We start from the raw sequence: 57671 nt of genomic DNA on the forward strand, positions 1-57671 counted from the left end.
GACGATTTTACCTCCTTATATGGTCCAAGGCGGAGGAAATTGGTATAAAGGCACGGCGAATGCATCTATCAGAATATAGGTTTCATTGAACAGTATGCTCCTGAACATGTCCTCATCTTATCAGGAGACCACATCTATAAAATGGATTACTCCATGATGTTGAATTACCATATTGAAAAAGAAGCGGAAGTCACCATTGCTGTTCTAGAGGTTCCATGGGAGCAGACCCATCGCTTTGGAATCATGAATACAGCAGAGAATTATACGATTACTGAATTTGAAGAAAAGCCGAAGCAGGCAAAAAATAATCTAGCTTCTATGGGGGTCTATATCTTCAACTGGAAGGTCCTAAGGAGTTTCTTAGAAGAGGATGCACGTGATCCTCATTCATCGAACGATTTTGGGAAAGATATTATTCCCATGATGCTAAGTAATCAAAGAAAATTAGTAGCTTATCCATTTCAAGGCTATTGGAAGGATGTTGGTACTATAGAAAGCCTGTGGGAAGCGAATATGGACTTGTTATCTGAAGAACCTGAGCTAGACCTCTATGATCGCTCTTGGAAAATTTATTCTGTGAATCCCAATCAGCCCCCGCAGTATATCTCCGCTGATGCTACAGTCACTCGTTCCATGGTGAATGAAGGGTGCAGAATCTATGGTCAGGTAGATCATTCTGTGCTATTTCCCGGTGTGACAATAGGGCATGGGAGTGTGATTAAGGATTCTGTCATTATGCCTGATGTAACGATTGGAGATCATGTGCATATCGAAAAGGCGATTATTGGCTCTCGCTCTAGAATCGAGAGTGGAGCAAAGCTAAGAGGAGAATCAGGTGAAGGGATTCTTCTCATTGGAGAGGATTACTTGATTGATTCATTAGGGCAAATAAAAGTCTAGGGGTCACATATATACATGAAGGGGGTAGAGGAAGCATGAAAGAAGTGATGGGAATTATTCATCAAACAAAGAAAGAGAATCTATTACCTGAATTAACAGAATCACGTTCACTAGGTGCTATTCCTTTTGGCGGGCGCTATCGCTTAATCGATTTTGCTTTATCTAATATGGTCAACTCAGGGATTCAGAATGTAGCCATCTTTCCACAGGAAAAGTATCGCTCGATGATGGATCATTTAGGCTCAGGAAAGGAATGGGATTTAGATCGCAAGAAGGATGGTTTGTTCATTCTTCCTCCTCTATTGTACCTCAGGGGGAGGAAAGAAATGGGGATATGCATTCCTATTATCAGCATCTTGATTATTTTAAGCGAAGCTCGCAAAAATATGTCGTCTTGGCTAGCAGTCATATGGTGTGCAATATGAACTACAGGGCAGCCGTTCAGTTTCATAAAGAAAAGGGTGCAGAGGTGACCTTGCTTTATCAAACATGTACGGAGGAAGCACAGACCCGTACGGAGCAAGGCTATCTCTCCTTGAATGAGGCAGGGCGTGTTCGTCAGTTTATCAAGGAGACAAGCATGAAAAAGGGGAAGAAGCGTTTTTTAGATATGATTGTTATCGACAAGCTCCTCCTGCTAGATTTAATTAAAGCATGTGTCTATGATGTGGGCTGTGATTTAGTGGACGACATTCTGATGAATCAAATCGAACATATTCAGATGTATGGCTTTGAGCATGGGGGATATGTGGCGACGATGGATTGTATTTCTCAATATTTTCAACACCATCTGAGCTTGCTGAATCCTACTGTATATAAGGAGTTGTTTTTTCAGCCGGGAACGATTTTGACTAAGGTCAAGGACGAGCCTCCCACGAGATATAAAGAAACAGCACAGGTTCATCATTCGTTAGTAGCGAATGGCTGCCTGATTGAAGGAACAGTGGAAAACAGCATTCTCTTTAGAGGAGTTAGGGTCCGTCCAGGAGCGACTGTGAAGAACAGTGTCATTATGCAAAAATGTGAGATTGGGTCGAATGCCTATTTAGAAAATGTCATTTTAGATAAAGAAGTGAAAATTATGCCCAAAAAAGAAGTGATTGGGACGAAGATCGCCCCTACATGGATTGCCAAAAGAAGCGTGATCTAATTCTCTAAAAAACAGAACAAGCCTCTATATTCAAGATGAGGTGAGAAGGAGTCGTTGTTGGTATGAATGTTTTATTTGTCGCTACAGAAGCCGTTCCTTTTATCAAAACAGGGGGATTAGCGGATGTCATTGGTTCTCTTCCTAAGGAATTAGTGAAATTAGGAGTAAACGTTCGAGTTCTCTTGCCTAAGTACAGTACGATTCCTGAAGAGCTCAAAAAACGAATGACCTTTAGAGGGAGTAGAGAGGTTCAACTAGGGTGGAGAAAACAATACTGTGGCATATGGGAAATCAAAGAGAGTGGAGTCCACTTCTATTTTATAGATAATGAATATTATTTCAAACGCGATAGGCTTTACGGCTACTATGATGAAGCAGAACGCTTTGCTTACTACTGTCGTGCTGTAGTAGAGGTGCTTCCCGAATTAGGTTTTCATCCAGAGATCATTCATTGTCATGATTGGCAGACAGGACTGATTCCATTATTTATCAAAGCTCAATACTCACATCTCCCCTTTTATCAAGCGATTCGTACGGTCTTTACCATTCATAACTTGCAGTATCAAGGTATTTTTCCAAGCTCCATTCTATCAGATTTACTTCATCTTGATGCTAGCTATTTTACCCCTGATAAGCTTGAATTCTATGGAAATATAAGCTATATGAAGGCGGGCTTACTCTATTCCGATATCCTGACCACCGTCAGTCAAACCTACGCATTTGAAATAAAGACTCCTTATTATGGAGAGAGATTAGATGGTCTACTGCGTGCGAGGGATCATGTATTGCATGGCATTGTCAATGGGATTGATTATGAAAGTTTTAATCCTGAGACTGACCCTTTATTGTTCCACTATTCTTCTGCTATGGAGAAAGAAGAGATATTGAAGGCAAAGCAAGCGAATAAGGCAAAACTGCAAGAAAATCTAGGGCTTCCTATCTCTGAAGAAATTCCTCTTCTTGCTATGGTCACTAGGCTTGTTTCGCAGAAAGGCTTAGACCTTATTGAGAGAGTCATGGAGGAGATGCTTGCTTTAGATTTACAGCTTGTAATACTTGGGACAGGTGACCCTCATTATGAACAGCTCTTTCTTCATATGGCATCCAAATACCCAGATAAGGTATCTGCTCAGATTATGTTTGATGACACACTAGCACGAAGAATTTATGCTGGAGCAGATCAATTTCTTATGCCTTCTAAATTCGAGCCTTGTGGAATTGGTCAGCTTATTGCCTTACGCTATGGAACTATTCCCATTGTCAGAGAAACGGGAGGTCTAAATGATACCGTACAAGCCTATAATGAATATACTGAGGAAGGAAACGGATTTAGCTTCGCTCATTATAATGCACACGATATGCTATATACCATAAGTAGAGCACTTGAATTTTATCATGATCCAGAAGTGTGGGAGCGTCTCGTCATCCGTGGAATGAACCAAGATTTTAGCTGGAGAGAATCAGCTAGTCAATATTACAAGCTGTATCAATAAATGGCAGGAGTCTTGAGGAGGAAAGAATGTGTTTACAGATAAAGAACGATTTAAGGAAGAATTTCTAGAGAAGCTTGAACGCTTATATGGAAAAACCATTGCTCATGCGACTCCAATGGATTTATATAAAACCTTGGGCAGTATGATTCGTGAATATGTGAGTAAAAACTGGATGAATACTCAATTACAATATGCTGAACATGAAGTGAAGCAGGTCTATTATTTTTCTATTGAATTCTTGTTGGGGCGTCTAATGGCCAGTAATCTTCTCAATATGGGGGCATTACAGGCATGTCAGGAGGCATTAGAAGAGCTGGGCATTTCTTTCGAGGATGTTGAAAGTCAGGAAGCTGATGCAGGCTTAGGAAATGGTGGGCTAGGGCGTTTGGCTGCTTGCTTCCTAGATTCTATTGCATCTCTTCATTTGCCAGGTCATGGCTATGGGATTCGTTATAAATACGGTTTGTTTGAGCAAAAAATCGTTGATGGATTTCAGGTGGAGCTTCCTGAGCAGTGGCTTAGGGAAGGGAATGTCTGGGAGATTCGGAATTCTGGGCAATCCGTCATGGTGAAGTTCGGCGGCAAAGTAGAAATGAAGGTTGGTGAAGATCGGCTCGTTTGTGAACATAGCGAATATGAGCCTGTCTTAGCGGTTCCCTATGATACACCAGTCATAGGCTTTGAAAATAAAACAGTGAACACTCTTCGACTGTGGAGTGCAGAAACAGTGGCAAACTATTTGCATGCTGAATACATCAACGGTCACAGCTATCATAAGGCAGTAGAATACAAGCGTACAGTAGAATCTATTTCTGAGTTTCTCTATCCAGATGATACCCATCCAGAGGGGAGACTTTTGCGTTTGAAGCAGGAATATTTTCTAGTGTCGGCTGGGATTCAACATATCACCAAGACCCATCGTTCGACCTATGGGACACTGACCAATTTTCATGAAAAAGTGGCTATCCATATCAATGATACGCATCCTGTATTAGCGATTCCAGAGCTGATGAGGATTTTGCTAGACGAGGAAGGATTGGGCTGGGAGGAAGCTTGGAGCATCACGGTAAAAACCATTTCTTTTACCAATCATACAACGCTGAGCGAGGCTTTAGAAACATGGTCTGTAGAGCTATTCAGAAGCTTATTACCGCGTATCTATATGATTGTAGAAGAGATAAATGAACGCTACTGTGCAGAGCTGTGGGAACGATATTCTGGGCAGTGGGATCGAATTCATCAAATGGCAATTATTGCGGATGGATATGTCAAGATGGCTCATCTTGCTATTGTCGGAAGCCATAGTGTCAATGGGGTAGCACAGCTTCATACAGAGATTTTGAAGAAAAGAGAAATGAAGCTTTTTCACCAATTCTATCCGACAAAGTTTAATAATAAAACCAATGGGATCACACATCGCAGATGGTTACTTAAATCAAATCCAGAGCTATCCAAGCTGATTACGGATACGATTGGCGATTCATGGATTCATGATCCCGCGGGATTAGAGCAACTCACGGAACATATTCATGATACCAGCTGCATGAGCAACTAGCACGTATCAAACATCAGCACAAGGAGAAGCTTGCTTCTATTATTCAACATAAAACAGGAATTGCTATTGATCCGCACTCAATATATGATGTTCAGGTCAAAAGACTTCATGCCTACAAGCGTCAATTGTTGAATATCCTGCACATTATGCATCTTTATAATCAATTGAGAGAGAATCCTTCTCTCCCTATGGCTCCCCGTACTTTTATTTTTGGAGCGAAAGCGGCACCTGGATATCATCTGGCTAAACGAGTGATTAAATTGATCAATAACGTGGCGGCTCAGGTCAACTCAGATCCAATCTGTCAGGAGAAGCTAAAGATTGTTTTTCTCGAAAATTATCGTGTATCGCTGGCAGAAAAAATCTTTCCAGCCGCTGAAGTGAGCGAACAGATCTCGACAGCAAGTAAAGAAGCCTCGGGAACAGGAAATATGAAATTTATGATGAACGGAGCCCTCACGATCGGTACCTTAGATGGAGCCAATATTGAGATTCAAGAAGCTGTTGGTCTAGATAATATCTTCATCTTCGGCTTAACCTCAAGTGAAGTGCTTAATTATTACCAAGTAGGTGGGTATAATGCTTGGGAAATGTACCATCGGGATCATCGGATCAAAAGAGTGCTTGACCAGCTTGTTGATGGAAGCTACAATCACTCAAAAATGGAATTTGAAACCATCTTTCAAACTCTGTTACATCATAACGATGAATTCTTTGTCTTGCGAGATTTTTCCTCCTATGCCGATGCTCAACATAAGGTTGACGAGTGCTATCAAGATCGCAAAGGCTGGCTAACAAAGAGCGTTGTCAATATTGCCCATTCTGGACGCTTCTCCAGTGATCGGACAATTCAGGAATATGCCACAGATATTTGGGGTGCGCAGCCATTGATCATTGAGTAGACCCATAGATCATACATGATGGGTGATCTAAATAGGTTATTACGATTCATAAGAAAAAAGGGCAGAGAGTCAAAGGATGATTCTCTGTCCATTTTTTAGCATTGATGAAATCCTCACTTTCTTAATACAAGACATCATAACAGAAATATCTTCAACATACTTTATATACAAATGTGTAGTATAATCACTATTATACCAATACATGCCATTAAATGTATCGATGAGAGAAAGGGGAAGATTTATTGGAGATGGTGAGGGGAAAGAAAAATTTCACTTTTCTTTTAATAGGACTCATTCTTTTTTTATCACTTCTTATAGTTAGTCAATTATTGAGTCAGAGCGAAGCTATTGAAGAGCAAAGTATCTTAGTGAACTATCAGACGTATGAAAGTGTAGATGAACTAACTGAAGTTGCTCATTTAGTACTAGAGGCAACCGTTACAGGTGAATCGAAAAATATATTACTCTCATCTGATCATGGACATACCATAACTGAGGTTGTAGTTAATCAAGTCATGAAAGAAGATAGAAATAAGGTAATTGAAAAAGGACAGAGGATTGAAGTGGCAGAGCAACTTTTGTGGTAGAGGTTGAAGGGAGATTAGTAAGGTTATCATATGGTGACTATACCCCATTAGAGGAAGAGAAAAGATATATTCTATTTCTACACTTTGATGATACGGTTGGGGCTTACTATATCATTGGGCTGTATCAAGGGAAGTATAATGTGGATGGACGGGATAAGAAGGAGAAAAAGTTCTTGGATAGTTATGAGCATTATAAGAAGTTAAGAAAAGAAGTGGAAAGTAAATACATAGACCAAGCTTCGTAATACTAAATTAGTTCTGAAATAAACATAGGTGTAGTCCCATTTTCTGTTTTGAAGCCTAATTTTCCATAGAACTCAACTACATTTGGATAGGCAATCAACACTTTTGTTTGATATTCCTTATACCTATCTAGCAAAATATCCATCATTTCTTTACCAATTCCTTTTCCTTGATAGCTTGGATTTACTAACATGTAATGAAAATACGCTGTTAATGTACCATCAGATAATGCGTTAATCAATCCAATAAGTTTGTCCCCATCCCATGCAGTAATAACAGAATGGGAGCCTTGTATTGCTTTTAAGAGTTCACTTGGAAACTTTCCAGACTCCCATTCTACCGATAGAAACAATTCCTGAAGACCTTCTTCTGTAATATTTTCTATATCTGTTGTGTAGTTAATATTCATTTAAAAACCTTCTTTCATTTTTGAGGTCAATTATAAGCTAGATAGCTTCGCTTATTTAAACTAAACTGTTCTATCGTTAGAGGTATATATTATTTGTTAATATTTCACAAGGTTTTAAAATTGCGACCATGGACGGCCGTACTATCCATCGTTTTCTGATAACGTTCCGTTTTCACGACGCCTCGGAGCTTACAGGCGAAGACCTGAACCTAGAAATGCTTTTCTTGGTGAAGGGGATGTGTCCCGGCAAATACATCTTCGAATTTATTTCCGGAACCAAGGGCGTCAGCCCGAAGCGCTGAAAATATTGTTACACGATGGAACATTGAATCCCTTACAAAAATAGCACTTGAAATATAAAAAACCCACCTGTTTTTTTCTGTGGGTCAGTCATCTTCATGTTGATTATAGAGTTGTGCGCCATGAATGAATGATAGGATTATAACCTCTTCTTCTTTGATTTCATAAATTAAACGATAACGGTGAATAAAAATTTCTCTTACTCTATTATCATTATGTTCAGGAACTACTCTCCCTCTTTCAGATAATTCACTTAGAGTTCTTGATCTCTCTTTAACCGTATTATAAAAAGAAATTGCATAAGCTGGTGAATCTTCAAAAATGTAAGTGACTGCTCTCTCTAAATCTAAAGCAGCCGGCGTTGACCAAATTACTGTTTTAACCATTTTTCTATTCTCTTTTCCATTTCTTCTTGCGTTATAACGTCACCCTTCTCAACAGCTTCAAGTCCTTTTTGAATTTTACTTTGAACGTACAATGTATATTGAAGATCTTCAAGAGTGCTATTCTCAGGCATTCTATCAATGATTTTTTTTATTTTCTTCTTTTTGTCATAAAGTTCACCTCAAAATCAGTACTTTCATTTATTTTATCACATCTAGCTATTAAAATGCTCTTATTAACTGAAAATAAATAGCGTTGCTTATGCAATTTTTCATTTCCTCGTTCTTTCGTATAACTACTGTATTCACGTATATTTTAGTGACGAGAACTACATGATCTGGGTGGAAAAAAGGATGTTAAAGATGGATAATTTAGAGTTTATCAGAAAATTGTACTATAGAGAAGGTCGGTCAATACGTCAATTAGCGAAAAAAGAATTAATACCGTCAGAGTAGTGATGAGGAACGTAAAAAAGTGAGAGGAGGGAGGAGGGGCTGATCACTCCCTCTTTGTCTGGAAGAATATAAGAAGTATAATATGTACCTTGAGTGGGGCAATGTAATCAATTGAATAACTATGCTTCTCTTTAATGTTTAAAGGCGGGTAAACTTGCTACCTGAAAAAATAAACGCTCTAAATATTCCTATTCAAAATGCCACCTAGTATATTTAAACCCAATCTCTCTAAGAAACCCACGGCTTCCTCCGTGTGTAACATTTTTGATTCCCCCGTATTTTACGATTTGAGGTTGAGAAAACTGTAATTTTTTCATTCTAATTTCCTCCTTAAAATGATTGCCCCACTTAAGCTACATATTATTCTGAAGATGAGTTAACAGACAGTAGAGGTATTCATTTTATACTCTGTGTCTGCCATTTTGTTTAACCATGAACTAAGAATAATGAACCTTGGAAAAATAAGTCTAGTAGGTGTTTCTGCAGCACCTTGAAGTAATTTTTTATACTCTTCCAAAAATGTTTCGCGTGAAATAAAATCATATTGAAAGATAGGTGAATTGAGAAAGGCTGAATCAAGTAAGGAACGGGATTTTTTTAAGTCATAAGCCAAGATATCTTCACTGCCGATGGCAGAATATTGCTGAATGATTTCATCAGGGGTTCGTCCTCTCATGATATCTTTAAGTATTCCTTTACTTTCTTTTCCATGTTTTGTTTTATACCATGGAGCTATATTGAACATAAACTTAATGATTCGAGAATCTAGAAATGGATGAGTGCTATCTAATCCTTCTTTTCTAAACAGCCAATTAGTTCCATCAGATCGATTTAAGTCAGCTAATAAATAGTCTGAAGGATTGAGTTCTGCCTGCATAGTAGGTTTCATGTTCGCTTGATTGGGATTACTTGGTCGTATCCATGAGGGGAAATCGAATTGTTGTTGTAATTGATTGTAGTGATATTTGGATTGACCAAATACAGCAGCTACAAGTTGCTTGTTCCATATGTATCCTTTCGGCATTTCTTTATATTTTCTAATGTTTTTAAACCATTTCCACCATTCTGTAAACATTCCTTGTCTTAGTAAAATTTGTGGGATTTCATCACAAGGATCTAGGACAAAATCTCCTCCATGCCCCGTCAATACACAGGTGACTTGTTTTTCTTTGAATAGAGAGATATCTTGTTGTGTAAGAAGTAAATTAATAAGTACTTCTGGTTGAGGTGATTGTGGAAGATGATGTAGAAGATCCTCATAAAAATTGATGCTATCAGCTTCATAAAAAAATCCTTGTAACCCCATTTTCTGATTATAAAGTTGAATGAGAGCCGTTTCATCACTAGCAGGAAATTTTGGATAGGAGCGGGATATGGGAATCACTTGCTCAGGATTAACGATTTCTAATAGGATGCTCGTAATTGAAGTGGAATCCATCCCACTACTTAAATAAACTCCTATTTTCTGATGGTTTCTAACTCTATTTTCTACTGCTTTATATAGTAGAGTATTTAATGTATCCTTTGCTTCAGAATAGGATAGATCCATATAATCATCCGTGATCCAATCCCATCCTTTGTGGAAAGTGGTTTTTTTAGTGAATGTCATAATAGTACCGGAGGGCAATCTTTTGATTTCTTTGTAGATAGTGCTAGTTTCGTCATAGGGGTGTCTTCCCGTTATTTCAGCCACTAGAAAACTATAGACAAAATCTTCATCAATGGTTAAAGAAGGAAGCTTAGAGGACAATTCGGCTAAATCAAAAGACCAATAGATCGTTTCATCAATGATGGAGTAGTAGAAAGGATGACTTCCAGTTGGATCGGTAATAGCTGTGAAAGAAGCTTTATCATACAAGACGATGGAAAACTCCCCTTCTAGATGATTCAGGATATGTTTCTTATGTACTTTCCACATGTTATGAATTTTATCTTTGACGTGCGGTGTAGGGATACCGTAGATGGTTCCAGATATTTTAATACTAGGATTTGAGTCGGTAGGACTGTTTTCTTTCCAAAAACCCACTATACCCATACTACACCTCCAGTATTTTTGTTAGTTTCTTGATATTTTTGTGATCTTCATGGATGGGATTTTCCTTATGCTCTATCCAGGCGTGAGAGTAGAAGATGGGGTATTTTTGAACACCAATACAGAATGTCGCATTCAAATTTGACTTTTGCAGTAAGTGAAAGGCTGTTATAGATAAGACTAAACAAGAATTGGAGAGATTTCTCTGGTAAGCTCCTATTTGATGAACCATTTTCACAAGTTCATGTGTATAAGCCGCGTTATCGACCGTTGCTTCCTCTCTTCTCATTTTTTTTAGTTTTTTCTCCAGATCCCCCCAATTGATCTCAGAACTGACCAATCTTCTGTAGTAGGAAATAAGAAGATATATATACATGGTTAGAAAGAATTTTCTTATGTAGCTCATTTCACATCAAGCACCCCTAACTGAGTTAATTCCTCAAGAAATAGTAGAATGTGTTCTTTCAATTCTTCCTCTGTTGCATCGAATATTTCTTTCATCTTATCAAGATATTCATTAATGGTCGTTTCTTCAACGAGATGCTGACATAAGACGGTGGCTGTAGGGTCCAGACCAAAAAGATCACCATTGTTTTTATCAACGAGTATAGCTTCTCCATCTACTTCTTTTAGATTGATAGATTCTTTTAAAACAATAGAGTGGCTTGTCCTTATTGTCATTTGTGAAGACCCCTCCCGATTCAATTGGTATTTTCCTGTAACAAGATGAATGCATATCATTATATTAATGTAGAAAAAATGGATGATAAAACATTTATACCATATAAAGGAATAAGTGTAAATAATAAAAAGTGTTAATTTTTGAAAAAATACAAATTAATAGGTTCTTCTTTAACGAGGATATTAGAATGGTAAATGAACATTCACTCTCTATTCGATCATAGGTATACTGAACAACTGGAATATTATGTTATAATAATGCTATTAAGCGAAAACAGGAGGGTTAGAAGATGAACACTTTTCTAGCTACTTGTTTTATCGTGTTGGGGATCTATTATTTAAGTATGAGTGGGAAATACATCTGAAATGATCAGGTTCTTGTTTTCTTAGTCACATTCAAACTTTAGAATAAGCCTTGCAATGAATCTATAGATAAGATTTAATAGAGATAGCAGAAACATTATATTTTTTGCTATCTTATTCTAAATAGTAACTGTAATTGAATATACTTTTATATCATTTTAACCATCAGGTGGACTAAAAACTCCATCTGATGGAAGTCTACTTTATAAGTGTCCACTATGCTGGACAAAAAGGGAAATCGGTGCAAATCCGATGCAGCCCCCGCTACTGTAAACGCTGATGAAATTGTAAAAAACCACTGACCTGGTACTAAAGGTTGGGAAGGTACAAGAGTAAAATGAAGCGTAAGCCAGGAGACCTGCTTATAAATGTATTGTTCTGTTATTCTTCGGTGGGAAGGATAAAGTGAATTCGGTCTGCTTTTTAATAGGGGACCACTAGATCTATTGGGAGTATACGAAGTAGGGGAGATGCTGGGATATCAGTGTGTCTTTACTACTTGTTTTGTATCCTCGACTAGCATTAGATCTACTATGAATACACTTTTAACCTTAGCCACGTGGCTAAGGTTTTTTATTTTTCCTGCTCGAATGCGCTGGGAGCATGAGGTTAAGCACAGTGGAATAAAGTTGCGGGTAAACGAAAAGGGAGAAAGTGAGGGGAAGCAATTTGGGCAGAAGTAGGGAAAATCAACATGGGTTAACTCTTGTGTATACAGGAGATGGAAAAGGAAAAACGACTTCAGCTTTAGGTCTTGCCTTGCGTGGAATTGGAAGAGGCTTTCAGGTTAAAATCTATCAATTTATTAAATCGCCAGAACGATCTTATGGGGAACAGATTGCCTTGCAGGGGCTAGGAGTTGAAATGGAACAATTGGGAATTGGCTTTACTTGGACGAAGACACCTGAAGAACATCGAGAGGCTTTGAAGCAGGCATGGCCCAAAGCGAAAGAAGCGGTGTTAAGCGGAGAATATGATCTTGTTATTTTGGATGAGTTAAATAATGCTCTTGCCATAGATAAGTTCCCTATTAATGATGTACTTCCATTAGAAGAGGTGCTAGAGGTGATCCAAAATAGGCCTAAGCATGTCCATCTTGTGATTACGGGCAGAAATGCCAAACAAGAAATAAAGGACTTGGCGGATCTTGTTTCTGTGATTGAACCTGAAAAACATTACTATAACGAGGGTGTACCTGCTGTTTATGGGATTGAATTTTGACCAGAGAAAATGAGAGAAGAAGCTATAGTATGATTGTAGCTCTACGGATCATTCTTGGATTATAAGGGGGAAGCAAGATGAGTGGAAAATAATGGTGGTGGGATTTGGACCAGGGCATGCAGATCACATCACGGAAAGAGCAAAGCAAGCATTACAGGAAAGCGATATGATTATCGGCTACAAGACATACGTGGATTTAATTGTAGGCTTACTTAGTGATCAACAGGTCATTAGTACGGGGATGACGGAGGAGGTCGCACGAGCTCAAGAAGCGGTTCGACAAGCGGAGCAGGGAAAGGTTGTCGCCGTTATTTCAAGTGGGGATTCTGGAGTATATGGAATGGCTGGACTTGTCTACGAAGTGTTAGTAGAGCAAGGATGGACAGAAACGACGGGAGTTCCAGTTGAAATTGTACCAGGTATATCGGCTATTAATTCCTGTGCAGCTCTCTTAGGAGCCCCTATTATGCATGATGCTTGTACGATCAGTCTAAGCGATCACTTGACTCCTTGGGAGCTGATAGCCAAGCGAGTGGAGCTGCCGCTTCAGCCGATTTCGTGATTGCCTTATATAATCCACGCAGCGGTCGAAGAACGAGACAAATCATTGAAACGCAAAAGATTCTCTTAAAATATCGTTCAGCGGACACGCCAGTTGGCTTAGTGAAAAGTGCTTATCGGGATAGACAGCATGTGGTGATGACGACGTTAGCAGAAATGCTTGAGCATGATATTGGAATGTTAACAACCGTTATTATTGGAAATTCGACGACTTTCTTTTATGACAATAAAATGATTACGCCTCGAGGCTACCAGCGTAAATATACTCTTGGGGCGAAGGAGCAGCCGTTAAAGCCGCATCAACGCTTGCAAAAGGAAGCTGAGCCATGGGCTTTAGAACAAACTCTGGCTACAGAAGAGAATGAAAATACAGAGGTAAAGGGTGAAACTCCTTCCGCGCTAGAAATGGCTATGTTGGCAAGTCAAAAGGTCAGCCAAATGAAGGGAGAAGCTGTTTCCTATGTGGCGGCTACCATGGAGAAAACATTGCCTCAGGACCTAGGCACTTCTCCAGCGTCCATGCTGGAAGCCTATCGTCCACAGGAATCGATTTTAGAATTTGCTGTGAGTCCAGGTGTAGCTAATAAGAAATTAAGTGCTCAGCAGATGATTCGTTTGGCTGAAGTGGTTGGTGAGAAAGGGAGTATAGAATATTCGCCTCATCATCAAATGATTCTTCGTATTCCAACGTATGATCCACAGGAAATCACGACTTTATTAGAAGCTGAAGGCTTGATCCTTTCTCCTATTGGAGATGTATTACAGATGAAAGCCTGTGATTTCTGTGATGGGGAGAAGGCGGATTCTATTCCACACGCTGATGAGATTCAGGAGAAATTAGGAGGAATGGAACTGCCGAAGGAGCTTCGAATTGGTTTTAATGGCTGCGGCATGGCCTGCTATGGAGCAGTCAATGAGGATATTGGAATTGTCTACAGAAAAGGAAAGTTTGATCTCTTTTTAGGCGCAAAGACGGTGGGGCGCAATGCTCATCCTGCTCAGCCTGTAGCAGAGGGAATTGAACCTGATGAGATTGTGGGGCTTGTAGAGCGAATTGTGCAGCGCTTTAAGGCAGAAGGGCATCCGAACGAACGATTTCATAAGTTTTTCAAGCGTGTCAAGGTGATTGAAGGGTACACCTATCAGGATATGAGTATTCCAATATCAATTGAGCCTGCTTTATGCGGGGATTAGGAGGAGAAAGAATGAAGGCAGTTTTATTTGTAGGGCATGGGAGTAAGGATGCAGAAGGAAATCAAGAGGTACGCAACTTTGTGGAGTTTGCTACGGAGCAACTGAAGGATGAGTTCATTGTTGAAACCTGTTTTTTAGAGTTTGAAAGACCAACGATTCTTCAAGGGATTGACACCTGTGTCCAGCGAGGAGCAACTCATGTCGTTTTAATTCCGATGATTCTCCTTCCAGCAGGACATTCCAAGATCCATATCCCAGCAGCGATTGATGAAGGGAAGGAAAGACATCCCCATGTCCAGTTTACATATGGCAGACCGATTGGGAATCATCAATTAACCTTGCAAATTTTACTTTCCCGTCTGGAGGAGCTAGGGCTTCAAAAGGATGAAAACTATGAGGATACAGCCATCTTGGTTGTTGGGCGAGGAAGCAGTGACTCTGATGCCAACAGTGAGTTATTTAAGCTGTCTCGGATGCTTTGGGAAAAGCACCAAGTGAAGTGGGTGGAAACCGCCTTTATGGGAGTGACCGATCCTTTGATTCATGAGGGAGTAGAGCGCTGTGTGAAGCTTGGGGCACGAAGAGTGATTATTCTTCCGTTTTTCTTATTTACAGGGATTCTGATCAAGCGGATGGAGCTGATGGTCGAAGAATTTAGGGCTCAGTATGTAGATCAAGAGATCATTTTGGGGAACTATTTTGGTTACCATCAAAGCCTGCAAGACATTATTAAGGATCGAGTTAATGAAGCTTTATATGGTTTGGTATCGATGAACTGTGATACCTGTCAGTATCGTTTGGCGGCGATGGAGCATATTGATCATCATCACCACCATGACCATGATCACGACCATCATCATCATGGACATCACCACGGGCATCATCATGATCATGACCACCATCATGATCATGACCACCATCATGATCACGAACCGATCAAAAAATAAGGAGGAAACGTACATGATCCTATTCCTCGCAGGAACAAGCGATGCCAGAGAATTAGCGATAAAACTACATCAGCAGGGATATGAGCTATTGACCACGGTTGTGACTGAAAATGCAGCAAAAGCCCTTGAAGAAGCAGGACTAAGGGTTCATGTTGGCAGGTTAACGGCAGAGGATATGGCAGCCAAAATAAAGGAAGAATCCTTTCAAGTGGTTGTCGATGCCAGTCATCCTTTTGCTGAAGAGGCGTCCAAGAATGCGCTGGCAGGTGCCAAGAGTGCTGGAGTTCCTTATATCCGTTATGAAAGAGAAAGTCAGTCCTTCGAACATGAGCTGGTAACGGTCGTCGAGGATTATCATCAAGCAGCAGAGATTGCTGTAGAAAAAAGAGGCGTGGTGATGCTGACGACAGGGAGCAAGACCTTACCTATTTTTGCGGAAAAATTAATTGGTTTACCTGATACGACTTTAGTGGCTCGAATGCTCCCCAGATTAGATAATATGGAGAAATGTGAGCAGTTAGGTGTAGAGCAAAAAAACATTGTGGCGATGCAGGGTCCTTTTTCTAAGGAGTTAAATAAAGCGTTGTATGAGCATTATCAGGTAACGCTGATGATTACCAAAGAGAGCGGCAAGGTGGGAGCTGTGGATGAGAAGCTCGAAGCCGCCCTAGAAATGGGGATCGAAACGGTTATGATCTCCAGACCCAAAGTGAACTATGGCACCCTATTTTCGACCTATGAAGGAGTTCTTCAGCAGGTAGATGGTTTCTTAAAGCAATCTGTCATGCAAACAGGATAGGCGGATATTCAAGTAGGAAGTAGCTTTACCATAGAAGTAGCTTCACATCGAAATACTTCACATCGAAATACTTCACATAGAAATAAAGGAGGAAGAATAGAATGGATTTCAAAACAGAATTTAAACCCTTTACGGTTCAGCCTCATGAGATTGAAGAACTAAGCTTTAATATTATTACGGAGGAATTTGGAGAGCATGATTTTACTCCTGAACAATATAAAGTGGTTCAACGTGTCATTCACGCTTCCGCTGATTTTGAATTTGGACGTAATATGCTTTTTCATCCCAAAGCGATTGAGGCAGGAATTGCAGCTATCCAAAGCGGTAAGATTGTCGTAGCCGATGTTCAAATGGTACAGGTGGGAATCAGTAAGCCTCGAATTGAAAAGTTTGGTGGAGAGATTAAAGTGTATATTTCCGATCCCGATGTAATGGAGGAAGCGAAGAGGCTGAATACCACCAGAGCGATTATCTCGACAAGAAAAGCGGTTCGAGAGGCTGAGGGAGGGATATTTGCCATTGGGAATGCTCCAACTGCTCTTCTGGAACTCATTCGCTTAGTGAAAGAGGGAGAAGCCAAGCCAGGTCTGGTTATTGGAATGCCTGTAGGGTTCGTATCTGCTGCCGAATCAAAGGAAGAGTTGGCAAAGCTAGATATTCCTTTTATTACGAACATTGGACGTAAAGGCGGAAGTGCGGTTACCGTAGCGGCACTAAATGCGATCTCACTGCTGGCTAATCCGGGAACCTTCTCCTATAAATAAGAAGAACCAAAAGCTTCTTTATAAGTGTATGATCCATTCTAATCATAAGGTGGAGTAAAAACTACATCTGTTGGAAGTCTACTTTATGATAGAATATGGAGTAAAATACGGGTGTTAAAGGAGCGGTAGGTGTCACATGAAGGCAAAGCAAGAAAAAGATCCAAAAGAGATGCGCTCAGGCTATACCACAGGTGCTTGTGCTACGGCAGCAACAAAGGCGGCTCTTTTGGCTCTGATTACGCAGAAGAGCCAGCTGGAAGCAACGACAATGTTACCTATTGGAAAAATAGTTACGTTTAAAATGGAGAGCTGTGAATATACGGAGGCGATGGCAACAGCGGGGACGATTAAGGATGCAGGAGATGATCCCGATGCCACTCATGGAGCCCTTATTCTGTCTACAGTAAAGTGGATTGAGGGGCAAGAGATTGAATTGGATGGAGGGGTTGGTGTTGGGCGAGTGACCAAGCCCGGTCTTCCTGTTCCTGTAGGAGAAGCGGCAATCAATCCCGTTCCTCGCAGAACCATTTTAGAAGTGGCGCAGGAGGTATTGCAAGAGTATAAGGTGGAGCGTGGAGTACAGATTGTGATTTCCGTCCCTCAAGGGGAAGAAATCGCCAAAAAAACATTAAATGAACGGTTAGGCATCATTGGTGGCATCTCGATATTAGGGACGAGAGGAATCGTGGTCCCTTTTTCTACTTCTGCTTATAAGGCGAGTATTGTACAGGCTTTACATGTAGCTCAAGCGAGCCAGTGTGATCATGTAGCGATCACGACGGGAGGCCGCAGTGAAAAATATGCCATGGAGTTATATCCTGACTTACCTGAGGAAGCCTTTATTGAGATGGGAGACTTTGTCGGTTTTACCCTGCAGCAATGCAAACGTCTAAACCTAAGAAAAGTAACCATGGTTGGAATGATGGGGAAATTTTCTAAGGTTGCCCAAGGGATTATGATGGTTCACTCGAAGAGTGCACCGATAGATTTTGGTTTCTTGGCTCAGGTAGCAAGGGAAGCAGGGGCTCCTGAAGACATGCTGGAGGAAATCAGGAATGCCAATACGGCATCACAAGTGGGAGATATGATGCTAGAAGCAGGGTATTCTGCCTTTTTTGAAAAGCTATGCACATATTGCTGTGACTCTGGATTGAAGGAAGTAAAGGGCGGATTAGAGATTGAAACAGTGATGTATACCTTGAAAGGACAACAATTGGGGAGGGCAGAACGAAATGAGGCACTCGATTAAAGTGATAGGTATTGGGGACGAAGGGAAGCAAGGGATTTTTCCCCTTTACCAAGAATGGATTGAAGAGAGTCAGGTGTTAGTGGGAGGAGAAAGACAGCTTGCTTTCTTCCCAGAGTATAAGGGAGAGAAAATCTCCATTGGAGCGGGATTGTCTGCCCTAATAGAAAAATTAGAGAAAGAGGAGAAACCTACAGTTGTTTTAGCTTCGGGGGACCCTCTTTTTTATGGTATTGGTGGCTATCTCTCTAGTAAATTGCAGAAAACAAAACAAATAGAGATTTACCCTTATTTTAGCTCGATCCAATTAGCCTTTGCTAGAATGGGAGAAAGCTGGCAGGATGCGTATTTAACCAGTATTCATGGAAGAAGCATTCGAGGTCTGGCTCAACGGATTGATGGACGAAAGAAGGTAGCCCTACTGACGGATGAAGAAAATAGTCCCGATGCCATTGCCAGCTATCTTCTGCATTACGGAATGACCGAATATCGAGCCTTTGTGGCAGAAAATCTGGGAAGTGAGAAGGAACGTTGTGGCTGGTATGAGTTAGAGGAAATGCGGGAAGGGAGCTTTTCTGCTCTCAATGTAGTCATTCTCAAACAGACAGCCCCTTCCCCTCGTTGGTCTCTGGGGATCGAGGATCACGAATTTGCTCAGAGAAAGCCAGATAAGGGGCTCATTACGAAAAAAGAGGTGCGTATCCTTAGCTTAGCGGCTCTTCAGCTTACGGAAGAGAGTGTAGTCTGGGATATTGGTACGTGTACGGGCTCGATCGCTATTGAAGCGGCAAAAATCGCTCGTCATGGACAGGTCTTTGCCATTGAAAAAAATGCGGCTGATTTAGAAAATTGCTTGCAGAACCAACAAAAATTCAGAACCGATTTTGTGGCGATTCAAGGCAAAGCGCCAGCTGGATTAGAGAGCTTTGCAGATCCGGATGCGATCTTTTTAGGAGGGACAGGAGGAGAGATGCGTGAGCTTTTGGCTCAGTGCTGTCGTTGTTTGAAGGAAGGTGGACGCATCGTTTTAAATGCAGTGACGATAGAAAATCTGTATCAGGCTATGCAAGCCTTTCAGGAGGAAGGCTATGAAACTTCCATTACACTTGCCCAAATCTCCAGAAGTAAGCCTATTTTAGAAATGACTCGATTTGAAGGATTAAATCCGATCTATATCATTACAGCGAAGCGAAAGGGAGGGGAAGCAGAATGAGTGCTGTTGTTGGTACATTGTATGGGTTAGGAGTAGGGCCAGGAGATCCTGAGCTTATTACGGTCAAGGCATTTCGCACCTTAATGCAAAGCCCGGTGATTGCCTATCCGAAGAAAAGAAAAGGGAGCAAAAGCTATGCTCATCGGATTACAGAAGTGTACGTGAATCCTAATGAAAAAGAGATGCTGGGTCTTGTCTTTCCGATGACCAAGGATCAAGCCATTTTAGACAGGGAATGGCATAAAACGGTGGAGGAAGTATGGAATCATTTAAGCCAAGGAAAGGACGTTGCTTTTGTCACGGAAGGTGATCCTTTGCTTTATAGTACGTTTATTCATATGATGCGTTTAATGAAGAAGCTTCATCCTGAAGTAGAGATTAAGACGGTTCCCGGAATATCTTCGATTAATGGGGCAGCTTCCAGATTAGGCATTGCCTTAGCAGATGGAGATGAGCATGTCGCCATTGTACCTGCTAGAGATGATTACCAAGCCATGAGAAAAGTGATTGAAGAAAATGATTGTGTGATTTTTATTAAGGTTGCCAAGGTGATCGATTTAATGCTACAGGTACTGCGTGACTTAGAACTGATTGACAAGGCTTCGGTAGTGACCAAGGTGACCTCAGAGGAAGAAGTCATCTGGAATGTGAATGAACTAGATGGTCTAGAGCTTGAATATCTGACATTGATGGTGGTGAGAAAGTAATGAAGGTATATATCGTAGGGGCAGGTCCAGGAGATCCAGACTTAATTACGGTGAAAGGGCTGAAGCTATTGCAGCAAGCGGATGTCGTCATGTATACGGACTCTCTTGTGAACGAAGAGTTAATAGCGAAGGCAAAGCCTGAAGCCGAGGTGTTGAAGAGTGCAGGGATGAGCCTTGAGGAAATGGTAGAGATCATGGTGGATCGCTTACAGCAAGGAAAAATGGTGGTTCGGGTTCATACAGGAGACCCCGCTATGTTCGGAGCGATAATGGAACAGGTCGCCTTGCTTAAAAAAGCAGGAGTAGAGTATGAAGTGGTTCCTGGCGTCAGCTCTGTATTTGCCTCCGCGGCAGCGATAGGGGCTGAATTAACCATCCCAGAGTTAACACAAACCGTTATTTTAACCCGTGCAGAGGCAGGACACCTGTCCCTGAAAGAGAAAAACTACGAGATCTGGCTTCGCACCACTGTACGATTGCTCTTTTCCTAAGTGCCACCTTAACGAAAAAGGTCGTCAAGGAATTTATAGAGGCAGGCTGGAGTGAACAAACGCCTGTCGCGGTGGTTCAACGAGCGACTTGGCCTGATCAGGTTATCGTCAGGACCACGTTAGAAAATCTAGATGAAGAAATGCGCAAACATGGGATTCGCTCCCATGCTATGATCTTAGCTGGATGGGCTCTAGATCCTGACATTCATGAAAAGGATGAGTATCGTTCCAAGCTTTATGATGCCTCCTTTACCCATGGTTTCCGTAAGGGTGTGAAGAATCCATGATCATTCAACTACAGGAAAAGGAATTAGCTCCTATTCAACAGAATGGTGCTTATGCTATTGTCGCCATTACCAAGCATGGGGTGGAATTAGCAAGGAATCTACATACCAAGTTTTCTCATGCCGATCTTTATTATATGAGTAAATTTGAGCGAGGGGATGAAGAACAGAAACAGATCCAGCTTTTTGAAGGGAGTGTGCGCCTGCTGCTTCCTGCTCTGTTCAATGCGTATCAAGGGATTATTCTTATCATTTCGCTAGGTGCGGTTGTGCGTATGATTGCCCCTCTTCTAAAAGATAAAAAAACAGACCCAGGAATCGTGGTTATTGATGATAAGGGAGAGAATGTGATTAGTGTTCTTTCTGGACATATTGGAGGAGCCAATGAATTAACTCGTGAAGTAGCAGCAGCTATTGGAGCTCGTCCTATTATTACTACCGCCTCTGATGTGCAGAAAACGATTCCTGTTGATCTATTTGGCAGACGCTTTGGCTGGCAATGGGAGTCAGGAGAGAAGCTGACTCCTGTCAGTGCTTCCGTCGTCAATGAAGAGCAGGTAGCGGTGATCCAAGAGTCAGGTGAACGAGATTGGTGGATGCATGATACACCCATGCCTTCTACGATCCAGTTGTATTCGTCGATTGAAGCCGCTTTGGAAGCGAAGCCTCACGCCGCTTTAGTGGTCACGCATCGCCATTTGACGGAAGACGAATCAGCTATTTTACATAATGGTGTATTGTATCGTCCTAAGGTGATTGTTCTAGGTATTGGCTGTAATCGGGGAACAGCGGCAGAGGAAATTGAATCTGTTATCCTAGATACACTGGATGAATTGCAGTTTTCGATCAAGAGTGTCAAAACTGTCTGCACAATTGATTTAAAAAAGGATGAAGAGGGATTACTCGCTGTCGTTGAGAAATATAGCTGGGATTTTCAATATTATACTCCTGAAGAACTAAATGAAATGGAAATCTCTGCCCCCTCAGATACAGTTTTCAAGTTCACAGGAGCCTATGGAGTTAGTGAACCCGCAGTCAAAAGATACTTAGGACATAATCACCTTGAGCTGGTCAAAAAGAAATCAGGAAATGTGACGCTATCGATTGGTCTGTTGCAAGACTTCTAAGCTACTAGTATGAATCAATAGAATTGGATAGATAAAGGGGAACGAAAGAATGACGGAACGAAGATTGGTGATTGCAGGTACAGGGAGTGGAGTCGGCAAGACTACGTTGACCATTGGTTTAATGGCAGCACTGAAACAGAAGGGATACGTCGTTCAAGGCTTCAAATGTGGTCCAGACTATATTGATCCGACCTACCATACAGCGGTAACAGGGAGACGTTCTCGAAATATAGATAGCTGGATGCTAGAGCATGAGGTTGTTCAAGATATTGTGAGCAGGGCAAGTGAAGGAGCAGATATTTCGATTATTGAGGGAGTCATGGGCTTTTTTGATGGGAAAAGCCCTCTGCATAATCAAGGGAGTACGGCTGAAATCAGTATGATTACAGATAGCCCTGTCATCTTAGTGGTGAACTGTGCAGCCATGGCTCGCAGTGCGGCGGCCATTGTCAAAGGGTTCCAGAGCTTCGCTGAGGGTCCGCGCATTGTCGGTGTGATTGCCAATCGTGTAGGCAGTGAAGGACACTATAAGCTAGTCAAAGCGGCGATTGAACAGGAGTGCGGAGTCCCTGTGGTCGGCTATCTGAAGAAAGAAGGAGAAATCGAAATTCCTGAGAGGCATTTAGGGCTTGTTCCCTCTATTGAAAGAGGCGAACTTGAACCGTTTTTTCAGCAATTAGGAGAATTAATTGGAGCCACCGTGGATCTTGAACAGATTCTGACCTTGGCTGAAACCTCTTCAATTGCTCCGAATCCCCACTCCATTTTTCAAGTAAAAACAAATCATCCTCGAATCAGAATGGCGATTGCTAGAGATGCCGCTTTTAATTTTTATTATCAGGAGAATATTGAACTCTTAGAAGCTGCAGGAGTGGAATGTGTCTATTTTTCTCCTTTAAAGGGGGAAGCCCTTCCTAATGATGTAGCCGGTCTTTATCTTGGTGGAGGCTTTCCCGAAGAATTTGCTGCTGAATTAGCTGCACAGGAGGAAGTAAAAGAGTCCATCCGTCAAGCCATTAGAGCAGGAATGCCCACCCTTGCCGAATGCGGAGGATTTATGTATCTGACTGAATCTATCGAAACTCGCCAAGGGGAAGCTTATTCAATGGTAGGAGTGGTTCCGGGACAGGTGAAAATGCAGTCTAAGCTAGCTGCCTTAGGTTATCGTGAGATTACAGGGGAGCCAGGTAACTTTTTACTAACGGGCGAAGAACAGGCGAAGGGGCATGAATTTCACTATTCTACCTTCGAAGCTGCAACGGAAATAACGCCTGCCTATCAAACCAAGGGAATGAGAGGGATGAAAAAGGAAGGATTATGCAAGACAATCTCGTTGCAGGTTATACTCATTTTCATTTTGCCTCTTGTCCAGCTCTTGTTGAGCGCTGGATTCAAGCATGTGAGGAGTGGAAAGCTCATGCGTAAGGCACTCCCGCTCATGGTTCAAGGAACCCATTCGGATGCGGGGAAGAGTGCCATTGTCACAGCGCTATGTCGCATCTTTGCTCAGGATGGATATCATACTGCCCCTTTTAAATCTCAGAATATGGCTTTAAATTCCTATATTACGCTGGATGGCAAGGAAATAGGAAGAGCACAAGGGGTACAAGCAGAAGCCGCAGGAGTACTGGCGACAACCGATATGAATCCGATCCTAATTAAACCGACCCGTGATCATGAATCTCAGATCGTCGTGCATGGCAAGCCGTATCAGAATATGCAGGCGAAGGCGTATCGCTCCGATTTTTTTCAGCAGGGGCTCCGCTTAATTGAAGAAGCATATACAAGGCTAGCTACCGACTATGAACGGGTGGTCATTGAAGGGGCAGGAAGTCCGGCTGAGATTAACCTGAATGACCGAGAATTGGTCAATATGAGGGTGGCGAGAATGACAGGAGCGCCAGTCATCCTTGTTGGAGACATTGAAAAGGGTGGGGTCTTTGCCAGCTTAGTTGGTACTCTCCAGCTTTTAGATCCTGAGGATCGGGAGCGAGTGATCGGAGTGGTCATTAATAAATTTCGTGGAGACGTGTCTCTTTTAGAACCAGGCTTACGCTGGTTTGAGGAGTATACTGGTAAGCCTGTTCTAGGGGTAATCCCCTATATCCCCAATCTAAATATTGACGCAGAGGATTCTGTGGTTCTTCAGCAATATACAGCCCAAGTAGATACTCGTAAAGAATTAGATATTGCTGTCATTCGTTATCCCATGATTTCTAACTTTACAGATGTTGATCCTTTTTTTACCGAGCCAGACTGTCATGTTCGTTTCATTAAGCACCCAAAAGAAGTAGGAAATCCAGACTTAATCATTCTCCCTGGAAGTAAAAACACCCTAGAAGATATGCAATTCCTAGAGCAAAGCGGCTTAGCTAATGAGCTAAAACGCCTTTCGTCAAACACCATGATATTTGGTATCTGTGGAGGATATCAGATGCTTGGAGAACGAATCGAAGATCCTGATCAAGTGGAGTCACCTCTCAAAGAAATCACAGGTCTTGGCTTATTGCCCATTCGCACAGTGTTAACGCAGGAGAAGAAAACGGTTCGTTCTGAAGGATGGCTGCAATGGAAAAATCAGCAGCTAAAAGTAGAAGGTTACGAGATTCATATGGGAGTAAGCCATGTTGAGCAGCAAGTTACTCCTCTTATTGGGCTAGAAAATCATACAGATGGAGTTCAAAGTGAAGAAGGGAACCTGTTTGGGACGTATTTTCATGGGATCTTTCATAATGATCCATTCCGAATCCTTCTATTAAATGAATTGAGAGAAAAGAAAGGGCTAGCCCCCATCTTAGAACGACCTTCGTATACTCAGCTTAGAGAGGAATCCTTCGATCTGCTGGCTGGGCATGTTCGAGATCATCTCCAACTAGACTATATTAGAAGGAAAATGGAAGAGTTTAATCAACAAGCGTAGGAAAAGGGGAATCGAGATGCTATCACCAAAACTAACGGAAGTCATCAAAGAAATTAAACCTATTGATCAATTGAAAAAAGAAGAGGTATCCACCTATATTGATCAATTAACCAAGCCTCAGGGGAGTTTAGGCAGACTGGAAGAGCTGGCAATCACCCTCGCTCAAATCACGTCGTCCAGCTTCCCAGTTGTTTCTCCACCGGGAGTGATTGTGTTTGCCGCTGATCATGGAATTGCCGCTGAGGGAGTATCTGCCTTTCCTCAGGAGGTAACGGCTCAAATGATCTATAATTTCCTGCAAGGAGGGGCTGCCATTAATGTTTTTGCTCGGCAAATGGGGGCTTACTTTTCTATTGTAGATGTGGGTGTAGCACAGGATTTGGAGATGGAAGGAAGTATCAATAAGAAGGTCCGCTATGGAACGGGGAACTTTTTGCAAGAGGAGGCAATGACCAGGGAGGAAGCTTTTCAGGCATTGGAAGCAGGGATTGAATCAGCCGAACAGATGGTTGAACAGGGAGCAAAATGCTTAGTCTTCGGAGAGATGGGAATTGGCAATACGACGACAAGTAGTGCTATACTAGCAGTACTTAGCGAAAAAGAAATAGATTCGATTGTGGGTAAAGGATCGGGGATCATAGAAGAACAGCTAGCCAAAAAGCGTTCGATTATTGCCCAAGCTTTGAACAATAGGCAGCCAAATTCAGCGGATCCCATCGACATTCTAAGCAAAGTAGGAGGACTCGAAATCGCAGCAATGGCAGGTGCGATGATGGGGAGTGCTCACCGTCAAATTCCGATTCTGCTCGATGGATTTATCTGTACCGTGGCAGCACTTCTAGCCGTGAAGCTATGTCCCGAGGTCAAAGGCTATATGATTGCTGGTCACCAATCTGAGGAACCCGGTCATGCGGTCGCTTTAGATATGCTAGGCTTGACTCCTTTACTTCGTCTTAACCTGCGCTTAGGAGAGGGGAGTGGAGCGGCTCTAGCGTTTCCGCTGTTAGAATCAGCTTGTCGTATGGTCAGTGAGATGGCTACTTTTTCCTCTGCGGGGGTATCGAATAAAGAGTAGGAGAGATGAGTCATGTCGAGATATTATCCAATGATGCTTCAACTGAAAGGAAAGCCTTGTTTAGTTGTTGGGGGAGGCATGGTAGCTACACGAAAGATTCGCTCTCTAGTTCAAGCGGGTGCTCGAATCACGGTGATTAGCCCTAAGGTGACAGCTGAGCTAGCTAGGATGATCCAAGAGGGAGGACAAATCAAATGGCTCTCTCGTACCTTCGAAGCAGGGGATACGAGTGCGTACATGTTGGTCATTGCCGCAACCAATCATCCCGAAGTGAATCTTCAAGTGGTGGAATCCGCAGCCGAGCATCAATTGATAAATGTAATTGATCGACCTGATCTAAGTAATTTTATTGTGCCCTCTACCTTTCAGCGAGGGAAGCTTCTGATTGCTGTTTCTACTTCTGGAGCGAGCCCCGGCTTGGCACGCAAGATTAGCAGAGATCTAGCCGATCAATTTGACGAATCCTATGAGGAATATCTCCTTTTTCTTGAAGAAGCTAGAAAAAGAGTGCTGCTAGAAGTAAAGGATGTACGGCGCAAGAATCAGATCTTGAAGGAGCTGTTACACCCTCGGTTTCTAGAAATGACTCGCTTGGGGATGGTGGAGGAAAGGGAAGCTCGTTTTTTGGAGTTGTGTAGAAGCTAGGACTTTTGTTGAAGAAATTAAAAACAAAAAAACAAAAAAACGTTAGAGGAAATAAAAAAGGAATGATACACCTTCGATGTATGATCCCTTTTTTTATTTCACTGTAATAAGTGGGGGCGAAGTAGTTCTAGCATGGTAGACGATTACTGCAAGAAAGAAGGGATGACAAAATAACGATTCTTAGGGGTCATGACAATATGATCTTCATGTTTGCCATTCTCATCTTCCCAAAATATTGTTAATTGAAGGTGATCCTTTTTGCTGTTGGATATAGGTTCCCATGTATGGTAATAGGTTACTGAATGATCTTCCATTGTCAAGCTAACATTGCGGTTCTCAAGCGTATGAACAAGTTCTCCATTTTTGGTAAGCTCGGCTCCTACAAGCTGCACTTCATTTTGACCCTTCCAAGCTAGCTTGCCAATCCAATCTCCCTTGGGAGCATTTGCTTCTCTGTTATAATCTGCTCTCCATTGTCCATCTTGAGTGCTCCCCTTCCACATAGGAGGTTGATTAATAGAGTAAAGGACCCAAACGGCTAGCAGAATGAGGAGTACTACAAAAATGTAGGATATCTTTAATTTATGACTCATATAATCTCCTTATAAATGGGCTGTTTTATCGTAATTTTCTAATTTCTCTGCTGCATTTTTTCAAACGCTAGATTTTATTGCTTCCCAATCTATTATGATTATTCAAAATGCGTATCTTAGGTTTACAATAGGACAAACAAGGAGGAATTTTCACATGAAGCGGATAACAATTGCACTGTTTATTGTCTTAGGATGCTGGGTTATCTATTCGTTTTTTCAAGCTCCAGTTTGGAATGGTGAGTCTAAAAATAACAAATGGAAAGTTGCATATTACCAAGACCACTCATACAAAGATACTTGGGAGGGGATCTTATACTGGAATGGACATGGCGAGGTTATTTTAAAGTCTTTACTGTTTATGGTTGAAGGTGAGGTAATTATTGCACGTAGTAATAATGATGCCATTACAGATAAGCTCTCATTTATCGCCCTTGGTGAAAGGCTCAACGAAAAGAGCGAGGTTAAAGTCGTGATAACATGGCTAGATAATGAGAACGAAGAGGTTGTGGATGATATCATCATCAAACCTCATAAGAAATTAATATTCTGATGGAAGCCTCCTTTATCTATAGCGATCTTGATCGCGAAACATGGGAAAGCTTAAACATTCACCATATGAGTTAATAATTTGGTATACATTATTGCTGTTTTTTCGCCAAAGGCTAGTGGTGGAGATATAGTCCTGCCATCGGACTGTTCCTACGGTTCTAATCCCTAATTCTTTTAATTGATAAGAGAAGTAGTCGTTTATCTGAGGTTCTTTCCATGAAGTTAAACGTAAATGATTCTTGTCAAGAGGATCTGCAATAGCCGTTACATAACCTACTATACTATCAGGTATTGATTTAATAACCGTTTTTGCTAGTGATCCTATTTTTTTACCCACATAAAAGTCAAAAATATATTTCCCACTCGTGTATAGTGCGATATCTGTATTACGTAAAGGTTTGGTTTTTATTTCTGATCCCAATTGTGGTAAACAAAAAACATATCCATAATCTTCATCGTAAGTTGCCTCCTTTTGTTTTTTAAATGCACGGACCTGTACTTCATACTCCCCACCCTCCACGTCAACAAAAAAATGTCTAGTATATGTGGTGCTTGAGTTTACAGGGCCTAGATCGGCAAATTCCCTATAGCCGTAAGTTGGAAGCCTTCTGTAGAGTTTTACTGCTTCATACTCTTCTGGTGGTTTTATTTTTACTTCTACACGTTCACTATCACTTTGCCAAGATGCTTGGATCGTAAAATTTTTTCTTGTCATTTATATTTATTTTTCCTCCTAAAATAGTATTTTGAAGAACGAAGGGACGGAGTTTTTTAGGACCACATTTCCACTTTGGATATAGGTAGACACATTGTTACATTGTAATTGGGCAAAGATCTCTTTTAAGTGATCTATTTTTACTTTATTTTTACCACCTACATTAATTCCTCGTAATAAGGCTGCGTATGTATTCATATCCCTTTTCCTCCACATCAGGAAATTTGAACGATGGTAAAGCTGCCTAATAGTTTTTAAAACCTCGTAATATAAATTCTGCTCTTACGAGCATTTTTAATAAAATGCATTATAAAATTGATTCATTCATATATGAAAATAAAAAATACTGACCCGATAAGTAACGGATCCAAGTGCATGCGCTTCATGGCCGTTACAATTAGTATAGCCGAAGAGGTAACGGAGTTCAAAAAGTTGCTTTTTAATTGGGGGATTTCAGCTAACGGAAACACATTTAGGATTAGTACTGATATCATATACAGTCGCTTAGTTGTGGTATGATTGACTGTATTAATGGTCTCAGTCACCAAATTGTTAGCAGGCAAAAAGGGAGGCCCGTGAATGATGAATATTCCGAGAAGTTGGCTGCCAATTGAGAATACTTTGTTCAGGTTCAGGGATATCGGATTCTGCCGGATAGAATCGGGGAGGGGCCAAAGGCTTACAGGATGGCTTCTCGTCTTCTTCTTGTAGTGACAGGAGAAGGCGTTTTGGAGGTTGGAGAGCGCAGGCAATTGGTCCGATCAGGAAGCTGGTTCCTATTGTTGGCAGGAGTTCCTTATGTGATGCATGTCCAGGAGGGAGTCGGAATTGCATACTACGAGATGACTTTCAACGTCGTCTCAGATTTTGTGGGGAAGGGAGAGTCCAAGTCGGAAGAGGAAAGACTATTTTGGTGCGGTGACATCTCAAACCGTGAATTTTTCTCAATAGTAAACAAGGCCAAACAGCTCTATATGGGGCGGGATGAAGAGGATGACTTAGGGAGGTTTCGGTTGCAGCTTGTTTTTCAGGAATTGATGTATTTGCTTATGCAAACCGTCTCTGTCAGAAGAAAGGGAAACGCCGAAGAGGCGATATGGTCTGTCGTACGCTTTATGGAGGGGCACTTTCAGCAGGCTCTTACACGTGACCGGTTGGCAAGCTTGGCGGGAATGAATCAGGAATATTTCTCCAGATTATTTAAGAAGGTAATAGGTAAAACACCAAAGGCTTATCTGACGGATATACGCATAAATCACGCTAGGCGGGAACTTTTGCGCGGAAACGTCGCCATTGAGGATATTGCAGAGCATGTAGGCTTTGGGGAGGGCTACTACTTCAGCCGCAAATTCAAGCAGGCGATCGGCATGTCGCCTACCGAATATATGAAAAAACAGAAAAATAAGGTGGCATGTATCTTTTTTCCCTACATTGATCATATGCTGGCTCTTGGTATCACGCCGTATGCGGCGATGATTCCTAGGACGCATCCGTTGGCATCGCGTATCGCATCCTCGATTGACTTGGGAGAGGAAGAACTGGACTTTGATACGCGTTCAGCAGAAATATTGTCTGTTGCCGAACCGGAAATGATTCTTTGCAGCAACTATCTGAATCCGGATCAAGAAGCGCTCCTGAATCGGATTGCGCCGACGGTGTCCATTGTTTGGGATCAGAATTGGCGACTTGCATTTCGGGAAATTGCAGCGCTTATGGGACGCGAACAAGAAGCGGAGACAGTATTTGCGACATATGAAAGTCGATGCTTGGAAGCGAGAACGAGAGTTCTCGAAAGGATAGGAGAACAGACAGTAGCGTTAATCCGCATACACAGCAGCGAATTAAGACTGTACGGCGGTCCGATGCAAGGCTACACCGGACCCGTATTATATGGTGATCTGGGACTTAAAGCCCCCTCGTTAGTTCGAAGTCTTGCATGGAACTTGAGTATGGTGAGTATTTCACTGGATGATCTGTCAATGCTGGACACTGATTATATTTTGCTTGTCATTGATCCGGATGCGGAACATCATGCAAAGGAGATCATGGGAAGACCTGTCTGGCAGGAGCTTCGGGCGGTGCGCAGAGGCAATGTGTATCAAGCGGGATTTTATATTTGGATGAGTTGCGGGATCGTAATGAATAGTTTGAAGCTGGAAGAAGTGATTCGATTTTTGGGATCTGATTGAGGTCACAATCGTGCAAGCGAGTGATCCGCTTTTGTCCTTGTCTGTCATAACAGGACAAACTATAATTGATAATGATTATCAATATAAGAGGAGTGGATCGAGGATGAACAAATATCGAAAGTGCGGAGGGGTAGGCTTATTGGCATTGCTGTTGGTGCTGGTTGGATGCACAGGCGGCGGAGAGAAAGAGTCTATTGGCGCAAATGTTAGTGAACAGATACAAGAAGATGTGGATTCGGAGAGCGAAACAGAAAAACAAACACGCAGAGTAACAGACGAGATAGGGCATGAAATCGACATGCCGGTCGACCCGCAGCGGATTATCGGAATTTATTTGGAAGATGAGCTGACAGCACTGGGAGTGAAACCATTACGGCAAGCGCGGATCGGTGACTGGAGCGGTCAGGATTATCTCAATCTGGACTTGCAAGATATTGATATTCAGGGCGATGTGGAGGCCTTTTTTGCTGCCCAACCCGATTTTTTACTGACCAATGTCTATGACCCAAAAATCTATGACACCTTGGAAAAGATAGCTCCTTTCTATGCCTTCAAGGATGCAAGGGCTGACTGGAGAGCGACGATCAGAACATTAGGAGAACTGCTGAACAAGTCCGATAAGGCGGAAGAAGTGATTGCGGCTTACGATCTTAAGGCAACGGAAGCCGGCGAGAGGATTCTAGAGGTTATAGGCGACGAGACGGTAGCCATCGTTCGGGTACATGCCAAGTCACTCCGCTTGTACGGTGGACCCGGGTATGCGGGACCGGTTCTATATGAAGAATTAGGCCTACAGCCTGCGCAAGCAGTGAAAGATCTGGTACTGGACCAAAATTTAGGAGTAGCAAACATTTCGCTGGAGGTTATCCCCCAGTTGACGGCAGACCATATCTTTTTGACGATGGATACAGGTGCTGACCAGCAATACAAGGATTTGACAGAAAACACACTATGGAAGAATCTCCCTGCAGTCAAAGGTGGACGTGTTTACGAAGTCAATTTTGAAACTTGGATGAAAAGTGGTCCTATTGCGGATGGAATGAAAATAGAGGATGTTGTACAGGCATTGGTCAAATAGTAATAGCTTGTTCTCATTAATAGTTCCTAATCAATTTTTTAAAAGGTTTCTACTATTATATTTAATAAAGGGCTATAAAAGATAGAAATGAAGTTGAATAAAAGAACAGGGATCACAGCCGATTGACTATGATCCCCTTTTTTTCTTGTTGAAATGACTCTTTGTTCTCTCTAGCTTTGACCACCAAGTAGTAACTTCAAAATGAGAAACGGTAAAGCACCTATCGCTATGAAAGCAAACCCTAACCCTTTTAACAACGAAACAAAAGAATTTTCTACTACCATTGTGTCGTTCCTCCTTTTGTATTAAAGGAACACTCTCGATGCTGAGTAGGGCATTTCCCTGCTATCAGCAGTCTAGCTACCTTGGTCACTAGTATATAGCAACTTTAGGCCTATGACTTTGCGTCCCATTCTTTAGAATGGTTTGCCATTGTTTCTGCAGAGAGTGCTTTCTTTATTTGATAATACGATAGTACCATAACCAAGTACCTAATCTCAATATATTTGTCACAAAAATTTAAAAATTCAGTTAAATAAACATATTGACAAGTAAACTTAATGGCGAACTAAGTGAGGGAAATATTATCCCAGCCATAGAGAGATTTTATACAGCATAAAATACTAACCGACTCATTTGTAACTGACCTTACGGTAGAGGGATATTGGGTTATATCCCCTGTAATTTTCCCAACCTCTAAAGACTAAATAACCTGCACAATGATGATTAAAATAGGAGTTTATGCAATTGAAAGGGATTATTTATAAAATAATGCTGTTGGCTGGGAAAAATACGAGAATTTCAGTGTTATCAGGGGTAAGCGTCATGTTATAATAACAACAAGCCTATTTTTTCTAGGGATGAACAGTAACATTAGATGTATTTAAATTGCAAGCTGTAGCTTTCCATGTCTATCATCTCCAAAGATGAACAGTAACATTAGATGTATTTAAATCAAGCCTCTGAGAGCCTCTATTTCGTTTTTTATCCGATGAACAGTAACATTAGATGTATTTAAATTTTGAATCTCCTACTCTATCAGCAATCCCTATAAAGATGAACAGTAACATTAGATGTATTTAAATTCGTTAATAGAACTAGCTGAGGCATAAGGGGTTGCAAGATGAACAGTAACATTAGATGTATTTAAATTTTGATTTACTCACGTTCTCACCTTCCTCTGCTTGATGAACAGTAACATTAGATGTATTTAAATGTGGTTAGATAATAACAAGAGTGCTCCAGGGTTCTCGATGAACAGTAACATTAGATGTATTTAAATCCCACCTCCGGGAATAAAATAAAAAAGCACCGGTTAGATGAACAGTAACATTAGATGTATTTTTAAATATACTCAAGAAGGCGGGGCTTAAATAGCCCCCTTGGATATATTTAACGTTTTATCTCCTTCTGATTCGATCAAGATCCTAGAATAGATGTGAACTTCTTAACCTCCTATAAAACAGAAAAATTCAAGAGATGTATTAAGGAATTGATTTACTTACTCAGTTGCAGAACCTTTTGTAAAATGATAAAAAAGGGTGAGAAGCAGTTTCGTTTCTCACCCTTTTATTATATTAGAAATGGACATGCTTTCTATACTGTGTAATAGGAATTACAGAGCACAGAGCTCAATCTCAAAGCCCATATCCTCAATCATTTTATGATCATCCGTCATTTCCTGTCCTGCTGTGGTTAAGTAATCCCCGACAAAGATGGAGTTGGCGGCATATAAGCCTAACGGCTGGAGTGAGCGTAAATTAACTTCGCGTCCTCCAGAAATACGAATTTCCTTCGAAGGATTGATGAAGCGGAATAGAGCAAGAACCTTTAGACAAAAGCGCGGCTCTAACTCTTTTAATCCTTCAAGAGGTGTTCCAGGAATCGCATGTAGGAAGTTAACAGGAATCGAATCGGCATCCAGCTGTCTTAGCTGAACAGCAATATCGTAAATATCTTCGTGTGTTTCACCCATGCCAATAATAGCTCCAGAACAGGGGGACATCCCTGCTGCTTTCACTTTCTCCACAGTAGACACACGATCATCATAGGTGTGTGTACTAGTAATACTACTATGGTGTTTTGCACTTGTATTGAGGTTGTGGTTATATCGCTCGACTCCCACTTCTGCTAATCGTTGCGCTTTATCTTCTGAAATAATCCCCAGACAACAGCAAATTTTTAGAGGCATCTCTTCTTTGATTTCCTTAATAGCTTCAACTACCTGATCAATTTCACGATCTGTCGCTCCACGACCGCTGGCAACAATACAGTAGGTTCCAGCCTTGCGGTTCATTGCTTCCCGAGCACCAGCTATGAGGGTATCTTTGTCTAGTAGCGTGTATTTCTGAATAGGAGCTGTTGAAACAATCGATTGTGAACAGTATCCACAATCCTCTGGACAGAGTCCACTTTTGGCATTAATAATCATGTTTAACTTCACTTTATTTCCGTAATAGTGCTTGCGAACTTTATAGGTCGCTTGTAATAGAGAGAGTAGCTCATCATCAGGAGAATTTAGAATTTCAAATGCTTCCTCCTGAGTTAGTAGTTCACCTTGTAACGCTTTGTGTGCGAGTAAATCCCATTGGGAAGTGATCCCTTTTTGAATCTCAATAGACAAGAGAATTCCTCCTTATGTATTATAAAATTTTTTGATATCAATATGTTTTTCAGCCACTCGTATCATTTCTTCAGGAGTTGGATGTTCAATCCAAGGAAGTACAGCCAATACAGGAACATCAGCAAATTGCTCGATCAGTGACGGGTTGGTCTGTTCAGCAACACCTACTGGAGCGCGCAGTCCATTTATAATGACCCCAAGAACGTCTAAGCCGATGCTTCTAGCATAATGCACAGTTAGCAGGGTATGATTGATCGTCCCTAGATTGGGTCTGGCTACGATGAGAAGGGGATAGCCAATCTCTTTGGCTAGATCCGCAACTAGAAAATGTTCTCCTAATGGAACCGCAAGTCCTCCAGCTCCTTCAATAAGGTAAAAATCGTGTTGGTCTTGAATGGTATACCAAGCATCTAGTACCTCTGTTAAAGATATGCTTTGTCCAGCTCGTTTAGAAGCAACATAGGGGGCAAGCGGCTCGTCAAATTGAAAAGGATTAATTTTTTCTAGTGGTAAAGGATCTTGCGAGAATTGTTTTAGAATGTAGGCATCGCTAAGGATATCCTCTCGTTTAGCTCCACTCATCATCGGCTTAAACACACCTACATCGATTCCTTTTTTCGCTAGCATTCCAGCCAAGCTTGCAGTGACAAAGGATTTGCCGATTTCAGTATCTGTTCCTGAAACAAAGATTCCTTTTCTCATCGCTCTCTCTTTTAGCTCCTTTAAAATAAGTGTTAACCTATCATTTTTTTTAGTTAACACAAAGTATAGATTTATCTAACCATGTTCTTTGCTAGATTGTCAAGAATGGGTGTAAGAACTGGACTTATGTTATACTAGGTTGGGAGTAACTACTATAAATGGAGGAGAGAACATGAGTCTAAAAACAAAAAAGTTATTGAAATTGATGATTTGTGCTATGGTTCTGGCTCTACTAGTACCAACAGCTAGCTTTGCTCAAGCAGATTTAGCCAAAAAACTAGAAGGAAGTATTGTCTTGAAGGTGGGCAGTTCCACAGCCTTCACGAACAATGTAAAAAGCATGATAGATGAGAAGGATACGAAAGTGACTCCACTCGTTATTGAAGGCAGAACATTGGTTCCAGTCCGTTTTATTTCTGAGAGCCTAGGAGCACAAGTCGAGTATGATAGCAAAACATCTAAAGTTACGATTAGCTTAGAAGAAACGAAGTTACACTTAACACTAGGGCAAAAGAAGCTACATAAGAATCAGACAGAGGTTGCTTTAGACGTACCGGCACAAGCGAAAAATGGCAGAACGTATCTTCCGTTAAGAGCAATTGTAGAGGCTTTAGATAAAAAGGTATTCTATGATAAAGGAATTATCATCATCAGTGAACAGTCAATGACACTAGAAGCAAGCCTACTAGAGCGTTTAAATGGTTGGTTTGATTCTTCTAAGTCCTATTTTGCAGAAGATACGGCTGGAAAGGCATATGAAGTGCCGGCAGAAGATCTAGCAGCGATAAAAAAATTAAGAGAAGTACAGAATGAAGCTCTGAAAGAAAAAGATATAGATAAGCTTTTAGCAACTCAAAATTTTGTAAGTGAAAAAGAAAAGAAGCAATATATGCTTAGTCTTAATCCTTATCTAAAATTAGATGTGGTATTGGCTACTGAAATTGAGGCTTTTGACATCATTGAAGCTTCAGAGAATAAAATTGTCGTTCGAGAAACTGCTGTAGTAAGAAAAGTAGAAGGAACTTCTGCTTTTCCAAATATGAGAACGATTAGTATTTATACCTTTGTGAAAATTGATGGGAAATGGTTATGTGATCCCGTTTATCCTGAACATGCAGAAATCATTAATTAAGGTTTCCATTTCTTATTAGCAAACCAATACCCACGTAGAAAGGATGAGTGTTTTGCAACGTCAGACAGTATGGACTAAATATATTAAAATCACTTTAGCGCTCCTGTTGCTATCCTCATTGTTAGCTCCAGTTGCCTATGCTGAAAAGAGCCAGAAAGAAGAGGAACTATATAAGGAAATTTATGATTATATCAAGTATTTTCATATTAGTGATCCTACTGATGAACAATTAAATAAAGATACAATTGAAGAATTGATCAAGGCTGTCAATGATCCTTTTACACAGTATTTAGCGCCTGAGCAACTGGAGTTGTTTGCTTATGCACTAGAGGGAGAGTTAGCGGAGAGTGGTTTGTTTCTTGAACAACAGGGAAATGAGTATGTGATTGCTGGCTTTTTCCCTGAGAGCCCGGCAGATAAAGCAGACCTTCAAGTAGGGGATATTCTAGTAAAAGTGAACGAGCAAGAAGTAACAGGATTAGACCCGGAGAATGTGTCTCTTCTATTAATTGGTCCTGTAGATTCTGAGATGAAGCTGACTGTTAAACGTGATGGAACAACCAAAGAGGTTGTTTTGAAAAGAGTAAACCTACAAGGACCACCCTTGTTTAGTACAATCCTTGATGGGAATATCGGCTACATTGCACTTACTTCATTTGGAAATGATTTGTCACACAAATTTACCAAAGAGCTAAATGAGCTGAAGAAACAGAATTTAAATGGGCTTATTTTCGATTTGCGTGGAAATTTGGGTGGAGATATTACAGCGGCTTATGGGGTTGTTGCTAATTTTATAGAGTCAGGAACCTATATTATTCACAAGGAATCCTCTGGTAGAACAAGTGAATTTAAAATTAGAGATGGAAAACATATGGGGAATGTTCCTGTTGTTCTCTTAGTAAATGAATGGTCAGCAAGTGCTTCAGAAATGGTTGCAGGTGCTTTGCAGGATCAAGGGGTGGCAACGCTGATTGGAGTCCAAACCTATGGAAAAGGCATTGCTCAGAAAGTGTTTAATCTCTCCAATGGCGGAGCACTTCTTGTTACGTTCATGGAGTATTTTACACCGCATCTAAATAAAGTAAATGAGGTAGGAATTACCCCTGATTTAGTTGTTGAGGCAGACCTTTCTTCTGGGAAGGATACACAGCTAGAAGCGGCAATGAATCTTCTAAGTAAAAAAGGTGTCTTTGCTATTTCAAGTGGTGAAATCATAGAACTAGATTCAGTAGTGATTAAAAAAGATGGAAAGACCTATGTTTCCATTAGAGATTTTTCCCGTAAAGTGGGGGGAAAACTATTCTACGAAGTAAAGGATAAGACATTTACTTATCAATTGGGTGAGCACAAGCTTACTGAAAAACTAGGGCAGAGCAAGCATGTGCTGGTAGAGAATAACAAAGCTTATATTGAAGTTGATTATCTAAAGGATCAACTGAAACAGCTTAGAATATTTAATAGATAAAGAGTAAGGTAAATAACAAGTAAGGTAAATAATAAGGCTGGTCCATCTCTCATTCTGATGGATCAGCCTTTTCCATTATTCTGAAATAAATTAGATTTTCGTGAATGGTCATTTATTCCAAATTATATATTCTAGATTACCCTTATTAGTTTTTAGGTAATTTAGAATCTATTGACAATTTTAATGTAATCTAATACAATCAAAAACAATCATATATAATCACATACGATCATAAATTTTCATTTTTCTTTTGTTGAAAACAAACATCCTTTTTTTACAAATCAAAAAGAAAGCGCTTACTAGGATTGATTAGGTAAGGAAGAATGTGCGTTTAAAATGGGCTAGGTTCGGTTTTTTTTGAGGGAGGTACGATGTTTTTCTCATTACGTAATCGTTTGTTTCTTATTTTTACAAGCTTACTAACAGTGCCATTCATTATTTTATCTTTTATTATACCGAGCTGGTTTACGTCCGTTATAAAGGAGCAGACACAGGAATTAGCGATAGAAATGATGGATCAGTATTCTCTTTATATCGATTCGATTACTACACAGGCACAGGATTTAGGAAAGCAGGTTCTTGTTAGCCAGATTACGCAAGACTGGTTAAAGATTGAAAAAAATCTTCTCCTACATCAGAGGGGAAGGCTGTTGCGGCAAAAAATCAGCTTAAACTATTGTTATCCTCTATGATGATTAATAATTCAAATGGAATGTCTATATCGTTGTTTCTTAGTAATGGTTCAGGAATTTGGGAAGATAACCCTTATTTGAATGAGGAAAAATGGTATCAAGATTTTACGATCATTAAACAACAGTTTACCAAGGCACACATTGATTCAGACTTGCCCTTACATAGCATGCGTGAAAGCCATGTTATTAGTTTTATTTTACCCATCATTGATATGAATACTTTTGTCCAAAGTGGAATCATAAAAGTCAATTTTCCCTCGATTCTACTTGAAAGAGCTCTAAATAAAATGACCATTGGACAAAATGGTCGCGCCTATTTGCTCACTAAACAGGGAGAGAATGTTTTACCATCAGATATCCCTATACCGTTATATGTCATAGAACAAAGTTTGCCTGAAATCATCAATGATAGTCAGCAAAAAGGGTTAATTGAACTGGATTATAACGGAGAATCCTACTTTATTTTTTTTCAAAAGCTGTCAGTTGGTGACTGGATTCTAATAAGTGAAGTGACCGAATCTGACTTGTTCATAAACGTTCATGATCTCCAACGAAATCTATTGATCACGAGTGCCGTTGTATTTATGTTAACAATTGTTTCTTCTTTCATGCTTTCTTCTAATATCGTAAGCCCATTAGGCAACTTAGCCAAAGCAATGGGATATATTGAGAGAGGAGATTTTACTGGAGCCAAACAATACATGTCGAAAATCACCCCCTCTAAAGACGAGGTTGGGTATGTATTGAAGGTATTTGATCATACAATTGCCAAGTTAAAAAATCTGATTGAAACAGAATATGAGGTTAATCTTCGAAGAAAAGATGCCGAATATAAAGCTCTTTTATTGCAAATAAATCCGCATTTTCTAAATAACACTCTTGAAATTATAGGGAGTTTAGCTCTTCAAGAAAAAAATAAAGAGGTTGTAAATGTCAGTGTATATCTGGGGAAAATGATGAGATATTCATTGAATACGAAAAGTAGTGTTGTCAAACTAGCTGAAGAAGTAAATTATATACGAAGCTATACAGATATCTTGAAGCTGAGATATGAGGATTCCCTATCTATAACAATTGAAGAAGACCCTGATGTCCGATCATTTCCAGTGATAAAATTTATTTTGCAGCCGCTTGTTGAAAATGCAGTTAAATATAGCTTTATTCAGAAGAACTATGCCTGGATACGGATTAGAACACAAAAAGTAGGAGAACAGGTCTGGATTGTAGTTGAAGATAAAGGCATAGGAATGTCTGAAAACATCATTACGAATGTGGTAAATCAAGGAGAACAAGATGAAACCATCAACGTGTTAGAAAGTAAAGGAAAAAGCATAGGACTTCGAAATGTGTTAGGAAGACTACAGCTATACTATGGACATCATTTTTCGTATCGAATTGATTCTCAAATGAATGAAGGAACAAAAATTACATTATGTATTCAATGTAAAAGAGGGGAGATACATGATGAAGGTCATACTAGCGGATGATGAGATCCAAATTCGGAAGGGTTTGAGAATGAAGATTGATTGGGAAGAAGAAGGATTTCAGATCATGGATGAGGCCTCTAATGGAGAAGAAGCGCTTGAAATATTACGAAAGACAGAGGCGGAAATAATCATTACCGATATGAGAATGCCAATGATGGATGGAATTGAGTTAGCTAAGCACTGTCAGAGGGAATTTCCTCATGTCAAAGTCATTGTCTTGTCCGGTTATTCTGATTTTGAATATGTACGAAATTCTATGAAGCACGGTGTGAGAGACTATTTATTAAAGCCAGTAGCTCCTAATGAATTAGTAGATTCACTGAGAAAAATCCGCCTTGAAATTGAAGAGGATCAAAAAAAACGAGGTGAAGTAAAAAGATTAAATCATTTTGTTCACTCCCATATGGAGGAGGTTCAGGAGCGATACTTATTGTATCTAGTCAAGGATGAATGGCTTCATATAAATATGGTAAAGGAAAGATTACGTCAATTACGTTTAGATGAACTGGTGAATAATCAGGTTAAATTTCAAATTCTAACAGTAGAAATCAGAGATAGCCATGATAGACCAAGTCGTTTAAAAGACCTATGGCTGACCTGTCAATTAATTTGCAAGGAAATAGCCAAGGATTTTAGTGGAACCTATACGTTTTACAATCCTAGTTATACGAATCTAATTCACTTTATACAGCGTGTCGATTTGGAAACTAGTTGTCGTAGTCATGAGTTAGCTAATACGATTCAAAAAAAGATGAAGTCATTCCTCTGCTTCGAAACTGTAATTGGAGTTGGAAATGTAGTAAACGGATTGACAGAATTAAAGACGGGTTACATTTCTAGCTTACTTTCGTGGAGTCAAGGTCAACTTGGTGCCCAATCGCAGGTGATTAATGGAGTGGATAGCAAAAATGTAGCATTTGAGTTTCCTGCTGATTTGGAAAAAAAACTGATCAATGCCATTGAAACAATGGATTATGAGGCATTTAATGAAAGTTGTTCAGAGTTGCTGAAGCAAACAGCAAATCACTCTATTATGACCTTCTCATTTATGACCAATCGTCTGTTATTTCTTTTAGGGGCACAGGCTAAAAAATATGATATCGAAACAAAAGAGTTACAACTATTATTATGGGAATGTCAGCGAAGCATTTGGGAATTAAACTCTCAGCATATAGTGAAGAATGTTCTTCTTCAATTGGCTCAGCATATCATTGCAAAAGTGCGTGAGGCACGTTTTTCTAATGGGAAATTAATGATAAATAGTATTCGTCGTTACGTAGATGAACATTATGCAAGTGAGATTTCCCTTACGTCTTTGTCCGAAATGTTTCATATGAATAGTACATATTTATCCGAGATATTCAAACTTCATATAGGGGAAAACTTCAGCAATTATCTTGTTCATTTACGTATGAAAAAAGCTCTAGAATTACTAAAGGATAATCAATTGAAAATTATTGATGTAGCGAATCTAGTAGGATTTTCAAGCTCAGGGTATTTTAGTACCGTATTCAAAAAACACTTTGGGCAATCCCCTGTAGAATATAGAACTTCTTTAACAGACAAAGTGAAGGCAATGTAAACCTCAGTTGAAAGAAGGGAATGTTGATGAGAAAACAGCAAACTGTAATTATACTATCTTGTTTTCTGATGATTATTACAGGAATTGTCTATTCTATTTCATTCTCTAATGATTTTTTGGATGATAGGACGAGCATGAGTGCAGATGAAAAAATTGAGCTAACCTTTTGGAGAAATTATGGGAATTCAGCGGAAAATAAAGCTTTTGAAATAATAGTATCCGCATTTGAAGAAAATTATCCTAACATTACGATTAATATGCAATCCATACAATATAAGGATTATGAAAAAAGACTACGTACAGAGCTAGCAGCTGGCAATCCTCCAGATATTATGATGATAGATAGTCCTCATTTGGCTTTATATGTCAATGCAGGAGCGTTACTATCGCTAGATTTAGACATGAGAACGGAAGGCAACATTGTCGATATCCCGAAATCAACAATTAAGGGCTTGAGCATAAATGATGAGATCTATCTAGCGCCTCTAGTTGAGTCCAGTGTTGCTTTATTGTATAACAAACATCTATTTCATCAGGCGGGTATTCCCCTCCCATCAAGCAATCCCCATCATCCGTTGACATGGAATGAGGTATTAGAAATTTCTAGAAAGATAAGAAATCCATCTACAGGGATATACGGTATTGATCCGGTGCAAGGATTTGAAGGTGGAGAAGTAGCTGCTTATTTTAATATCCCTCTGCTTTGGCAGTTTGGTGCCGAAATATTAAGTCCTGATGGAACAACAGCTAGTGGTTATTTGGATTCGAAAGAGGCGCTAGAAGCATTACAGTTTTACCAAGACTTATATTTTTCCCCTGCTTCGTCAGTTAAAGTCCCCTCTTTTGAATCTGGTCATCTGGCAATGAAGGTGATTGGCTCTTGGGCATTAGATGATTTTATGAAGAATCATCCACACTTTAAATTAGGAGAGGATTATGAAATCATTCCAATGCCAAGGTCTAAGAACCAAGTGGTTTCCAATGGAGGATGGGCACTAGGAATATCGGCGAAAACGAAGTATCCAAAGGAAGCATGGCAATTTATTCGTTATGTAACTAGTTATGAAGGGAGTAGAACGTATGTAAGCATAACTGGAGATATACCGGCAAGATATTCGGTAGCAAGAGCTTTTCCCGAATTTAATGGGTACCCTAAAAATATATTTCTACAGCAAGCCCAGCTGTATTCCAGAAGTCGTCCAGTTACTCCCGCTTATTCGGTTGTAAGTGATGAGATTAGAGTTTTATTCGAAGAAGTTGGTCAAGAAGGAATGGACCCAGGTACGTCCGTCTCCGCTGCGATAGAAAAAATAAATCAAGCTCTTCAAGAGATAAGCAAATATCATTTTGAACATCCTCTAGATATGAACTAGGGGATTATTTTTGTCAAAAAAATCGACATTAGGTGGTCAAAGCTATCACTCTAGAAAAATATGTATGCGGTTTCAAATCCTTAAAATCTTAAATATTTAAAGCCGAAAATATTGAAATCTTATTTGTTTTTCGCTTGATATAGTAAAAACAACACAATAAGAAGGTGATGCCCATTCATAAAAAAATATCCATTATGTATTTAACTAAATGAGGTGTATTCCAAAAAATCAAGGGGGAATGAGAAGTGAAAAAGAATATAAAACTAATGTTATTAATGGTCTTAGTAGTACTTATGACTTTCCTGACAGCATGTAGTGGCGGTGCAGGCGAATCAACAAGTAAGCCAGTACAAGAGGAATCTAATGGGGAGAAGCAATTAATCATTGCTTTATCAGTTGGTACACTTGCTAACCCATTTTTCGTTGCCATGAGCAAAGGGGTAGAAGAGGCTGGTGCTGAGCTTGGAGCACATGTCATCGTGGAAAGCGCGGAATATGATTTAGCTAAGCAAATGTCCCAAATTGAAAACTTCATTACTAGAAAAGTAGATTTAATTCTTTTGAATGCGGTTGATTCAAAAGGAATTGCAGCAGCAGTTCAGCAAGCAAAAGAAGCAGGCATTCCTGTTATTGCTGTTGATGTAGATGCTGAGGGTGGAGTGGATGCAACGGTTACCTCAGATAACTATCTAGCAGGTAAATTAGCAGGAGAATACATTATTGAAAAGCTTGGTGGAACAGGAAACATTGTCATCATGGACGGACCTCCAGTATCAGCTGTAACAGATCGTATACAGGGCTTTGAGGATGCGATTAAGAACTCTGGTTTAACAGTAGTTGCCAAGCAAAATGGTGAGGGGAGCCGTGAAAAAGGTCTTGAAGTCATGGAGAATATTCTTCAAGCGAACCCAGCAGGAACCATTGATGCCGTATTTGCTATTAATGACCCAGAAGCTATTGGAATTGAAATTGCTCAACAACAAGCTGGACGTGCAGGCGAATTCTTCATTGTTGGTGTTGATGGAGCTCCAGAAGTAATAGAAGCAATGGCTCAGGACGGAAGTTCAATTTATGCTACTTCAGCTCAATCGCCAAGTGAAATGGTAAAAAAAGCAGTTGAGATTGGAGTGAAAGTGTTAAATGGTGAGAAAGTGGAGTCGTTAATTAAAGTACCAGTAGAATTAGTGACACAAGAAACACTAGGATCTTACAAAGGTTGGTAACTTTTAAATCAATCTAAGATTGAAGCAATGTACTCAGACCTCTCATTTTTTTGAGGGTCCTACCATTTTTATAACTTATCTAGATAATAAGGGTGAGGATATATGCCTATTCAGAAAAGGGCAACACGATTAGTAAAACCAGTACTAAATATGAGTGGGATTAGTAAAACATTCTCAAGTGTAAGCGTTTTGAAAAATGTTCAAATAGAGCTTTATCCGGGGGAAGTACATGCCTTAATGGGGAAAATGGTGCGGAAAATCAACGTTTATGAAAATCCTAGCCGGTATTCATAGCCTGATGAGGGTGGCACGATCTACATGAATGGTGAGCCTATAAGCTGGAAAAGCCCCGTAGAGGCACGTGATAAAGGGATAGGTGTTGTTCATCAGGAGTTAAATCTTTCCCCTAATCTTACCATTAGTGAAAACATTTTAATGGGCACCAAATTCCCTAAAAATCGTTTTGGAATGGTGAAGTGGAATGTGGTTCATGAGCAAGGAAGAAAGGTTTTAGAGTCAATGGGGTCGGATCTAAATCCACGTCAACTGGTTTCAACCCTGAGTGTGGCTCAACAACAAATGGTTGAGATTGCACGGGCGTTAGCATTTAAAGCAGAAGTCTTAATCATGGATGAACCGACAGCATCGTTAACGGATAGAGAGATTAATAAACTTTTTGAGATTATTGAAGACTTAAAGCGTCAAGGTGTAGCCATTGTTTACATCTCTCACAGAATGGACGAGATTTTTAGAATTTCTAATCGGTATACCGTTTTACGAGATGGAGAATGGATTGCAAGTGGTCCCATTGAAGAAACCAATCCAGACCATCTGGTAAAACTAATGGTAGGGAGAGATTTAAAAGATTTATTTAACCGAACGAGATTATCAGCTCCTGTAAAAAAATCCGTTTCACCTGTATTAGAAGTGAAGAATGTTTCGGATAACACAATAGTAAAGGATGTTTCGTTTAAGATTTTCCCAGGTGAAATTGTTGGCTTGGCAGGTTTAGTTGGGGCAGGGAGAACAGAATTAGTTCGAGCTCTATTTGGGGTATCAGGAATGACAAAGGGTGAGGTCTATGTTGATGGACAGCCTGTAACCATTAAATCCCCCCGTGATGCGATTACTTACGGCATTGCCCATGTACCTGAAAGTAGGAAGGAACAAGGATTATTTCTATCCATGTCTGTAAAAGAAAATATAGTGATGGCAGAGCTACAGAAGCACTGTACATCTGGGGTGATTAGCTGGAAAAAAGTAAATGAGCGTGCGGACAAATTTATCCATGATTTACATATAAAAATAGCCTCGCCTGAACAACCGATATCCAATTTAAGTGGAGGAAATCAGCAGAAGGCAGTCATTGCCAGATGGCTATCTATTTCCCCTAAAGTATTGTTGTTAGATGAACCGACGCGGGGCGTTGACATTGGAGCGAAAACAGAGATTCACAAAATCATCTCCAAACTGGCAGAACAAGGGCTAGCTGTCATCATGATTTCTTCAGAATTGCCAGAGATTTTAGGGGTAAGTGATAGGATTCTAGTTATGAATGAGGGCAAATTAAATGGGGAACTGGATATTAAAGAAGCAACCCAGGAAAAAATTATGAGCTTAGCAACAGGAGGGAAATAGAGCAATGAAACCAACTCTAGAATCTAATTCACGGTCACGGGGAGTGAATCTAGGTCATCTTGCTTATGTTTTGTGGAATCGATTAGGAATGATATTTATTCTTGTTTTATTATGTGCCGTACTTTCTTTCACTGCACCAAACTTTTTAGATTCAGCCAATTTAATGAACGTCCTAAAGCAAGTTCGATTATTGCTATCCTAGCAGCTGGTATGACCATTGTTATTTTAACTGGTGGAATAGACTTATCTGTTGGCTCGACCGTTGCTTTATCTGGAGTGATCTCTGTTATGATCTCGGCAGCTGGGGTCAATCCTTTTCTTGCAATGGCAGCTGGAGTAGCTGTTGGGTATGCGGTTGGCTTTATTAATGGATTTTTCATAGCAAAGGCAAATCTACCAGCCTTTATCGTTACACTTGGGAGCTTTACCTACGTTCGGGGACTTGCCTATGTTATTAGTGCTGGTTACCCTATTGTTCTCTATTCTGAACACTTCAAATTTATTGGTGCTGGAAACATTTTAGGGGTTCCATTCCCTATTTATATCATGTTATTTGTGTATGCTGTGATGTTTTGGATGTTAAATTATACGATGTTTGGTCGTCATATTTACGCAATTGGTGGAAATGAGGAAGCTGCTCGCTTAACAGGAATTAAGGTGAAAAGTACATTAATTAATGTGTATTCCATTAGTGGACTATTAGCCGGATTAGGTGGAATTGTGTTAGCAGGAAGACTCTATTCAGGTCAACCGACAGCTGGTCAAATGTATGAATTAGATGCGATTGCGGCGGTTATTTTAGGTGGTACGAGCTTCACTGGTGGTGTTGGTAAAATACAAGGAACGATCATAGGAGTGTTAATTATGGGAGTGATTAGCAATGGATTAACTCTTATGGATGTAAACTATTATTGGCAGCTAGTTGTCAAAGGTGGAGTTATCGTTGCTGCGGTATTACTTGATAGATTAAGAGCAAAGGCTGCTTGATTAAAAAATCAACAAGAGTACAGAAATAGGCTAATCCATCTTTCATTCTGATGGATCAGCCTATTTCTGTGTTCTTATCTAAGCTTTCTCAGAGAGAGGAGAAACCACATCTGCTCTCTTGGAGAGAAGGTAAGCATAATAATAAGCACAGGATGAGAGAGTGGCTAGTACAAGATTTGCAAGGGTAAGGACATAATAGCTTTCAAAAAGATCAAAGGTAATTCCTCCAAGAGAAGCCCCCAAAATCGCTCCAAATTGATGAAAAATGAGTAAGAAACTGATGTTGCGAGCCGTGTTTCCAGTAGATGCCTCTCCGGCTACAAGCAATCCCCCAGGAATCGCACCAAGAAAGCTGACACCAAACAAAAAAGCAAATAGAATGGGGTTAATTCCTACGGTAAAGTAAAGGAAGATAAAGGCAATGACTCGGACAGCATAGAGCCAAGATAGAGCTAAGGTCCTAGACATTCGATCAAGTAAAAAACCAAATAAAATGGCTCCAGATACTTCTAGTATTCCCAACACTGTTAATGAGGCGCTTTGCACAGCCCCATGGATATGAGTATGCTGCTGCATGGCAATAAGGTGCATATCGACCGTTCCCATGTTAAAACCACAAGTAAATAGACCTATCATCACGACCACTAGGACGGGATTCCGAAAGCTCGCGAAGGCCATCAGCATTTTTTCTTTGAAGCTTATTGATTCCGCTCCTTCTAAAGGTGAGTGTTCTTTGATAGAGGAGGCAAGAGAAGTGGATTTCTGGTTGTCTTCTGTTTGATCCTTAATAAACAATACGATGACTGGAACCATGAGAAAGATAAAAATGAGAGATAGCCAAAACGCAAATTGCCATGTCATCCCGCTCCAGATAAAAATAGGACTCATGATGCTAAGCCTAATGGTTGAGCACTGCTAATGATGGTCATTGCTTTCGCACGATGCTGTGTAAACCAAGTTAAGACAAGAATATAATTGGTTGTGGAGGCAATCCCAATAAGGCCAAGGATCAAGCCAAATCCAACGAGAAAAGCAATAGAATTTTGAAATAATACAATGATGAGATCTCCGATGATGGTAAATAAAGCACTCACAATCATCAGTTTTTTTGGACCATAACGATCAGTTAGCCAGCCCCCAACAGAGGTGAAGATGAGAACAACAACCATATTTAAGGACCAAGTAAAAGCAATAAAGCTCCGGTTGACCCCTAGTTCATTTGTAATATCGATTTGATAATAGGCCAGAACAAAGCGGGTGGCTGCTCCTATAAAGCCATATAACCATAAAAAACTCATGATAAACCAAGCGTATTTCTTTTCTCCAAACCATGTTTTTGACGGATACTTCAACTTCATTGTCATTTTCCTTTTATATCCTTTCTGCAATCCTTTTTGAAATCATTTTTCTGTTATACTAATTTTATGGAAAATTACAACTATGAAAAGTGTCAATTTACAAGTGTTTTATGGGGTCAGTTAAAGGGAGGTAAATAAATGATTGAATTTACACCTGCTTTAGAGCATGATGCGGAAAAGCCATTATATTTTCAAATCTATGACTATATCAAAGAGCATATTATAACTGGTCAAGTGATGGTAGGGACTCGCTTGCCCTCCATTCGCAGTTTGTCTGATCATTTGAAAGTGAGCCGGAATACGATTGAATCAGCCTATCAGCAGTTGATTTCAGAAGGATATGTAGAGAGTAAACCGAGAAGTGGACTATATGTTGTCGAGGTTGATCAGGATGTACTAGATCCACACTCTCCATCCCCTGTCCTGTCGGTGCGAAAGAAGCAAGCACCTGCACAGAGTAAGATTGATTTTCGATATGGGAATGTAGATCAAAAACATTTTCCTATGAAAATATGGAGAAAATGTGTGCAGCAACGGATGAGTCTTGAGAGTCAGGAGCTTTTTGGTTATGGAGATCCTCAAGGAGAATACGAGCTGCGCCAACAGATTGCCAGTTATCTCTTGTATTCTAGAGGTGTGGTCTGTACTGCAGAGCAGGTCATCATTGGATCAGGGATTCAGCACCTGCTAAGCTTGTTTACTCATCTTGTGGAACATAAGAAGATCGCTGTTGAAAATCCAGGATATGATGTAGTTCCTAAGATATTCAAGGGACATGGCTATCATGTGATACCGATCCCTGTCGATGATCATGGAATTGAAGTAGCACAGATCGAACAAAGCGAAACAAGAATGGTGTATGTGACACCTTCTCATCAATTTCCTCAAGGGGTAGTCATGCCCATTTCGAGGAGGCTGGAGCTATTAAAATGGGCAGAAAAAAGCAAGGGGCTGATTATTGAAGATGATTACGATAGTGAATTTAGGTATGTCGGTAAGCCCATCCCTGCGTTACAAGGCTTAGATAAAAATAATAGAGTTGTCTATTTTGGAAGCTTCTCTAAATCATTTCTCCCTTCGCTTCGAATGGGCTACATGGTAGTACCGGAATCATTCGTACATCGCTATTTGAATCAGTATCTAATTTTTGATAATCCTGTACCTAGTGTTCTTCAGTTGGCTTTAGCACAATTCATGAAAGAAGGGCATTGGATGAGACATATTAGAAGAATGAGGCGCGTCTATCTTAGGAAGCATCACCTTCTCCTCTCTGCAATCACCCAATATTTTGGAGAAAAAGTACAAGTCATAGGGCAAAATGCAGGACTACATATCTTATTAGAGGTATATAATGGCATGGAGGAAACTTCTTTAATAGAAAGTGCTTCAAAAAAAGGAGTGAGGGTGTATCCTATTTCCCGTCATTTTTACGACTTAGTGCCAAGGAAGCATTCTTATGTTCAAATAGGTTTTGGAGGAGTAGAAGAGGACGAAATAGGCGAAGGAATTAGGCGATTATATGATGCTTGGTTTAAATAAGGAAGGACATATCATTAGGAGGACTTTATGGAAGAAAGGTTAACTATCGGATGGAAAGAGCTGTTATTGTTTATTATTTATTATTTATTGTTTCAAGTTGTGATTGGTTTGTTTTTGGGGATTCTTGACGCTTTCTTGGGGATTTCAGTGGAACAACAGTTTTTAGTAGGACATTATACTCTTCTCGTTGACTTTGGCTTCTTTCTTATTCTTTTTTTCTTTTATGGTAAGGTACGTCATTTTGTATTGCAGTCTTTTCAATTTGCACCTATGAAATCGCTTCGTACCTATGGTTATATCATTGGAGGGTTGGTTGTCTTTGCCCTGACGCAGTATCTCCTGCTCTTTTTGACAGGGCTAGAATCGGCAGCACAGCAAGGAGAGGACTTAGGTATAAAGAATTTAAAAACGACACTTGATTACTCGTTATTCTTTATTGGAGCGGCACTCTTGACTCCATTGAAGGAAGAATTCTTATTCCGAGGTCTTTTGCATCGCTTTCTAGATTTGAGATATCACTTTCTAGTAGGTTTAGCTGTATCCTCAGTTTTATTTGGTATTTTGCATTTAGGTTTCCCTATATCGGCTACAATTATGGGAGCTGTCTTTGTCATTTTATATAAAGTGACTCGATCTATTGTTCCTTCGATAGTTCTTCATATGATCTGGAATGCCATTGCGTTTATTAGTATCTTGTAGGTGGAATGAAAAAAAATAGAGCTTTACATGTAAGAAGCTGATTCCTGCTCAAGGCAGAAGTCAGCTTTTTAAAGTGTTTGGGTAATTATGAATTTGTGACCTGCTGAATGGCTTGCTTCATAATGGCAAGCATAGCTTCTAGCTCACTCTCAGTACTTGCCAGAGGGGGCATGAAGACCAGAGTATCTCCCATGGGGCGGGTGAGCATGCCTAATTCTCTCATTTTTAGAGAAGTGTGATACCCCATTCGTTTTGCCCATTCGAAGGGTTCTTTGCTTTCTTTGTTCTGAACCAATTCCAGCCCCACCATGAGTCCGATCTGACGGATGTTCCCAATATGCTCCAACTGCTGAAATTCTTCTAGGAGGGTGCTGACAAATGTACTTTTCTCCTGCACCTGAGGAATCAGTTTTTCTTTTTCATATAGCTCTAAATTGGCTAAGGCAACAGCACAGCCTAGTTGATTGCCTGTATAGGAATGGCCATGGAAAAATGTCTTTAATTCGGTATAGTCAGCATAAAATGCTTGATAGATTTCTTCTGTGGTCACGGTAGCGGCTACTGGCAGATATCCTCCTGTCAGCATTTTTCCCATGGTCATAATGTCAGGGATCACCCCTTCGTGATTGACGGCGAACATTTCACCTGTTCTACCAAATCCAGTAGCGACTTCATCGGTAATGAAGAGGACGTTGTATTGTCGACAGAGTCTTTCTACACCCTTCAAAAATCCTGACGGCATGACAATCATTCCTCCAGCTCCTTGAATCATCGGCTCGACAATCAGGGCAGCAATTTCCTCATGATGCTGCTCTAGAACCTGTTGTAGCTCAGCTAGACATTCTTCTCTGCATGTCTCAGGATCACCACTAGGATGGCGATAGGGGTAGGGATAGGGAACCTTGAAGCTATCAAAGAGAAGAGGCTGATAAACTTTATGAAAGATATCTAAGGCGCCTACACTGACTGCTCCGATTGTGTCCCCATGATACCCATTTTTCATGGTAACAAATTTCTTTTTTGAACGGTTTCCTTTGTTATACCAATACTGAAAAGCCATTTTTAAGGCAATTTCCACTGAGGTGGCGCCACTATCAGAATAGAAGACTCGGGTTAGACCCTCAGGGGTTAAGTGAACTAATTTCTCAGCTAATTCTGTAGCAGGAATGTTAGTCATTCCGAGTAGGGTAGAGTGAGCAATCATTTCAAGCTGTTGACGGATTGCTTGATCAAGCTCGGCTTTGCGATGACCGTGGGGATTGAGCCAGACGGAAGAAAAACCATCATAATATTCCTTTCCCTCTGTATCCTTTACCTTAATCCCTTCTGCACTCTCAATGATTAATGGGTTCTGGTTGTAATCCTTCATTTGTGTAAAGGGAAGCCACATATATTTTTTGCTTTTCTCTAGTAATTCTTCGTGTCGAGTCAAACAAATCACTCCTTTTTTTAGGTAAACGCTAACTAAGTTAAACACTAAATTAAGCGAGTTAATAAAATAAGTTAACCATAAAAATTAAAGGGTTAACACTTCTTTTTTATCTAATCATGTGCAGCCTTTTACTGTCAATGAAAAGAAATCATTTTTGTTTTCTCATGTTTCGAAATGCGATAGAATATGAGAGTGATACATGATGCTGATAGAAGTTGAGGGAACGATACATGGATAAGATGAATAAGCGATTTTGGATTTTAGTAAGTATTGTAGCCATATCAGGCTTCTCTCAAGGAATGCTTTTGCCCTTGATTGCCGTTATTTTAGAAAAAGGCGGTGTTTCGTCTGCTTTAAATGGAATTAATGCGACAGCACTATATATTGGGATTTTGTTAGCTGCCCCTTTTATGGAGCATCCTCTGCGCAAATATGGGTATAAACCAATGATTTTGCTCGGTGGATTGATTGTGGTGATATCCCTTGCTCTATTTCCATTCTGGAAGTCATTTTGGTTCTGGTTTTTCCTGCGTTTCTTAATTGGAGTGGGAGATCATGCTCTTCATTTTGGAACGCAGACTTGGATTACTGCCTTTTCTCCTGAGAACAAACGAGGTAGAAATATATCGTTGTATGGCTTGTTTTTTGGAATTGGATTCGCCGTGGGTCCTCTGATGACTCCATTGGTTTATATTAGTGAGGCACTTCCTTTTATTCTTTCTTCTGTGATGTGCTTATGTGGCTGGCTGTTCATTTTCACATTGAAAAATGAGCGACCAGAAGAGGATGAAATGCGATTGAATACCTTAGCCGACACGCTTGGGCGCTTTGCGAAGGCTTGGAGGTATGGCTGGGTTGCCTTCTTACCACCATTAGGGTATGGTTTCTTAGAGTCTTCTCTAAGTGGGAGCTTTCCTGTTTACGGCTTAAGATTGGGGCTAGAAGTGCGCAATATTTCCATTCTTCTGACCGCTTTTGCCATTGGGGGGATTATCACACAGCTTCCTCTTGGAATGCTCAGTGATCGCTGGGGCAGAAGAAGGGTTCTGATGACGATTCTATTTTTAGGATTTACTAGTTTTACGCTGGCTAGTTTCTTGGAGTCTTCTGTTTTGGGACTAACGATTTGTATCTTAGTTTCAGGAATGCTAGTAGGTTCTATTTTTTCACTTGGAATTAGCTATATGGCAGATCTGATGCCAAGAAACTTACTACCTACAGGGAATATTTTTTGTGGGATCTTTTTCAGTATAGGAAGCTTACTTGGACCTTTTCTTGGAGGGATGTTTATTCAGTTTTTTGAAGGAGTTAGCTTTTTTATGATTATAAGTACGGTTCTGCTGCTTATTTTTATAGCGATGGTGAGCTTTAAGGAGAAGGAAAAAGAAGAGCAAACCATGTCAGTGTCATCCTAGACTGAACGTAGTAGGAAAATAGAGGTAGATCTACGAAAATAGTTTAGTGGTATGATAGAGGGATAAAGTTTTAATAGGTGAGAGGAGAGATTGGAGCTATGCAACTAAGTGGAGTATTACATGGGTTAAAGCACCAATATGAAGAACCATTACGATATTATCTTTGTCTGGGAGACGAAGAGCATGCACTCAATGATTATTTAGGACAACAGATACAGATTTCATTTGAGGGGAATATTTACTGTGTCCATTGTGGAAGACAGATCAAGAAATCCTTTAATACAGGAGCCTGTTTTCCCTGCTTTAAAAAGCTGCCAGAGCATGATTTGTGCATTGTTAAACCTCATCAATGCCATCATGATCAAGGAACCTGTCGAGATGAAGAGTTTGCTCAGACCTATTGCATGATTCCTCATTATGTCTATTTGGCGTTAAGCAGTGATGTCAAAGTAGGGCTGACTCGTAAAAACAATCAATTCAAACGCTGGGGAGATCAGGGGGCGGTTCAAGCCTTTCCGATTGCTGAGTTGCCTACTCGCAAGATGGCAGGAGAGCTGGAGATGGCGATAGCAAATCATATCCCTGATAAAACCAACTGGCGGAAAATGCTTCAAGGGAATATTGCTGAAGTTGATTTGGTACAGGTGCGTGAGGAAATCATTGCTTTAGTACCAGAGGAATTTCAACAGTATATCTTGAAGGAAGAAGAACTGATCCAATATACGTATCCTATCTTAGAACAGTTAGAAAAAATCAAATCCTACAATTTGGACAAGCAACCCCTTTTTACAGATCGCTTGATTGGGATTAAGGGTCAATATCTTATGTTTGAACAAGGGGTCATAAATATGAGAAAATATGCAGGATACCAGCTTTCGATTAAGGTAGAATAGGTGTGTTAGAGAAGAAGGAGTGAAAGAAGATGAATCACAGTAAGTTGTATAGATGGGGACTGCTAGGGCTCTTGATTGTCCTATTCTCCATGGCACTCTTGGGTTGTGGAAATCAACCTCAAGATAGCGTTGATCCCGTTCCAGAGGAGAACATGCAGGAACCTGTAACAGAAGCAGAACAAGGAAAATATCCTTTAACGTTTACGGATGGAAGTGGTCAAGAGGTCACAATACCAGAAGAACCGAAAACAATCATTACAACCGTTCCTAGTAATACAGAAATGATATTCGCCTTAGGAGGCGGAGATCGCTTAATCGGGGTTTCTGATTATTGTAATTTCCCTGCTGAAGTGGATCAAATTGAAAAAATTGGGGCAATGGAGATGAATGTCGAAAAGATTCTTAGTCTACAGCCTGATTTGATTTTCATTACTCCTTATCAGAATGCCAATGCAGGAGAAGCACTTGAACAATTCAAGTCACTTGGAATGTCTGTCGTGGTTATACAGGATGCGACTTCCTTTGAAGATGTGTATGGTTCGATGCGTCTAATCGCCAAGGTGATTGATGCCGAGGACAAAGCGGAGGAAATCATTACAGAAATGAAGGATCGCTTGGCTTGGTTTAAGGATAAAGCAGAGAATATTACAGAAAAGAAAAAGATATGGGTAGAGGTATCTCCTGCACCAGAGATTTATAGCACGGGGAAAGGAACCTTTATGCATGAAATGCTCGAAGTGATTAACGCTGTCAATGCGGTTGGAGATCAAGAGGGGTGGATTAAGTTTACTGAGGAAGAGATTGTTCAGTTAAACCCTGATGTGATCATTACAACGTATGGCTTTTACGTAGATAAGCCTTCTGAAGAAGTGTTAAAACGTGCAGGCTGGGGTGAAGTGCCTGCTGTGAAAAATAAGCAAGTCTTTGATGTGGATAATGATACTGTCACTCGTCCAGGACCGCGATTAATTGATGGGGTGGAGACACTTGCCAAACTTATCTATCCAGAAGTATTTAAGCAATAAAATAGTTTGGGTGTATATCATCAGTGGAGGGTTTGTACTATGTACAGCCCTTCTTGGTCTATTTATAAGCAGTGTACAGGTGCCTGTTCCTACAATTCTCCATATTATTTGGAGCCATGTTTCAGGCATGGCTTTGATGGAGGAGATCCCGAAAAATATTGATAAGATTATTTGGGAGATTCGCGTGCCAAGGATTTTATTAGCAGCTCTTGTAGGGATGTCTCTTGCCTTGGCAGGAGCTACTTTTCAAGGGCTTTTACGCAATCCCTTAGCGGACCCGTATACGATTGGAGTATCCTCAGGTGCTGCACTTGGAGCTGTGGTGGTTTTGTTTTTTCAAATCCAAGTATTGGGGATGTTTACCCTTCCGCTTTTCGCTATTGTTGGTGGATTTTTCTCCCTATTTATTGTTTTTGGCCTGACGAGAGTAGCCAATCGTAGTCATAGTATGGAAACCTTAATTCTAGCTGGAATTATCGTTAGCTCGTTTATCGGTTCTTTTATCACCTTAATTATTGCTCTTAGTGGAGAGGGATTGCGGCAGATTTTGTTTTGGCTGATGGGAAGTGTAGCGATGCGGGGCTGGAGCCATGTTTACTTGCTCCTTCCATTTTGGCTTTTAGGTGCAGGAATCATTCTTTTTCATTATCGTGAACTAAATGCGCTTTCCTTGGGAGACACTTCTGCCAGTACATTGGGGTTCAGGTCAGGAAAAAGAAGAGAATGCTCCTGATAGGTGCGTCCCTCTTAACGGGAGCGGCGGTAGCTGTTTCAGGAACGATTGGCTTTGTCGGCTTGGTTGTTCCACATCTTGTACGTCTTCTTACGGGACCTAATCATAAGCATGTGCTGCCTCTTTCTATGCTGGTTGGAGCTTCTTTCCTAATGGCTTCGGATCTTCTGTCAAGGACGATCATTGCCCCCTCAGAGTTACCTATTGGCGTGATTACTGCCTTACTAGGCGCTCCGTTTTTTGCTATGCTATTAATCAGGGAACGGAACGGAAAGGGGCTGGGTTAAATGCTCAAGGTGGAACATGTACAAGGTGGATATGAAGGAAAACCTATTGTCCGTGAAGTGAGCTTTGAGGTGCAAGCGGGCAGCTTCTTTGTTCTGCTTGGTCCTAATGGGAGCGGGAAATCAACTCTTTTTAAATTGATTACAGGAGTTCTTCCTATGACGAGCGGGCAAGTAGAGATAGGAGGTTGCTCATTATCCTCTTATTCAGCGATAGAGAGGGCAAAGAAAATAGCGGTTCTTCCTCAGGAGGAACGTATTTCATTTGATTTTACAGTGGAAGAAATTGTTCATTTGGGTCGCTATCCCCATCAGAAGGGCTGGTTCAAAACCTTAACTGTCGAGGATCAAGCAGTGGTAGAAGAAGCCCTAGAGGTAACGCAGGTTACACGCTTTCGCCAAACCCCTTTTCGTGCCTTGAGTGGAGGAGAAAAGCAACGGGTTCTATTAGCCAAGGCATTGGCACAGGAGCCTGAATTGTTGTTTCTGGACGAGCCAACAAATCATCTCGATGTGCATCATACCCTTCATATTCTTAATGTAATTAAGGATTGGCAGAAGACAAAGAACATGACGGTTGTGGCAATTCTGCATGATCTTAATATTGCTTCGCTCTATGCAGATCAAATTGGGTTGTTAAAAGAAGGAGAACTAGTAGCGATAGGAGATGTGGAGCTGTTTAAGGACTCTTCCCTTTTGCAGGAGGTCTACCAAGTAGATATTCTCTCGTATGCTCATCCCTCCTTACCGAAGCCACAATTAGTACTCGCATCGGAGGAGCTAATGGCTTCTCAAATGGAAAAGCATTTTTTTGAGAGTTATCAATTGACTCAAACCGAAGAAGTGATACATATCCAATTCGATCAGACATTGCGAACGATTTCCAACGGGGTGATGGGAGAAGGGATTCAATGGGCGAATCATTTCTGTAATTTTCACGTGAATAAGGATTACAACTGCTCTTCTCCTTATGAGGATGTTTTAGAAAGAATGAAAGGATTAGGTATCCCGCATGAGAAAGCCATTGGCATGATGACGGCGGTTCGATTAGAGGATATGGTGCTTCTTGAAGAAAGAGAAGGAGAGTATTCTTTTATCATCATGGTTACTTCGGGAACCGGCAATGCACGGGATATCACGAAGCCGATCCCAGCGGTCATGGTTGAGCCTATAGGAACCATTAATACGATGGTATTTATTGATGGACACTTGTCCGATGGTGCTTTAATTAATGCGTTTATGTCAGCAACCGAAGCGAAAGCAAAAGCCCTTCAAGATATGCAGATTATGGATCCGCGAACAGGAACAGGAGCTACAGGAACGTCGACAGACAGTCTGCTGATTGCCACTTCTCAAAAAGGGGTCTGGACTCCTTATGCGGGTTCGGGAACGAAAATCGGGATGGGGATCGGCAGAATCGTCCATCAGGCTATTACTCAAGCGACAAGGAAGTATTTGCAACGAAAGGGGATACACTGATGCTACTGGAATTGTTAGGGAGTGTCTTTCTCGTGATCATTGGTGCGATCCTCTTAGATTTGTGTATAGGTGATCCTAGGTGGTTGCCCCATCCTGTGATTGGGATAGGAAAAGCCATCTCTTTCTTAGAGAAAAAAT

At 40.6% G+C, this 57671-nt stretch carries 50 protein-coding genes, 6 pseudogenes, 1 CRISPR repeat array and 2 riboswitches (2 of these 59 running past the window's edge); of the genes and pseudogenes, 42 read left to right on the forward strand and 14 right to left on the reverse strand.

What is annotated here, in order from left to right; all coding sequences use genetic code 11:
* The 7 genes and pseudogenes from JCM10596_RS23290 to JCM10596_RS01735 form a co-directional block, all read left to right on the forward strand.
* Nucleotides 1-900, forward strand: a pseudogene (locus tag JCM10596_RS23290) (glucose-1-phosphate adenylyltransferase) (it extends 257 nt beyond the left edge of the window).
* Between the two features lie 35 nt (nucleotides 901-935).
* Nucleotides 936-1325: a sugar phosphate nucleotidyltransferase gene (locus tag JCM10596_RS30695; protein WP_051541133.1), complete on the forward strand. Its 390-nt coding sequence runs from the start codon at nucleotides 936-938 to the stop codon at nucleotides 1323-1325.
* The gene (glgD, locus tag JCM10596_RS23295; RefSeq protein WP_159102293.1) at nucleotides 1235-2050 is read left to right on the forward strand and encodes a glucose-1-phosphate adenylyltransferase subunit GlgD; all 816 of its coding nucleotides are present in this window, start codon (nucleotides 1235-1237) and stop codon (nucleotides 2048-2050) included. Before JCM10596_RS30695 ends, glgD begins: the two co-directional genes overlap by 91 nt.
* 62 nt (nucleotides 2051-2112) lie before the next feature.
* Entirely contained in the window at nucleotides 2113-3543 is a 1431-nt protein-coding gene (gene glgA, locus JCM10596_RS23300) for a glycogen synthase GlgA (protein WP_034680241.1), read from the forward strand.
* A gap of 28 nt (nucleotides 3544-3571) precedes the next feature.
* Nucleotides 3572-6000 (forward strand): annotated as a pseudogene (locus JCM10596_RS23305) (glycogen/starch/alpha-glucan phosphorylase).
* 242 nt (nucleotides 6001-6242) lie between these two features.
* Complete coding sequence (locus JCM10596_RS01730) at nucleotides 6243-6587, forward strand: hypothetical protein (protein ID WP_025025655.1); 345 nt, start codon at nucleotides 6243-6245, stop codon at nucleotides 6585-6587.
* Nucleotides 6581-6832, forward strand: coding sequence for a hypothetical protein (locus tag JCM10596_RS01735; protein ID WP_025025656.1), 252 nt, complete (start codon nucleotides 6581-6583; stop codon nucleotides 6830-6832). The genes JCM10596_RS01730 and JCM10596_RS01735 overlap by 7 nt, the downstream gene beginning before the upstream one ends.
* 2 nt (nucleotides 6833-6834) lie before the next feature.
* Here JCM10596_RS01735 and JCM10596_RS01740 read toward each other — a convergent pair whose 3' ends face one another.
* From JCM10596_RS01740 to JCM10596_RS01770, 6 genes are all read right to left on the reverse strand, one after another.
* Nucleotides 6835-7239 carry a GNAT family N-acetyltransferase gene (locus JCM10596_RS01740; protein ID WP_025025657.1) on the reverse strand — a complete coding sequence of 135 codons (405 nt, stop codon included), beginning with the start codon at nucleotides 7237-7239 and terminating at the stop codon, nucleotides 6835-6837.
* Between the two features lie 386 nt (nucleotides 7240-7625).
* Complete coding sequence (locus JCM10596_RS01745; RefSeq protein ID WP_025025658.1) at nucleotides 7626-7925, reverse strand: type II toxin-antitoxin system RelE/ParE family toxin; 300 nt, start codon at nucleotides 7923-7925, stop codon at nucleotides 7626-7628.
* A gap of 641 nt (nucleotides 7926-8566) precedes the next feature.
* On the reverse strand, nucleotides 8567-8695 hold the full coding sequence (locus JCM10596_RS30700) for a hypothetical protein (RefSeq protein ID WP_267879660.1): 129 nt from the start codon (nucleotides 8693-8695) through the stop codon (nucleotides 8567-8569).
* A gap of 59 nt (nucleotides 8696-8754) precedes the next feature.
* Nucleotides 8755-10413, reverse strand: a complete 1659-nt coding sequence (locus JCM10596_RS01760; RefSeq protein WP_025025659.1) for an asparagine synthase-related protein — start codon at nucleotides 10411-10413, stop codon at nucleotides 8755-8757.
* Between the two features lies 1 nt (nucleotide 10414).
* Nucleotides 10415-10816: a lasso peptide biosynthesis B2 protein gene (locus tag JCM10596_RS01765; RefSeq protein WP_025025660.1), complete on the reverse strand. Its 402-nt coding sequence runs from the start codon at nucleotides 10814-10816 to the stop codon at nucleotides 10415-10417.
* A complete protein-coding gene (locus JCM10596_RS01770; RefSeq protein ID WP_025025661.1) occupies nucleotides 10813-11091 on the reverse strand; it encodes a PqqD family protein in 279 nt (92 codons plus the stop codon). Before JCM10596_RS01770 ends, JCM10596_RS01765 begins: the two co-directional genes overlap by 4 nt.
* Nucleotides 11092-11645: 554 nt before the next feature.
* Nucleotides 11646-11834: riboswitch (cobalamin riboswitch) on the forward strand.
* 289 nt (nucleotides 11835-12123) lie between these two features.
* On the opposite strand from JCM10596_RS01770, the gene cobO reads away from it, so the two are divergent.
* The 14 genes and pseudogenes from cobO (at nucleotide 12124) to JCM10596_RS01840 (ending at nucleotide 26648) form a co-directional block, all read left to right on the forward strand.
* On the forward strand, nucleotides 12124-12675 hold the full coding sequence (gene cobO, locus JCM10596_RS01780; RefSeq protein WP_025025663.1) for a cob(I)yrinic acid a,c-diamide adenosyltransferase: 552 nt from the start codon (nucleotides 12124-12126) through the stop codon (nucleotides 12673-12675).
* 91 nt (nucleotides 12676-12766) lie between these two features.
* Nucleotides 12767-14430, forward strand: a pseudogene (gene cobJ, locus JCM10596_RS23310) (precorrin-3B C(17)-methyltransferase).
* Nucleotides 14431-14441: 11 nt separating this feature from the next.
* A complete protein-coding gene (locus JCM10596_RS01790; protein WP_025025664.1) occupies nucleotides 14442-15377 on the forward strand; it encodes a sirohydrochlorin chelatase in 936 nt (311 codons plus the stop codon).
* Nucleotides 15378-15390: 13 nt separating this feature from the next.
* A complete protein-coding gene (cobK, locus tag JCM10596_RS01795) occupies nucleotides 15391-16176 on the forward strand; it encodes a precorrin-6A reductase (protein WP_025025665.1) in 786 nt (261 codons plus the stop codon).
* Between the two features lie 101 nt (nucleotides 16177-16277).
* Nucleotides 16278-16940: a precorrin-8X methylmutase gene (locus JCM10596_RS01800; protein ID WP_025025666.1), complete on the forward strand. Its 663-nt coding sequence runs from the start codon at nucleotides 16278-16280 to the stop codon at nucleotides 16938-16940.
* Nucleotides 16941-17076: 136 nt separating this feature from the next.
* Nucleotides 17077-18189, forward strand: a complete 1113-nt coding sequence (locus JCM10596_RS01805; RefSeq protein WP_025025667.1) for a cobalt-precorrin-5B (C(1))-methyltransferase — start codon at nucleotides 17077-17079, stop codon at nucleotides 18187-18189.
* Nucleotides 18173-19399 carry a bifunctional cobalt-precorrin-7 (C(5))-methyltransferase/cobalt-precorrin-6B (C(15))-methyltransferase gene (locus tag JCM10596_RS01810; protein ID WP_025025668.1) on the forward strand — a complete coding sequence of 409 codons (1227 nt, stop codon included), beginning with the start codon at nucleotides 18173-18175 and terminating at the stop codon, nucleotides 19397-19399. The genes JCM10596_RS01805 and JCM10596_RS01810 overlap by 17 nt, the downstream gene beginning before the upstream one ends.
* Complete coding sequence (gene cobI / locus JCM10596_RS01815; RefSeq protein WP_025025669.1) at nucleotides 19396-20106, forward strand: precorrin-2 C(20)-methyltransferase; 711 nt, start codon at nucleotides 19396-19398, stop codon at nucleotides 20104-20106. The genes JCM10596_RS01810 and cobI overlap by 4 nt, the downstream gene beginning before the upstream one ends.
* A pseudogene (gene cobM / locus JCM10596_RS23315) lies at nucleotides 20106-20884 on the forward strand (precorrin-4 C(11)-methyltransferase). Before cobI ends, cobM begins: the two are co-directional and overlap by 1 nt.
* On the forward strand, nucleotides 20881-22008 hold the full coding sequence (locus tag JCM10596_RS01825) for a cobalt-precorrin 5A hydrolase (RefSeq protein ID WP_025025670.1): 1128 nt from the start codon (nucleotides 20881-20883) through the stop codon (nucleotides 22006-22008). Before cobM ends, JCM10596_RS01825 begins: the two are co-directional and overlap by 4 nt.
* A gap of 49 nt (nucleotides 22009-22057) precedes the next feature.
* Nucleotides 22058-23433: pseudogene (locus JCM10596_RS28510) on the forward strand (cobyrinic acid a,c-diamide synthase CobB).
* Nucleotides 23426-24928 (forward strand): cobyric acid synthase, encoded by a 1503-nt coding sequence (locus JCM10596_RS23320; RefSeq protein WP_034680277.1) that lies wholly within the window; start codon nucleotides 23426-23428, stop codon nucleotides 24926-24928. Before JCM10596_RS28510 ends, JCM10596_RS23320 begins: the two are co-directional and overlap by 8 nt.
* A 16-nt stretch (nucleotides 24929-24944) precedes the next feature.
* On the forward strand, nucleotides 24945-26003 hold the full coding sequence (gene cobT, locus JCM10596_RS01835) for a nicotinate-nucleotide--dimethylbenzimidazole phosphoribosyltransferase (protein WP_025025671.1): 1059 nt from the start codon (nucleotides 24945-24947) through the stop codon (nucleotides 26001-26003).
* Nucleotides 26004-26015: 12 nt separating this feature from the next.
* The gene (locus JCM10596_RS01840) at nucleotides 26016-26648 is read left to right on the forward strand and encodes a precorrin-2 dehydrogenase/sirohydrochlorin ferrochelatase family protein (RefSeq protein WP_025025672.1); all 633 of its coding nucleotides are present in this window, start codon (nucleotides 26016-26018) and stop codon (nucleotides 26646-26648) included.
* A gap of 143 nt (nucleotides 26649-26791) precedes the next feature.
* Here the strand turns inward: JCM10596_RS01840 and JCM10596_RS01845 are convergent, their stop codons facing one another.
* On the reverse strand, nucleotides 26792-27241 hold the full coding sequence (locus JCM10596_RS01845) for a hypothetical protein (RefSeq protein WP_025025673.1): 450 nt from the start codon (nucleotides 27239-27241) through the stop codon (nucleotides 26792-26794).
* A gap of 154 nt (nucleotides 27242-27395) precedes the next feature.
* On the opposite strand from JCM10596_RS01845, the gene JCM10596_RS01850 reads away from it, so the two are divergent.
* The gene (locus tag JCM10596_RS01850) at nucleotides 27396-27791 is read left to right on the forward strand and encodes a DUF4944 domain-containing protein (protein WP_025025674.1); all 396 of its coding nucleotides are present in this window, start codon (nucleotides 27396-27398) and stop codon (nucleotides 27789-27791) included.
* Between the two features lie 12 nt (nucleotides 27792-27803).
* On the opposite strand, the gene JCM10596_RS01855 is transcribed toward JCM10596_RS01850, so the two are convergent.
* Nucleotides 27804-28505, reverse strand: a complete 702-nt coding sequence (locus tag JCM10596_RS01855) for a hypothetical protein (RefSeq protein ID WP_025025675.1) — start codon at nucleotides 28503-28505, stop codon at nucleotides 27804-27806.
* Between the two features lie 18 nt (nucleotides 28506-28523).
* The gene (locus tag JCM10596_RS01860; RefSeq protein WP_025025676.1) at nucleotides 28524-28703 is read right to left on the reverse strand and encodes a DUF1697 domain-containing protein; all 180 of its coding nucleotides are present in this window, start codon (nucleotides 28701-28703) and stop codon (nucleotides 28524-28526) included.
* A 530-nt stretch (nucleotides 28704-29233) separates the two neighbouring features.
* On the opposite strand from JCM10596_RS01860, the gene JCM10596_RS01865 reads away from it, so the two are divergent.
* Entirely contained in the window at nucleotides 29234-30694 is a 1461-nt protein-coding gene (locus tag JCM10596_RS01865; protein ID WP_159102294.1) for a helix-turn-helix domain-containing protein, read from the forward strand.
* Nucleotides 30695-30797: 103 nt separating this feature from the next.
* A complete protein-coding gene (locus tag JCM10596_RS01870; protein WP_025025678.1) occupies nucleotides 30798-31772 on the forward strand; it encodes an ABC transporter substrate-binding protein in 975 nt (324 codons plus the stop codon).
* Between the two features lie 347 nt (nucleotides 31773-32119).
* A riboswitch (cyclic di-GMP riboswitch) is annotated at nucleotides 32120-32213 on the reverse strand.
* Nucleotides 32214-32631: 418 nt separating this feature from the next.
* Nucleotides 32632-33120: a CRISPR direct-repeat array (repeat unit 30 nt; unit sequence GATGAACAGTAACATTAGATGTATTTAAAT).
* 267 nt (nucleotides 33121-33387) lie between these two features.
* On the opposite strand, the gene bioB is transcribed toward JCM10596_RS01870, so the two are convergent.
* Both bioB and bioD read right to left on the reverse strand, forming a co-directional pair.
* Complete coding sequence (bioB, locus tag JCM10596_RS01880; protein ID WP_304502741.1) at nucleotides 33388-34395, reverse strand: biotin synthase BioB; 1008 nt, start codon at nucleotides 34393-34395, stop codon at nucleotides 33388-33390.
* 12 nt (nucleotides 34396-34407) lie between these two features.
* The gene (gene bioD, locus JCM10596_RS01885; protein WP_025025680.1) at nucleotides 34408-35097 is read right to left on the reverse strand and encodes a dethiobiotin synthase; all 690 of its coding nucleotides are present in this window, start codon (nucleotides 35095-35097) and stop codon (nucleotides 34408-34410) included.
* Between the two features lie 172 nt (nucleotides 35098-35269).
* On the opposite strand from bioD, the gene JCM10596_RS01890 reads away from it, so the two are divergent.
* From JCM10596_RS01890 to JCM10596_RS23330, 10 genes are all read left to right on the forward strand, one after another.
* The gene (locus tag JCM10596_RS01890; protein ID WP_025025681.1) at nucleotides 35270-36229 is read left to right on the forward strand and encodes a copper amine oxidase N-terminal domain-containing protein; all 960 of its coding nucleotides are present in this window, start codon (nucleotides 35270-35272) and stop codon (nucleotides 36227-36229) included.
* Between the two features lie 52 nt (nucleotides 36230-36281).
* A complete protein-coding gene (locus tag JCM10596_RS01895; protein WP_025025682.1) occupies nucleotides 36282-37694 on the forward strand; it encodes a S41 family peptidase in 1413 nt (470 codons plus the stop codon).
* Nucleotides 37695-38065: 371 nt separating this feature from the next.
* Nucleotides 38066-38386, forward strand: coding sequence for a hypothetical protein (locus tag JCM10596_RS01900; protein ID WP_025025683.1), 321 nt, complete (start codon nucleotides 38066-38068; stop codon nucleotides 38384-38386).
* Complete coding sequence (locus JCM10596_RS01905) at nucleotides 38383-39873, forward strand: sensor histidine kinase (RefSeq protein WP_148302483.1); 1491 nt, start codon at nucleotides 38383-38385, stop codon at nucleotides 39871-39873. The genes JCM10596_RS01900 and JCM10596_RS01905 overlap by 4 nt, the downstream gene beginning before the upstream one ends.
* A complete protein-coding gene (locus JCM10596_RS01910) occupies nucleotides 39848-41455 on the forward strand; it encodes a response regulator transcription factor (RefSeq protein ID WP_234410369.1) in 1608 nt (535 codons plus the stop codon). The genes JCM10596_RS01905 and JCM10596_RS01910 overlap by 26 nt, the downstream gene beginning before the upstream one ends.
* Nucleotides 41456-41481: 26 nt before the next feature.
* The gene (locus JCM10596_RS01915; protein ID WP_025025686.1) at nucleotides 41482-42828 is read left to right on the forward strand and encodes an ABC transporter substrate-binding protein; all 1347 of its coding nucleotides are present in this window, start codon (nucleotides 41482-41484) and stop codon (nucleotides 42826-42828) included.
* A gap of 245 nt (nucleotides 42829-43073) precedes the next feature.
* The gene (locus JCM10596_RS01920) at nucleotides 43074-44051 is read left to right on the forward strand and encodes an ABC transporter substrate-binding protein (protein ID WP_025025687.1); all 978 of its coding nucleotides are present in this window, start codon (nucleotides 43074-43076) and stop codon (nucleotides 44049-44051) included.
* A gap of 312 nt (nucleotides 44052-44363) precedes the next feature.
* Entirely contained in the window at nucleotides 44364-45689 is a 1326-nt protein-coding gene (locus JCM10596_RS23325) for a sugar ABC transporter ATP-binding protein (protein WP_267879661.1), read from the forward strand.
* A gap of 4 nt (nucleotides 45690-45693) precedes the next feature.
* A complete protein-coding gene (locus tag JCM10596_RS31105; RefSeq protein WP_369345583.1) occupies nucleotides 45694-45891 on the forward strand; it encodes a hypothetical protein in 198 nt (65 codons plus the stop codon).
* 8 nt (nucleotides 45892-45899) lie between these two features.
* Nucleotides 45900-46676, forward strand: a complete 777-nt coding sequence (locus JCM10596_RS23330; RefSeq protein ID WP_369345584.1) for an ABC transporter permease — start codon at nucleotides 45900-45902, stop codon at nucleotides 46674-46676.
* A 78-nt stretch (nucleotides 46677-46754) separates the two neighbouring features.
* Here the strand turns inward: JCM10596_RS23330 and JCM10596_RS30705 are convergent, their stop codons facing one another.
* Both JCM10596_RS30705 and JCM10596_RS30710 read right to left on the reverse strand, forming a co-directional pair.
* On the reverse strand, nucleotides 46755-47564 hold the full coding sequence (locus tag JCM10596_RS30705) for an MFS transporter (protein WP_081791859.1): 810 nt from the start codon (nucleotides 47562-47564) through the stop codon (nucleotides 46755-46757).
* Nucleotides 47561-48034 (reverse strand): MFS transporter, encoded by a 474-nt coding sequence (locus JCM10596_RS30710; protein ID WP_051541136.1) that lies wholly within the window; start codon nucleotides 48032-48034, stop codon nucleotides 47561-47563. Before JCM10596_RS30710 ends, JCM10596_RS30705 begins: the two co-directional genes overlap by 4 nt.
* Nucleotides 48035-48172: 138 nt before the next feature.
* Between JCM10596_RS30710 and pdxR the strand changes: the two genes are divergently transcribed.
* Complete coding sequence (gene pdxR, locus JCM10596_RS01940; RefSeq protein ID WP_034680243.1) at nucleotides 48173-49573, forward strand: MocR-like pyridoxine biosynthesis transcription factor PdxR; 1401 nt, start codon at nucleotides 48173-48175, stop codon at nucleotides 49571-49573.
* 27 nt (nucleotides 49574-49600) lie between these two features.
* Entirely contained in the window at nucleotides 49601-50272 is a 672-nt protein-coding gene (locus JCM10596_RS23340) for a CPBP family intramembrane glutamic endopeptidase (protein ID WP_034680246.1), read from the forward strand.
* Between the two features lie 85 nt (nucleotides 50273-50357).
* Here JCM10596_RS23340 and bioA read toward each other — a convergent pair whose 3' ends face one another.
* A complete protein-coding gene (bioA, locus tag JCM10596_RS01950; RefSeq protein ID WP_051541140.1) occupies nucleotides 50358-51662 on the reverse strand; it encodes an adenosylmethionine--8-amino-7-oxononanoate transaminase in 1305 nt (434 codons plus the stop codon).
* 272 nt (nucleotides 51663-51934) lie between these two features.
* On the opposite strand from bioA, the gene JCM10596_RS01955 reads away from it, so the two are divergent.
* The 6 genes and pseudogenes from JCM10596_RS01955 to cobD all read left to right on the forward strand — a co-directional run.
* Nucleotides 51935-53119 carry an MFS transporter gene (locus JCM10596_RS01955; protein WP_025025690.1) on the forward strand — a complete coding sequence of 395 codons (1185 nt, stop codon included), beginning with the start codon at nucleotides 51935-51937 and terminating at the stop codon, nucleotides 53117-53119.
* A 98-nt stretch (nucleotides 53120-53217) separates the two neighbouring features.
* A complete protein-coding gene (locus JCM10596_RS01960; protein WP_025025691.1) occupies nucleotides 53218-54012 on the forward strand; it encodes a DUF2797 domain-containing protein in 795 nt (264 codons plus the stop codon).
* 29 nt (nucleotides 54013-54041) lie between these two features.
* Nucleotides 54042-55037, forward strand: a complete 996-nt coding sequence (locus JCM10596_RS01965) for an ABC transporter substrate-binding protein (protein ID WP_025025692.1) — start codon at nucleotides 54042-54044, stop codon at nucleotides 55035-55037.
* Nucleotides 54985-56057, forward strand: a pseudogene (locus JCM10596_RS23345) (FecCD family ABC transporter permease). The gene JCM10596_RS01965 and the pseudogene JCM10596_RS23345 overlap by 53 nt, the downstream one beginning before the upstream one ends.
* Nucleotides 56058-57533: an adenosylcobinamide amidohydrolase gene (locus tag JCM10596_RS01975; RefSeq protein WP_025025693.1), complete on the forward strand. Its 1476-nt coding sequence runs from the start codon at nucleotides 56058-56060 to the stop codon at nucleotides 57531-57533.
* Nucleotides 57533-57671 carry the beginning of a threonine-phosphate decarboxylase CobD gene (gene cobD / locus JCM10596_RS31110; RefSeq protein WP_369345585.1) on the forward strand. The gene runs 1931 nt beyond the window's last position, so 139 of the gene's 2070 nt are visible here — the first part of the coding sequence; it begins with the start codon at nucleotides 57533-57535; its stop codon lies off the right edge, out of view. Before JCM10596_RS01975 ends, cobD begins: the two co-directional genes overlap by 1 nt.

This window comes from Caldalkalibacillus mannanilyticus JCM 10596 (genome assembly GCF_000615945.1).
GTDB lineage: Bacteria > Bacillota > Bacilli > Caldalkalibacillales > JCM-10596 > Bacillus_AT > Bacillus_AT mannanilyticus.

Coding starts and splice junctions, on each gene's coding strand:
- JCM10596_RS30695 (WP_051541133.1), top strand. CDS start 936: ATGAAAGAAGTGATGGGAATTATTCATCAAACAAAGAAAGAGAATCTA.
- glgD (WP_159102293.1), top strand. CDS start 1,235: ATGCATTCCTATTATCAGCATCTTGATTATTTTAAGCGAAGCTCGCAA.
- glgA (WP_034680241.1), top strand. CDS start 2,113: ATGAATGTTTTATTTGTCGCTACAGAAGCCGTTCCTTTTATCAAAACA.
- JCM10596_RS01740 (WP_025025657.1), bottom strand. CDS start 7,239: ATGAATATTAACTACACAACAGATATAGAAAATATTACAGAAGAAGGT.
- JCM10596_RS01745 (WP_025025658.1), bottom strand. CDS start 7,925: ATGGTTAAAACAGTAATTTGGTCAACGCCGGCTGCTTTAGATTTAGAG.
- JCM10596_RS30700 (WP_267879660.1), bottom strand. CDS start 8,695: ATGAAAAAATTACAGTTTTCTCAACCTCAAATCGTAAAATACGGGGGA.
- JCM10596_RS01760 (WP_025025659.1), bottom strand. CDS start 10,413: ATGGGTATAGTGGGTTTTTGGAAAGAAAACAGTCCTACCGACTCAAAT.
- JCM10596_RS01765 (WP_025025660.1), bottom strand. CDS start 10,816: ATGAGCTACATAAGAAAATTCTTTCTAACCATGTATATATATCTTCTT.
- JCM10596_RS01770 (WP_025025661.1), bottom strand. CDS start 11,091: ATGACAATAAGGACAAGCCACTCTATTGTTTTAAAAGAATCTATCAAT.
- JCM10596_RS01790 (WP_025025664.1), top strand. CDS start 14,442: ATGAAGGCAGTTTTATTTGTAGGGCATGGGAGTAAGGATGCAGAAGGA.
- cobK (WP_025025665.1), top strand. CDS start 15,391: ATGATCCTATTCCTCGCAGGAACAAGCGATGCCAGAGAATTAGCGATA.
- JCM10596_RS01800 (WP_025025666.1), top strand. CDS start 16,278: ATGGATTTCAAAACAGAATTTAAACCCTTTACGGTTCAGCCTCATGAG.
- JCM10596_RS01805 (WP_025025667.1), top strand. CDS start 17,077: ATGAAGGCAAAGCAAGAAAAAGATCCAAAAGAGATGCGCTCAGGCTAT.
- JCM10596_RS01810 (WP_025025668.1), top strand. CDS start 18,173: ATGAGGCACTCGATTAAAGTGATAGGTATTGGGGACGAAGGGAAGCAA.
- cobI (WP_025025669.1), top strand. CDS start 19,396: ATGAGTGCTGTTGTTGGTACATTGTATGGGTTAGGAGTAGGGCCAGGA.
- JCM10596_RS01825 (WP_025025670.1), top strand. CDS start 20,881: ATGATCATTCAACTACAGGAAAAGGAATTAGCTCCTATTCAACAGAAT.
- JCM10596_RS23320 (WP_034680277.1), top strand. CDS start 23,426: ATGCGTAAGGCACTCCCGCTCATGGTTCAAGGAACCCATTCGGATGCG.
- cobT (WP_025025671.1), top strand. CDS start 24,945: ATGCTATCACCAAAACTAACGGAAGTCATCAAAGAAATTAAACCTATT.
- JCM10596_RS01840 (WP_025025672.1), top strand. CDS start 26,016: ATGTCGAGATATTATCCAATGATGCTTCAACTGAAAGGAAAGCCTTGT.
- JCM10596_RS01845 (WP_025025673.1), bottom strand. CDS start 27,241: ATGAGTCATAAATTAAAGATATCCTACATTTTTGTAGTACTCCTCATT.
- JCM10596_RS01850 (WP_025025674.1), top strand. CDS start 27,396: ATGAAGCGGATAACAATTGCACTGTTTATTGTCTTAGGATGCTGGGTT.
- JCM10596_RS01855 (WP_025025675.1), bottom strand. CDS start 28,505: ATGACAAGAAAAAATTTTACGATCCAAGCATCTTGGCAAAGTGATAGT.
- JCM10596_RS01860 (WP_025025676.1), bottom strand. CDS start 28,703: ATGAATACATACGCAGCCTTATTACGAGGAATTAATGTAGGTGGTAAA.
- JCM10596_RS01870 (WP_025025678.1), top strand. CDS start 30,798: ATGAACAAATATCGAAAGTGCGGAGGGGTAGGCTTATTGGCATTGCTG.
- bioD (WP_025025680.1), bottom strand. CDS start 35,097: ATGAGAAAAGGAATCTTTGTTTCAGGAACAGATACTGAAATCGGCAAA.
- JCM10596_RS01890 (WP_025025681.1), top strand. CDS start 35,270: ATGAGTCTAAAAACAAAAAAGTTATTGAAATTGATGATTTGTGCTATG.
- JCM10596_RS01900 (WP_025025683.1), top strand. CDS start 38,066: ATGTTTTTCTCATTACGTAATCGTTTGTTTCTTATTTTTACAAGCTTA.
- JCM10596_RS01905 (WP_148302483.1), top strand. CDS start 38,383: ATGATGATTAATAATTCAAATGGAATGTCTATATCGTTGTTTCTTAGT.
- JCM10596_RS01910 (WP_234410369.1), top strand. CDS start 39,848: ATGATGAAGGTCATACTAGCGGATGATGAGATCCAAATTCGGAAGGGT.
- JCM10596_RS01915 (WP_025025686.1), top strand. CDS start 41,482: ATGAGAAAACAGCAAACTGTAATTATACTATCTTGTTTTCTGATGATT.
- JCM10596_RS31105 (WP_369345583.1), top strand. CDS start 45,694: ATGAAACCAACTCTAGAATCTAATTCACGGTCACGGGGAGTGAATCTA.
- JCM10596_RS23330 (WP_369345584.1), top strand. CDS start 45,900: ATGACCATTGTTATTTTAACTGGTGGAATAGACTTATCTGTTGGCTCG.
- JCM10596_RS30705 (WP_081791859.1), bottom strand. CDS start 47,564: ATGAGTCCTATTTTTATCTGGAGCGGGATGACATGGCAATTTGCGTTT.
- JCM10596_RS30710 (WP_051541136.1), bottom strand. CDS start 48,034: ATGAAGTTGAAGTATCCGTCAAAAACATGGTTTGGAGAAAAGAAATAC.
- pdxR (WP_034680243.1), top strand. CDS start 48,173: ATGATTGAATTTACACCTGCTTTAGAGCATGATGCGGAAAAGCCATTA.
- JCM10596_RS23340 (WP_034680246.1), top strand. CDS start 49,601: ATGGAAGAAAGGTTAACTATCGGATGGAAAGAGCTGTTATTGTTTATT.
- bioA (WP_051541140.1), bottom strand. CDS start 51,662: ATGTGGCTTCCCTTTACACAAATGAAGGATTACAACCAGAACCCATTA.
- JCM10596_RS01955 (WP_025025690.1), top strand. CDS start 51,935: ATGGATAAGATGAATAAGCGATTTTGGATTTTAGTAAGTATTGTAGCC.
- JCM10596_RS01960 (WP_025025691.1), top strand. CDS start 53,218: ATGCAACTAAGTGGAGTATTACATGGGTTAAAGCACCAATATGAAGAA.
- JCM10596_RS01965 (WP_025025692.1), top strand. CDS start 54,042: ATGAATCACAGTAAGTTGTATAGATGGGGACTGCTAGGGCTCTTGATT.
- JCM10596_RS01975 (WP_025025693.1), top strand. CDS start 56,058: ATGCTCAAGGTGGAACATGTACAAGGTGGATATGAAGGAAAACCTATT.